The organism is Winogradskyella helgolandensis, assembly GCF_013404085.1.
Taxonomy (GTDB): domain Bacteria; phylum Bacteroidota; class Bacteroidia; order Flavobacteriales; family Flavobacteriaceae; genus Winogradskyella; species Winogradskyella helgolandensis.
The window spans coordinates 172,752-230,422 of record NZ_JABFHO010000002.1 but is presented as its reverse complement, the minus strand read 5'-3'; the positions used below and the strand labels follow the sequence as shown (position 1 = coordinate 230,422).

The 57,671-nt window shown below is 32.8% G+C and carries 50 protein-coding genes (2 of these 50 cut by a window edge); 27 read left to right on the top strand and 23 right to left on the bottom strand.

All coding sequences use genetic code 11. From position 1 onward, the window contains the following. Window positions 1–838, top strand: the 3' portion of a protein-coding gene (locus HM992_RS19720) for a sensor histidine kinase (RefSeq protein WP_179321286.1). Its footprint begins 269 nt before the window's first position; 838 of the gene's 1,107 nt are visible here — the last part of the coding sequence; its start codon lies off the left edge, out of view; it ends in the stop codon at window positions 836–838. Window positions 839–969: 131 nt separating this feature from the next. Next, on the top strand, window positions 970–2,082 hold the full coding sequence (locus HM992_RS19715; protein ID WP_179321285.1) for a sensor histidine kinase: 1,113 nt from the start codon (window positions 970–972) through the stop codon (window positions 2,080–2,082). Window positions 2,083–2,159: 77 nt separating this feature from the next. Here HM992_RS19715 and accD read toward each other — a convergent pair whose 3' ends face one another. The 3 genes from accD to tamL form a co-directional block, all read right to left on the bottom strand. Beyond that, on the bottom strand, window positions 2,160–3,017 hold the full coding sequence (accD, locus tag HM992_RS19710) for an acetyl-CoA carboxylase, carboxyltransferase subunit beta (protein ID WP_178983502.1): 858 nt from the start codon (window positions 3,015–3,017) through the stop codon (window positions 2,160–2,162). Window positions 3,018–3,314: 297 nt separating this feature from the next. Then, on the bottom strand, window positions 3,315–4,382 hold the full coding sequence (gene fbaA / locus HM992_RS19705) for a class II fructose-bisphosphate aldolase (protein WP_179321284.1): 1,068 nt from the start codon (window positions 4,380–4,382) through the stop codon (window positions 3,315–3,317). 210 nt (window positions 4,383–4,592) lie between these two features. Beyond that, on the bottom strand, window positions 4,593–7,136 hold the full coding sequence (tamL, locus tag HM992_RS19700) for a translocation and assembly module lipoprotein TamL (RefSeq protein ID WP_317167558.1): 2,544 nt from the start codon (window positions 7,134–7,136) through the stop codon (window positions 4,593–4,595). Window positions 7,137–7,341: 205 nt separating this feature from the next. Here tamL and HM992_RS19695 point away from each other — a divergent pair, with 205 nt between their 5' ends. Next, window positions 7,342–8,076, top strand: a complete 735-nt coding sequence (locus HM992_RS19695; protein ID WP_179321283.1) for a TrmH family RNA methyltransferase — start codon at window positions 7,342–7,344, stop codon at window positions 8,074–8,076. Here HM992_RS19695 and porT read toward each other — a convergent pair. Then, complete coding sequence (gene porT, locus HM992_RS19690; RefSeq protein ID WP_179321282.1) at window positions 8,063–8,779, bottom strand: type IX secretion/gliding motility protein PorT/SprT; 717 nt, start codon at window positions 8,777–8,779, stop codon at window positions 8,063–8,065. The genes HM992_RS19695 and porT overlap by 14 nt on opposite strands. A 1-nt stretch (window position 8,780) precedes the next feature. After that, complete coding sequence (gene ubiE, locus HM992_RS19685; protein WP_179321281.1) at window positions 8,781–9,512, bottom strand: bifunctional demethylmenaquinone methyltransferase/2-methoxy-6-polyprenyl-1,4-benzoquinol methylase UbiE; 732 nt, start codon at window positions 9,510–9,512, stop codon at window positions 8,781–8,783. Between the two features lie 331 nt (window positions 9,513–9,843). Between ubiE and trkA the strand changes: the two genes are divergently transcribed. The 5 genes from trkA (at window position 9,844) to HM992_RS19660 (ending at window position 14,270) form a co-directional block, all read left to right on the top strand. Next, window positions 9,844–11,193 (top strand): Trk system potassium transporter TrkA, encoded by a 1,350-nt coding sequence (gene trkA / locus HM992_RS19680; RefSeq protein ID WP_178983508.1) that lies wholly within the window; start codon window positions 9,844–9,846, stop codon window positions 11,191–11,193. 8 nt (window positions 11,194–11,201) lie between these two features. Then, a complete protein-coding gene (locus HM992_RS19675) occupies window positions 11,202–12,704 on the top strand; it encodes a TrkH family potassium uptake protein (protein WP_179321280.1) in 1,503 nt (500 codons plus the stop codon). Window positions 12,705–13,276: 572 nt separating this feature from the next. Further along, on the top strand, window positions 13,277–13,558 hold the full coding sequence (locus HM992_RS19670) for a hypothetical protein (protein ID WP_178983510.1): 282 nt from the start codon (window positions 13,277–13,279) through the stop codon (window positions 13,556–13,558). Window positions 13,559–13,583: 25 nt separating this feature from the next. Beyond that, a complete protein-coding gene (locus tag HM992_RS19665; protein WP_179321279.1) occupies window positions 13,584–13,778 on the top strand; it encodes a hypothetical protein in 195 nt (64 codons plus the stop codon). Window positions 13,779–14,018: 240 nt separating this feature from the next. Then, complete coding sequence (locus HM992_RS19660) at window positions 14,019–14,270, top strand: hypothetical protein (protein ID WP_178983512.1); 252 nt, start codon at window positions 14,019–14,021, stop codon at window positions 14,268–14,270. Window positions 14,271–14,392: 122 nt separating this feature from the next. Here HM992_RS19660 and HM992_RS19655 read toward each other — a convergent pair whose 3' ends face one another. Both HM992_RS19655 and HM992_RS19650 read right to left on the bottom strand, forming a co-directional pair. Beyond that, entirely contained in the window at window positions 14,393–15,577 is a 1,185-nt protein-coding gene (locus tag HM992_RS19655; protein WP_178983513.1) for a pyridoxal phosphate-dependent aminotransferase, read from the bottom strand. A 32-nt stretch (window positions 15,578–15,609) separates the two neighbouring features. Next, window positions 15,610–16,707: a fatty acid desaturase family protein gene (locus HM992_RS19650; protein WP_179321278.1), complete on the bottom strand. Its 1,098-nt coding sequence runs from the start codon at window positions 16,705–16,707 to the stop codon at window positions 15,610–15,612. Between the two features lie 143 nt (window positions 16,708–16,850). Between HM992_RS19650 and rsmG the strand changes: the two genes are divergently transcribed. Beyond that, a complete protein-coding gene (rsmG, locus tag HM992_RS19645) occupies window positions 16,851–17,477 on the top strand; it encodes a 16S rRNA (guanine(527)-N(7))-methyltransferase RsmG (RefSeq protein WP_179321277.1) in 627 nt (208 codons plus the stop codon). A gap of 40 nt (window positions 17,478–17,517) precedes the next feature. Here the strand turns inward: rsmG and HM992_RS19640 are convergent, their stop codons facing one another. Next, the gene (locus HM992_RS19640; protein WP_178983516.1) at window positions 17,518–19,197 is read right to left on the bottom strand and encodes a DUF6029 family protein; all 1,680 of its coding nucleotides are present in this window, start codon (window positions 19,195–19,197) and stop codon (window positions 17,518–17,520) included. Window positions 19,198–19,231: 34 nt separating this feature from the next. Next, window positions 19,232–19,717: a TlpA family protein disulfide reductase gene (locus tag HM992_RS19635; RefSeq protein ID WP_178983517.1), complete on the bottom strand. Its 486-nt coding sequence runs from the start codon at window positions 19,715–19,717 to the stop codon at window positions 19,232–19,234. Window positions 19,718–19,809: 92 nt separating this feature from the next. Here HM992_RS19635 and HM992_RS19630 point away from each other — a divergent pair, with 92 nt between their 5' ends. Beyond that, a complete protein-coding gene (locus tag HM992_RS19630; RefSeq protein WP_179321276.1) occupies window positions 19,810–20,883 on the top strand; it encodes an Omp28-related outer membrane protein in 1,074 nt (357 codons plus the stop codon). Between the two features lie 78 nt (window positions 20,884–20,961). Here the strand turns inward: HM992_RS19630 and HM992_RS19625 are convergent, their stop codons facing one another. The 4 genes from HM992_RS19625 to HM992_RS19610 form a co-directional block, all read right to left on the bottom strand. Then, the gene (locus HM992_RS19625; protein WP_179321275.1) at window positions 20,962–22,650 is read right to left on the bottom strand and encodes a T9SS type A sorting domain-containing protein; all 1,689 of its coding nucleotides are present in this window, start codon (window positions 22,648–22,650) and stop codon (window positions 20,962–20,964) included. A 148-nt stretch (window positions 22,651–22,798) separates the two neighbouring features. Further along, window positions 22,799–24,424 carry an L-glutamate gamma-semialdehyde dehydrogenase gene (gene pruA, locus HM992_RS19620; protein ID WP_179321274.1) on the bottom strand — a complete coding sequence of 542 codons (1,626 nt, stop codon included), beginning with the start codon at window positions 24,422–24,424 and terminating at the stop codon, window positions 22,799–22,801. A 384-nt stretch (window positions 24,425–24,808) separates the two neighbouring features. Then, window positions 24,809–25,195 (bottom strand): Co2+/Mg2+ efflux protein ApaG, encoded by a 387-nt coding sequence (gene apaG / locus HM992_RS19615; protein WP_178983521.1) that lies wholly within the window; start codon window positions 25,193–25,195, stop codon window positions 24,809–24,811. A 168-nt stretch (window positions 25,196–25,363) separates the two neighbouring features. After that, window positions 25,364–26,617, bottom strand: coding sequence for a type IX secretion system plug protein (locus tag HM992_RS19610; RefSeq protein ID WP_179321273.1), 1,254 nt, complete (start codon window positions 26,615–26,617; stop codon window positions 25,364–25,366). A 163-nt stretch (window positions 26,618–26,780) separates the two neighbouring features. Here HM992_RS19610 and HM992_RS19605 point away from each other — a divergent pair, with 163 nt between their 5' ends. From HM992_RS19605 to nqrF, 6 genes are all read left to right on the top strand, one after another. After that, on the top strand, window positions 26,781–28,133 hold the full coding sequence (locus HM992_RS19605) for a Na(+)-translocating NADH-quinone reductase subunit A (protein WP_179321272.1): 1,353 nt from the start codon (window positions 26,781–26,783) through the stop codon (window positions 28,131–28,133). 10 nt (window positions 28,134–28,143) lie between these two features. After that, on the top strand, window positions 28,144–29,370 hold the full coding sequence (locus tag HM992_RS19600) for an NADH:ubiquinone reductase (Na(+)-transporting) subunit B (protein ID WP_178983524.1): 1,227 nt from the start codon (window positions 28,144–28,146) through the stop codon (window positions 29,368–29,370). Window positions 29,371–29,373: 3 nt separating this feature from the next. Next, on the top strand, window positions 29,374–30,123 hold the full coding sequence (locus HM992_RS19595; protein WP_178983525.1) for a Na(+)-translocating NADH-quinone reductase subunit C: 750 nt from the start codon (window positions 29,374–29,376) through the stop codon (window positions 30,121–30,123). 7 nt (window positions 30,124–30,130) lie between these two features. After that, window positions 30,131–30,775, top strand: coding sequence for an NADH:ubiquinone reductase (Na(+)-transporting) subunit D (locus tag HM992_RS19590; protein ID WP_178983526.1), 645 nt, complete (start codon window positions 30,131–30,133; stop codon window positions 30,773–30,775). A gap of 75 nt (window positions 30,776–30,850) precedes the next feature. Then, window positions 30,851–31,591: an NADH:ubiquinone reductase (Na(+)-transporting) subunit E gene (nqrE, locus tag HM992_RS19585; protein ID WP_229720572.1), complete on the top strand. Its 741-nt coding sequence runs from the start codon at window positions 30,851–30,853 to the stop codon at window positions 31,589–31,591. An 8-nt stretch (window positions 31,592–31,599) separates the two neighbouring features. Continuing rightward, window positions 31,600–32,913, top strand: coding sequence for an NADH:ubiquinone reductase (Na(+)-transporting) subunit F (nqrF, locus tag HM992_RS19580; RefSeq protein WP_178983527.1), 1,314 nt, complete (start codon window positions 31,600–31,602; stop codon window positions 32,911–32,913). A gap of 190 nt (window positions 32,914–33,103) precedes the next feature. Here nqrF and HM992_RS19575 read toward each other — a convergent pair whose 3' ends face one another. From HM992_RS19575 to HM992_RS19530, 10 genes are all read right to left on the bottom strand, one after another. Next, entirely contained in the window at window positions 33,104–33,499 is a 396-nt protein-coding gene (locus tag HM992_RS19575) for a response regulator (RefSeq protein WP_178983528.1), read from the bottom strand. Continuing rightward, entirely contained in the window at window positions 33,492–34,985 is a 1,494-nt protein-coding gene (locus tag HM992_RS19570) for a sensor histidine kinase (RefSeq protein ID WP_179321271.1), read from the bottom strand. Before HM992_RS19570 ends, HM992_RS19575 begins: the two co-directional genes overlap by 8 nt. A gap of 117 nt (window positions 34,986–35,102) precedes the next feature. Further along, on the bottom strand, window positions 35,103–35,480 hold the full coding sequence (locus tag HM992_RS19565; protein WP_179321270.1) for a cupin domain-containing protein: 378 nt from the start codon (window positions 35,478–35,480) through the stop codon (window positions 35,103–35,105). A 166-nt stretch (window positions 35,481–35,646) separates the two neighbouring features. Next, complete coding sequence (locus HM992_RS19560) at window positions 35,647–36,060, bottom strand: DUF6090 family protein (protein WP_178983220.1); 414 nt, start codon at window positions 36,058–36,060, stop codon at window positions 35,647–35,649. 44 nt (window positions 36,061–36,104) lie between these two features. Continuing rightward, window positions 36,105–37,364: a DUF418 domain-containing protein gene (locus HM992_RS19555; protein ID WP_179321269.1), complete on the bottom strand. Its 1,260-nt coding sequence runs from the start codon at window positions 37,362–37,364 to the stop codon at window positions 36,105–36,107. A 27-nt stretch (window positions 37,365–37,391) separates the two neighbouring features. Then, window positions 37,392–39,206: a DUF885 domain-containing protein gene (locus HM992_RS19550; RefSeq protein ID WP_179321268.1), complete on the bottom strand. Its 1,815-nt coding sequence runs from the start codon at window positions 39,204–39,206 to the stop codon at window positions 37,392–37,394. Window positions 39,207–39,244: 38 nt separating this feature from the next. Continuing rightward, window positions 39,245–39,715, bottom strand: a complete 471-nt coding sequence (locus tag HM992_RS19545; protein WP_229720571.1) for a nuclear transport factor 2 family protein — start codon at window positions 39,713–39,715, stop codon at window positions 39,245–39,247. Between the two features lie 29 nt (window positions 39,716–39,744). Next, window positions 39,745–40,269: a RidA family protein gene (locus HM992_RS19540; protein WP_179321266.1), complete on the bottom strand. Its 525-nt coding sequence runs from the start codon at window positions 40,267–40,269 to the stop codon at window positions 39,745–39,747. A gap of 30 nt (window positions 40,270–40,299) precedes the next feature. Beyond that, window positions 40,300–40,635, bottom strand: a complete 336-nt coding sequence (locus HM992_RS19535; protein WP_179321265.1) for a hypothetical protein — start codon at window positions 40,633–40,635, stop codon at window positions 40,300–40,302. A gap of 38 nt (window positions 40,636–40,673) precedes the next feature. Next, window positions 40,674–40,955, bottom strand: coding sequence for a hypothetical protein (locus HM992_RS19530; protein WP_179321264.1), 282 nt, complete (start codon window positions 40,953–40,955; stop codon window positions 40,674–40,676). A 329-nt stretch (window positions 40,956–41,284) separates the two neighbouring features. Between HM992_RS19530 and HM992_RS19525 the strand changes: the two genes are divergently transcribed. From HM992_RS19525 to HM992_RS19475, 11 genes are all read left to right on the top strand, one after another. Next, entirely contained in the window at window positions 41,285–44,284 is a 3,000-nt protein-coding gene (locus tag HM992_RS19525; RefSeq protein WP_179321263.1) for a sensor histidine kinase, read from the top strand. A gap of 117 nt (window positions 44,285–44,401) precedes the next feature. Next, a complete protein-coding gene (locus tag HM992_RS19520; protein ID WP_179321262.1) occupies window positions 44,402–45,034 on the top strand; it encodes a response regulator in 633 nt (210 codons plus the stop codon). A 48-nt stretch (window positions 45,035–45,082) separates the two neighbouring features. Then, window positions 45,083–45,949, top strand: coding sequence for a DUF4846 domain-containing protein (locus HM992_RS19515; protein ID WP_179321261.1), 867 nt, complete (start codon window positions 45,083–45,085; stop codon window positions 45,947–45,949). A gap of 20 nt (window positions 45,950–45,969) precedes the next feature. Continuing rightward, window positions 45,970–46,347 (top strand): Na(+)-translocating NADH-quinone reductase subunit F, encoded by a 378-nt coding sequence (locus HM992_RS19510; protein ID WP_178983540.1) that lies wholly within the window; start codon window positions 45,970–45,972, stop codon window positions 46,345–46,347. A 53-nt stretch (window positions 46,348–46,400) separates the two neighbouring features. Continuing rightward, entirely contained in the window at window positions 46,401–47,378 is a 978-nt protein-coding gene (locus HM992_RS19505) for an FAD:protein FMN transferase (RefSeq protein ID WP_179321260.1), read from the top strand. A gap of 91 nt (window positions 47,379–47,469) precedes the next feature. Beyond that, window positions 47,470–50,397 carry a sensor histidine kinase gene (locus tag HM992_RS19500; RefSeq protein ID WP_179321259.1) on the top strand — a complete coding sequence of 976 codons (2,928 nt, stop codon included), beginning with the start codon at window positions 47,470–47,472 and terminating at the stop codon, window positions 50,395–50,397. A 32-nt stretch (window positions 50,398–50,429) separates the two neighbouring features. Continuing rightward, complete coding sequence (locus HM992_RS19495; RefSeq protein WP_179321258.1) at window positions 50,430–51,182, top strand: LytR/AlgR family response regulator transcription factor; 753 nt, start codon at window positions 50,430–50,432, stop codon at window positions 51,180–51,182. A gap of 134 nt (window positions 51,183–51,316) precedes the next feature. Next, a complete protein-coding gene (locus HM992_RS19490; RefSeq protein ID WP_179321257.1) occupies window positions 51,317–52,684 on the top strand; it encodes a S41 family peptidase in 1,368 nt (455 codons plus the stop codon). Window positions 52,685–52,841: 157 nt separating this feature from the next. Continuing rightward, window positions 52,842–54,569 carry a T9SS type A sorting domain-containing protein gene (locus HM992_RS19485; RefSeq protein ID WP_179321256.1) on the top strand — a complete coding sequence of 576 codons (1,728 nt, stop codon included), beginning with the start codon at window positions 52,842–52,844 and terminating at the stop codon, window positions 54,567–54,569. A gap of 153 nt (window positions 54,570–54,722) precedes the next feature. Then, on the top strand, window positions 54,723–56,366 hold the full coding sequence (locus HM992_RS19480; RefSeq protein ID WP_179321255.1) for a T9SS type A sorting domain-containing protein: 1,644 nt from the start codon (window positions 54,723–54,725) through the stop codon (window positions 56,364–56,366). A gap of 154 nt (window positions 56,367–56,520) precedes the next feature. After that, a protein-coding gene (locus tag HM992_RS19475) for a LamG-like jellyroll fold domain-containing protein (RefSeq protein ID WP_179321254.1) crosses the window boundary here: on the top strand, window positions 56,521–57,671 show its beginning. The gene runs 1,405 nt beyond the window's last position; only the first 1,151 of its 2,556 coding nucleotides appear in the window; it begins with the start codon at window positions 56,521–56,523; the stop codon falls past the right edge of the window.

Below are 57,671 nucleotides of genomic sequence, written 5' to 3'. Positions count from 1 at the left end.
GCAACGCTACTTTCATAAAGATGGCTCTATTCTCTGGATGTTAATTTCGGTGTCATTAGTCTATTTTAAAGAGGGCAGACCTCATATGATTTGGCAATTTAACGATATCACTAATCGTAAGAAAAGTGAAGATAAATTAAAAACATTGCTTAGTGTTGCTAAAGATCAAAATGAGAGGTTAACATCGTTTGCTAATATTGTGACACATAATTTAAGATCACATTCGGGTAATTTATCATCTTTAACCGATTTTTTAGAAGAAGATTATACGTTTTTAAAAGATAACGACAATTATCAATTACTAAAAAGGGCTATTGGTAATCTCCAAGAAACGGTGTCTCATTTAACTGAAGTTGCTAAAATTAGAGAAATTGAAGATTCTAAAATGGAAGTCCTCAATTTATATGATTTCACCCAAAAGGCTACTTATAATATTATTGCATTAGCGCAAAATGCGGAAGCTATTATATACAATCTAATAGATGAAGATACCTGTGTAAAAGGCATACCTGCTTATTTAGATAGTATAATTCTTAATTTTATTACCAATGCCATCAAATACAGATCCAATAAGAGAAAATCAATCATTGAGCTGAGTTCTGAGTTTCAAGATGACTATGTGGTGCTAAAAATTAAAGATAATGGATTGGGAATTGATTTAGAAAAATTTGGTGACAAGCTATTTCAAATGTATAATACCTTCCATTATAATGAGGACGCGATTGGTATTGGGCTTTTTATCACCAAGAATCATATTGAATCTTTAGGGGGCAAAGTAGAGGTAGAGAGTAAAGTTGACGAAGGTACAGTATTTACAGTGTTTTTTAAGAAAGCTTAGTTTCAGCTTATATGGATGCACTTTCAAATAACAATTCTGAGAATTTGAGTGTTTATGGTAACTTAATAATCTATTGAGTTAAACTAATTTATGGTATAATTTAATTTTGTTTTAAACCTTAATGTTAACTCATGCCAAAAAATCTCAATCGTTTAAAAAACAAAGTCTTTCAAAATATTTTTGAGAATGCTAATGGCGGTATTTCTATTGTGAGCCTTGATGGCGTGTGGATTAAGGTCAACCAAAGCATTGTGAATTTATTAGGGTATGATGAAGCAGAACTTTATAAATTGAATTTCCGAGACATTACGCATCGTGATGACATTGAATCTGATTTAGTTCATATGCATCAATTAGTGAATGGGGAGATTGATAATTATCAGATTGAAAAAAGATATTTTCATAAACAAGGTTATGTCGTTTGGACGCTTTTATCCGTGTCATTGGTAAGAGATGAAAATGATGAGCCTATATATTTTATCAGTCAATTAGCAGATATCTCTACTCAAAAATCAGCGACATGGCATCTGGAGTTTTTAATGAATGTGATTAAAGGACAAAACGAGAAGTTGAAAGATTTTGCACATATTGCAACTCACGATATTAGAACACATGTTGGTAATTTATTTTCTGTCACTGAATTTCTTGAAGAAGAATTAGAGGATATATTGAAATCCAATGAAAGTTATAAGATGTTAAAAGACGCTTTAATTAATCTCGATGATACGGTGCATAACCTTAACTTAATGAGGTTGAACAAACCTAAAAAATTCAATATTTTAAGCAGATTATCCTTACATAATTATATTGAAAATTCTATTTATAATGTTAATGCCATTGCGAAAAGGGAAAACTGTGAAATTATTAATAAGGTAGATAAAGGATTCTATATACAGGGAATAGAAGCCTATATTGATAGTATAATTCTCAACTTTCTTACCAATTCAATTAAATATAAATCAGACGAAAGACAAACGACTATTGAACTTTCTAGTAGTTTAAAAGATGAATTTGTAGTACTTAAGATAAAAGATAACGGTCTAGGGATAGATTTAGAGTCTAATTATAATAAGTTGTTTACATTAAATGGTACTTTTCATGAGCATCCAGACTCACGAGGCGTGGGTTTGTACATGACTAAGAATCACATTGAAAGTATAGGTGGCAAAATAGAAGTGGAAAGTAAAGTAAATGAGGGTACTTGTTTTTCTGTTTATTTTTTAAGTGACTTAGCTACTGCATAATTATAAATGAGTTACAGTTTTATACTAACAGATAAAAATAAAAAAAGAGGTTATTACACCTCTTTTTACGTTTTCTATTAAGCTCTTACGGGCTGATTTTTTATTAAATCTATATACAAATTAACTCTTTTCTTAAGGTCTCTTCGGTGTGTTATAAAATCTAAGAAGCCATGTTCTAATAAAAATTCAGACGTTTGAAAGCCTTCTGGTAATTCTTTTCCTGTTGTATCTCTTACAATTCTTGGGCCAGCAAAACCAATTAAGGCTCCTGGTTCTGCGATGTTTATATCACCTAGCATTGCAAAAGATGCCGTTGTACCACCTGTTGTTGGATCTGTACATAATGAAATATAAGGAATGCCAGCATCTGCCATCTGAGCTAACTTTACAGATGTTTTAGCTAATTGCATTAATGATAATGCAGCTTCCATCATACGTGCACCTCCAGATTTACTAATAATCATTAAAGGGGTTTTCTTCTTTATTGCGTAGTCAGCAGCTCTCGCTATTTTTTCACCTACAACAGATCCCATAGAACCTCCAATAAAACTGAAATCCATACAAGCAATTACCAAATCTTGTCCGTTAGATTTACCAACAGCTGTGCGTACCGCATCTTTAAGATTGGTTTTAGCTTGTGCGGCCTTTAAACGGTCTGGGTATTTTTTTGTGTCTTCAAATTTAAGAGGGTCTTTAGACGTTAAATTAGCATCTAATTCCGTATACTTATTATCATCAAATAGAATTTGGAAATATTCGTTACTTCCAATTCTTACGTGATAGCCATCTTCTGGACTCACATAAAAATTTTGTTCAAGTTCTTTTGTATCTATGATTTTACCTGTTGGAGATTTGTACCAAAGTCCTTTAGGTGTATCTTTTTTTTCTTCCGTAGAAGTGTGAATACCTTTATCTTTTCTTTTAAACCAAGCCATATTAGGTTACGATTTTAATCCTTTGACTACCATTACTTAGTCGCTTTGGTTCTAATCAGCATAAGCGCTATGCAGGGTAATTCTCAGGAAGGTTTTTCGATTATTGATGTGATCTCTAATCGGTTTTTAGTTAGTTCTGTTTTGCTATTAGAAAGCGCACAAAATTACTATTTTATTAAACATAACTCAAAAATAGAGAAAAGTATCTCATTATTCGAGTTTTATTAGTCAAATAAAAACCCATTAAAACTCTGATTATAAGTTCTAATGGGTCAGTAAATAATTAATAAAATAAACTTATAAAGTGTTTACATTATTTAAATCTTCAAATGCTTTTTTAAGTCTTTCTACAAAAGCATCTTCACCTTTACGTAACCAAACGCGAGGATCGTAGTATTTTTTGTTAGGAACATCAGCTCCATCAGGATTCCCGATTTGAGTTTGTAAGTAGTCCTTATTATCTTGTACATAATCTCTAACACCACTTAAAAATGCATATTGCATATCAGTGTCAATATTCATTTTAATAACTCCGTAACCTATTGCTTCTCTAATTTCTTCTACTGTAGAACCAGATCCACCATGGAATACAAAATCAATATGGTTGTGAGGTAAATTATGTTTCTTAGATAGGAACTCTTGAGAATTCTTTAATATTTTTGGTGTTAACTTTACGTTACCAGGCTTGTAAACTCCATGTACATTACCAAAAGCTGCTGCGATGGTAAACTGATCGCTTACTTTACTTAATTCTTCATAAGCATAAGCTACTTCTTCTGGTTGTGTGTATAATTTAGAATCATCTACATCTGTATTATCTACACCATCTTCTTCTCCACCAGTAATACCTAATTCAATCTCTAAAGTCATACCCATTTTGCTCATACGCTCAAGATATGTTTTACAGATTGCAATGTTTTCTTCTATTGGTTCTTCAGATAAATCAATCATGTGAGAACTGTACAATGATTTCCCTGTTTCTTTAAAATGCTGTTCACTAGCATCTAGCAAACCGTCAATCCAAGGTAATAATTTTTTAGCACAATGGTCTGTATGTAAAATAACAGGTACTCCATAAGCTTCTGCCATTAAGTGAATATGCTTAGCGCCTGCAATAGAACCTGCAATAGATGCTTTTTGATCTTCATTACTTAAGCTTTTACCGGCATTAAATTGTGCTCCTCCATTTGAAAACTGAATAATAACAGGTGCATTTAATGCTTTTGCAGTTTCTAAAACTGCATTGATTGTGTTAGAGCCAATGACATTTACAGCTGGTAAAGCATAGCCTTTTTCTTTAGCATGATTAAAAATATTTTGAACTTCTTTTCCTGTGGCAACGCCAGGTTTGATATTATGACTCATAATTATAGTATTGATAATTTATGTTACCAAAAGTACGTAAATTTTGAGTATTTCTGTAGTCTAATTTGTTATAAAATATCGAAAACGTTGTAGTCCATTAGGTATTATAAGTTTGGAAATTAAAGTGATAGAATAATAATACGGCGTCACCTTTTTAATCATTTTAATTAAAATTGAAGAGTTATAGATTCAAAGTAAAACGATGAATTTTTAAAATGGATAGTTAATACCAATGTTATATACCGCATTTCTAAAGTTGTAGTCTCTAAACCAACGGTTGTTATCGCTTTGTGAAGGGTCATAGGTTTTTAAGCCAACATCAAAACGAAGTACAAAGAAGTCAAAATCATAGCGAATACCAAAACCAGAACCTACAGCTATATCTTTTAAAGAGTTAAAACTAGTAAATGTTGCTGCGTCGTCAGTTACGTTATCTAAAGCATTCCAAATATTACCAGCATCTACAAAAACAGCTCCTTGAAACGCACCAAACAGACTGAAACGTTGCTCAGCACTTAAATGTATTTTGAAATTTGCTTCATTAAATTCGTTTGTAGATTTAGAGCTTCCAGGTCCTAAGTTATAAGCAGTCCATGCTCTGTTATCATTAGGTCCACCGGCAAAGAAACTCTCAGCAAACGGAATACTATTTGAGTTTCCGAACGGAATTGCAATTCCGGCATAACTTCGGAAAGCCAATACATTCTTTCTCCCTAAATCAATATACTTCACATAATCAATTTCAGTTTTAAAATATTGAGAGAATGCAACTCCAAAAACTTCATAGTTACCAGCGTCATTTTTAGGAGCGCCTGCAAGGCTAGAAATGCCAGATAGAAAGTTTCCAGCTAATTCTACTCTCCATTTAAAAACCGAGAAATCGTTATCAAAGATGTTTTTCCTTTTGTCTTTTTTATAATCGAAACTTGTAGAAAATATAAGGTTGTTTTCTGTTAGTCTTTCTTTTCGTTCTTCAATATTATTAACGGTTGTAAAATCGTCATCATTAGAAGTTAAACTTGTATTTCCCGTTAAAACGTCGCTGATAAAATCATCTGCAGGAGCATATGAATTTGATAAGCTAGAATCATATAAACTTTCATCACTGCCAATATAATTGATGTCTTGAGCTATGGAGTTTAAACTAGAAAAAGAGTTGGTGTAGACACCAAAGTAATTGCTAGTATTTAAGTTTTTTACAAAATTTACATTAAACAATTCTAAGGTATTGGTCACGGTATTTGATGGGAACCAATTGTAACTAAATACACCAGATATGGCTTGTTTATCTAATCCAATATTTTGTTGGCTCGTTGCAGACAAGTTTATAATAGTGCTTGGTGACATGTATTTTGGAATAATCTTATCGGTATTAAACGGACTGAATAATCTCGGAATGGTTAACCGTATATTTCCACCAAATTCATTAATATCAAAAAAGGAAGCTTCTAAGTCATTTCTGGTTTTGGATGCGCCAATTGCCGCAATTCCTGAGATTTCTAAAGTTTCTGCTCCCCTAAATACATTTCTGATTTTTAAACCTGTACTAAATGAAAATCCTATGGTTTGAATGTTACTCGTATTAATTTCAGGATCAAAACTTAAACTGTATTTCTTTTTGGGCTCTAAAAATATATTTGCAGTTAGGGTGGTGTCTGCTTCGTTTTCAATAAAATCGATATTTGGATAGCGGAACATTTGCAAATCGTTGAGGTAACGCGATGTTCTACTTCTTGCTAGGTCACTGTAATTATCTCCGGCATTAATAAAAACAGCATCAGTAAGTGCTTTAGGTCTAAACTTTAATTTTTCCTTACTATAAAGATTAATGTCCTTGTAGGTCGCTGTGTCCGTAATAGCTTTAAACCGATTGTCAAAATTATCGTCTGTGTAAATGTTGACTTCCTTAATTTTATAAATCTTAAAAGGCTCTGTTGTTGTAGAATCGTCACCTCTAATGGTCCTATTTGCTATAATTAAGTCGGTATGTACTTTATGGTTGGTGTTAATTGTATCCATTTCAAAACGGATATAATCTTGTCCAAAATGATAAAAACCAGTATTTCTTAAATACGTATTAATACGCTCGCGTTCAGTTTCATAATTCTGCTCATCAAACTGTTCACCTTTTTTTAATAATGTTGCTCTTATAAATTTTGGATAAACAGAATCGATTGCACTGCTGCTAATAATAGGTCTTAAAGAGTCTAAAATATAAGGTTTCTTTTTTGTGACTTTGTAAGTTACTTTGGCAAGCTTATTACTGTCCTTTTCTACATCGTAAGTCACTTCATTATTAAACCAGCCTTTGCTATAATAATATTTACGAAGGTTTTTCGCCGTTTTTATGGTTTTGTCTTCGTCGTAAATGACAGGCGCTTCACCTGTGCGTTTTAACCATGCGTTAAAATTACGTCGCGATTCTATTTGTTTATCAAATTGCTTTTTTGAAAGTATGGCTATTCGCAGTTTAACTTTGGAAGAATCACTTAAAATATTAGCGTCTAGAATAGAATCTATATTTGGTCTGGCTAAATTATAGATATGAAGTTTTAAAGGTGTACTAAAATACTTGCGTATACCAGAGTTGACTTTTTGATCGATAATATTATTAATCCGTTCATTAGAAACATGAACACTATCTGCTATAATAGAATTACTAATAACAAGATGTTCGCCATCTTTAACACGTTTTACAACATTACAAGAACTTAGCATCAGTATACTTATAAAAAGCAATGTGAAGCTAGACAAAGACTTGTGGTTAATAAATGATGTTAAAGTGGTCTGTTGCAAAGTTAAATTTGGTGAATTAGTTTAAAACGGTTAATGAAACAAAAATAATACCATTTCCTCTATAGAAATAGCATAGTCACTTTAATTTCGAAACGTTATTACCTCAAAAAAGGTTTACTTTGTATAATTAAGCGTTTCGTCTAACAAATGTAAAGACATTTTAATGTTATCAAAGAATCAAATAAAGTTAATTAAAAGTTTAAGTCAAAAAAAAGGGCGTCAACAAAATGGTTCATTTATAGTTGAAGGTATTAAAGGAATTTCAGAATTCTTAAAGTCAGATTACAACTTAAAAAACCTCTATACCACAAAGCCAATATTTGAGGCTCCACAGGATTTGATTTCGGGAATTTCAGAAGTCGAATTAAAAAAAATATCAGCGCTTAAAAACCCAAATACAGCGTTAGCCATTTTTGAAATTCCGGAGCAAATAAAATCTCAAGACAACGGTTTAATTGTAGCTTTAGATGATGTAAGAGATCCTGGGAACTTAGGCACCATAATTAGACTTTGCGATTGGTACGGTATTAAGGATTTAGTGTGTAGCTTAAATACAGTAGATTGCTATAATACTAAAGTCGTGCAAGCAACAATGGGGTCTTTAACACGTGTAAATGTGCAATATGTAGATTTGCAAGACTATTTAGAATCTAATAAAACTGAAGTGTTTGGTACTTTTATGAATGGTGAAAATATCTATACAGCAACCTTACCAGAACAAGGAATCATAATTCTTGGAAATGAAGCCAATGGAATTTCTGATGCTATTGAAGCAAAAGTGAATCGAAAAATAACCATTCCTCAATTTGGTACCATTAAAGAAACGGAAAGCTTAAATGTGGCCAATGCCACTGCAATTCTTTTAAGTGAATTTAGCAGACGGACTATTGAAAAGTAAAATTAATAAAAACACCTCTAGTTTGCATTTTTGAGATGTTGCCTGTCCATGGACTATTAGGATCCATATCCTTAATAATTTCGTCATTCATTGAAAAAACGCCACGTATAGAAGGTGTGAATTTGAAGTATTGTAAATAAAGGTCAATCCCAAATCCAAGTTCGTAGAAGTACGTGTTTTTGGTCATTCTAAACTCTCCAGAACTATTATCGTTTGGGTTATCCTGATTGCTAGATAGGTTTAAAGCCGTAGAAACACCTCCAACAATAAACGGTTTAAAATTGTTAATACGTTTTGTTGAGACTTTTAATAAAAGTGGAATGTGTACGTATGTTGATTTTACCTCCCTTAGCAAATCAGAATCATTAAATTCTGTGCCTTGAAAATAGCTTTCGTCGTATTCTAAATTTCTGGTCGTAAAGAATACTCCGGGTTCTAGTCTTAAATTCAGGTAATCATTAATACGCATGTCACCAATAAGACCTAAATGAAACCCAGATGTTTTATCAACGAGGATATCTTTTAAATTTTCGTTGTAGTCAAAATTAAAGTCATATTGATTGAAGCCAATAAAATAACCCCAAGTCAAAAACTTTTGATCAATATTATCTACAGAATTCGCCACTTTTTCTTTCGTGAAAAGTTGTGCAGAAGAACTTTGAAACGCGAATAAAAATACGAAAATGATACAAAAATGCTTCATATTATGCTTTAGATGCTGAGTAAATTGTTGCCACTCCCATGGTTTGTGGTAGGTCTATGACATTAATAAACCCAATTTTTCTTAAAATATTGTTTAAAGCCTCTCCATAAGGAAACAAAGAAGCCGATTCGCTTAAATAACTATAAGCAACTTTATCTTTAGAAAAGAGCTTTCCTATGGTTGGCATAATGAGTTTGGTATGCACGTTGTAGCCTGCTTTATAAATAGGATTCGTAGGAACGGAAGTTTCAAGAATAACAAAAATACCATTTGGTTTTAGCACTCGTAAAATTTCGGCAAGTCCTTTTTCTAAATGCTCAAAATTACGGACTCCAAAAGCTACGGTTATAGCATCAAAAGTGTTGTCTTCAAAAGGTAAATCTTCAGAATCTCCAATAACCATAGAAATAATGCCATCTAAGTTTTTAGAACTGATTTTTTTACGACCAACCTCTAACATACCATCGCTAATATCCAAGCCAATAATTTCTTTAGCGTTTGTAGAGGTTAGGCTAATCGCTAAATCTCCTGTCCCTGTAGCAATGTCTAAGATATTTTTAGGTTTAGTTTTGGCGACCATTTCTACAACCTTATTTCGCCATTTTACATCTATTCCAAAAGAAATCACACGGTTTAGACCATCGTATTCATTAGAAATAGTATCGAACATTTTAGTAACCTGTTCCTTTTTAGAGGCGTCACTGTCTTTGTATGGGTTTACTTTTTCGGCCATAAAAATTTTTGGCAAATATATGGATAAGTTATAAGTACTTAAAGTTGGAAGTATTTAAAGTTAAAAATAAAAATTTGTGATGTAATAAACATTAAAAAAATAGGCTTTTTGAGACTTATGAATTTATGGTTTTTTTCGGTGTATGTAACTTTAAATACTACAGGCTCTTTATAACTTGCAACTTATAAGTATATTTGTATGCTTATTTCAAAGAAATACAATGAAGGGAGCGTATTCAAGATTCTATCAGTCCATCAAATGATTAATTGCGAACAGCTTGCCTGTACTGAGCAAAGTCGAAGTATGACCTTTGAAAAATAAATGTTGACACATGAAAATTATTATCGCAGGTGCAGGTGAAGTAGGATTTCATTTGGCGAAGCTTTTATCTTACGAATCACAAGAAATCACTTTAATAGATACAAAAAAAGATAGTTTAGCATATGCTGGTGAGCACTTGGATATTAGAACTATTAAAGGTGATGCTACGTCAATTTCCATTTTAAGAGATGCACGCATAGATACAGCAGCTTTATTTATTGCCGTAACATCCTCGGAAACCACAAATATTACGGCTTGCGTTTTAGCAAAACAATTAGGTGCAAAACGTACTATTGCGCGTATTTCAAATACCGAGTTTATAGATAATAAGGAAACGGTTGGGTTTTCTAAATTTGGAATTGATGAATTAATTTCACCAGAATCCTTAGCCGCTTCAGAAATTGAATTATTATTAAATCAATATGGTTTTAATGATACTTATGAGTTTGAAAACGGAGCATTAACCATGTTAGGTTTACGTTTATCTAGAACGGCAACGTTTGTAGATAAAACAGTAAAAGAAGCTGCAGACATATATCCTGAATTGAATTTTATTCCTATTGCAATTCAACGTTTAGGAACACAATATACCATCATACCTCGTGGTGATACTATTTTTAAAGAAGGAGATAAAGTGGTCTTTATGACGTCTAGAAATGGGGATGAAGAATTATTTAAATTGTCAGGTAAGGTTAAAGTTCTTATTAAGAATGTTATGATTCTTGGAGGAAGTCAAATTGGTTTCCAAACAGCCAAGGATTTGTGCTCAAGTAAGTTTAATGTTAAATTGGTTGAGAGTAGAAGAGGTAAAGCGGAAGAATTAGCAGAAGATATTCCTAATGCTTTAGTTATCTGTGGTGACGGTAGAAATGTAGATATTTTAGACGAAGAAAACATTTCGGATATGGATGCCTTTATTGCTGTGACAGGTAATTCAGAAACTAATATAATGTCTTGTTTATTAGCAAAATCAAAAGGGGTTAAAAAAACTATTGCCTTGGTTGAAAATATGGATTATTATCAATTATCACAATCTATTGGTATTGATACGTTAATCAATAAAAAATTATTAGCAGCAAATAATATTTTTAGATACATTAGAAAAGGAGAAGTGGTTGCTATGACTAAGTTAACCAATATGAATGCGGAACTCTTAGAGTTTGTGGTTAAACCAAAATCTAAAATAACGAATAAGGTTATAAAGGATGTGAAGTTTCCAATATCTGCTATTATTGGAGGTGTAATAAGAGAAGGACAAGGATCTATTCCATTAGGTAGTTTTAAGATTGAAGCAGGAGATCGTGTTGTGGTCTGTTGTTTACCAAGATCTATTTCTGAAGTAGAACGATTTTTCTCATAATAGATATTATGTCTCGTATAAAACTCAACTATAAAATTATTTTTCACTTTTTTGGATTACTACTATTATTCAATGGTGGGTTTATGCTTATTGCGACATTTATAAGTTTTATTTATAAAGATGGAGTAACATTACAATTATTTTTAGCTGGTATTGCAACGCTCTTAATTGGTGTTTTGGCGATGTATAGAACCAAAGATCATCGCAAGGAAATGAATAAGCGCGAAGGTTATATTGTTGTTGCCTTTGGATGGATTGTAATGTCACTAACAGGAACCTTGCCTTATCTTGCTACAGAAGCTATTCCGTCATTTACAGATGCTTTTTTCGAAACTATTTCTGGGTATACGACAACAGGTGCTAGTATTTTAAACGATATAGAAGTAATTCCGGAAGGTGTTTTGTTTTGGAGAAGTACGACACATTGGATTGGTGGTATGGGAATTATTGTATTGGCTATTGCTATTTTACCTTTACTTGGAGTAGGAGGTATGCAATTATTTGCAGCTGAAGCACCAGGGCCTAGTGCAGATAAATTACATCCTAGAATTACAGATACGGCCAAGCGTTTATGGCTTATTTACGTTGGTTATACTGCAGCTGAAACGATTTTGTTACAAATCGCTGGAATGTCTTTTTTTGATGCTATTAATCATGCGCTAAGTACGGTGTCTACCGGAGGCTTTTCAACAAAAAATGCGAGCGTAGCGTACTGGAATGATAATCCTGCGATACAATACATTATTATATTTTTTATGTTTTTGGCTGGTACTAATTTTGTGCTCAGTTACTATCTATTTAAAGGAAAAATTTCTAAGGTTTTAAAAGACGAAGAGTTTAGTCTCTACTTTAAATTCATTGTAATATTTACTGTAATTGCTGCGGTTTTAATCTATTTTAGAGCAGACATATCGCAGTCAACTATTGTGCATCCAATGGTTTTAGGTGAGGCAGAGAGTGCGCTGAGACATGCTTTGTTTCAGGTATTGTCTGTAATAACAACGACGGGTTTTATTAGTGCAGATTATACGTTATGGACCGACTTTTTAACCGTTTTCTTTTTTGGAATGATGTTTTTAGGTGGTTCTGCTGGTAGTACTTCTGGTGGAGTAAAAGTAATGCGTCAATTAATTTTAATTAAAAACAGTTTTTTAGAATTTAAACGCGCTTTGCATCCTAATGCTATTATTCCTGTACGCTATAATGGGAAATCGGTATCTAAAGATATTGTATTTAATGTGCTAGGATTTTTTATCCTCTATATGTTATCCTTCATTGTTGGAGCATTAGTATTTTCTATGTTCGAAATAGATTTTACGTCTGCTATTGGTTTGTCGGCTTCTAGTTTAGGGAACGTTGGTCCTGCTTTGGGTGATTTTGGACCTGTAAATAATTATGCGGCATTACCTCCTTTGGGAAAATGGTGGGCTTCTTTTTTAATGCTTATAGGTCGATTGGAATTGTTTACGGTTCTTATATTATTGACCCCGTTCTTTTGGCGTAACCGTTAGTAAAAGTTGTTAATTATGATTGTAAATAAAACTAAATTATTAGCCGCAGCATTTATAATTCTAGGCTCTGTTTTACTCTTTCTGAATAACTTCAAATTTAGTCCGTTAATTCTAATCCTAAAAACGATAGGCTTGGTGCTTTTTATCTATGTTATAGCTAAAGAAAATCGTTAAACTTTCTCTTTTTTTTGAGTTTTTTCAAAATATAGCTAGCCTATATTCTCATTAATATTTCTGTGGTTTTTGAAGCTTTGTTTTTGTGATGTCTTGAAATACAGTCTGTAACATTTGTAATGATTGTGCGTCTTATTTGTACAACCAATTAAATTATCAATTATGAGATTAGTATTAGACACACCATTAGAATTTGAACCAGAACCCATTGCGGTGACTCATTTTAAAACACAAGGCTTGTTGTATTCAAATTATAAATAACTATTGTTCTAATAGAATTATTTATCGCACTCTGAACTTTTAACTGATACACTCAAGGTGTCTTTTATAGCTGAAATCACGTATGAAAATATAGTGTAATGTGATTCAATTTATTTCATTTTTAAAACATAGAAATTATGCCATCTAACTCAATGAATGTTATTAACTACAACAGACGTCAGTTGCCTCAACGGGATAAGTTTAAGAATGTACTTGGTGGTTATAATCCCAATCGTAAAACGGAATATAATTTACCTAAAGCTACGACTAAGCAGTTAAAGATGATTCGTAAGCGTTTAAAAGAAGAACAGAAAGTTAGAATGCTAAAAGTTATTTTACTCACAGTTATTTTGTTTTTTATACTTTTAGGTGTGTTGGCTTATTCAACAGATGGTATTATCGAATTAATTTCATTGTAGTGTTTAATTATTAAAAATATTATTTATGCCTTTTGCAGAATCCATGATGAGTACCTTAAGAAGTAATAATGCTATTAAGCTTGATAAATCTAAGAGATTTAGAAAGACTCTTGGTGGTTATGATAAGCAAAGAAAAACAGAATACAATTTTCCTAAAGCAACCCCACAACAATTAGAGATGATTAAGTACAAATTAAAAAGAGAAAATCAAATACTGTAGTTAAAAGTAATTGGGGTGTCTTTTTTAATTATAGGTGGATTACTATGGATATTGCTACTCTAATATGGAACAACTATTTAAATTTAGATGAGTATTCTGTGTTATAGTCAATTCTAATTATTGATTTATTTAGTCTTTTTAATGTTAAAATGATAATATTTGGCTTTTTTTTAAGGATTTGATTAATATTTTTGTACTTTTAATGAGTATTATTTAATTCAACCCTCAAAATTATAGCTTATGGAATCAACATTAAAACAAAGTTTAGGACATAAGATAGCGCGTGCTAAAAAGGCTCATTTTACCTCTAGGGGCTTATTGAATTCAAGATATAAACGCATTGTAAAATATAATTTTAAAAAGGCAAGGAAGAAGTCCATATTTGGTATTAGGCAACGTGCTAAATCTCCTCAGTTAAGCAAACTTGGAAATAGGGCGACAATGATTTTAAAAATATCCGTCTTTGTTGCTGGTTTCGCTCTTTTAGTTTAAATGTATTCCAAATATTATATGTCTATAATGTATGGTTTTTCCCTCTAGACATTTTTCATAAAAAAAAGTTGTAACATTTAATGCTACAACTTTTTTTTTATGAAAAATATGACGATTATAATTTAACTTAACGCCGTCTTAATACGCTTAATAGCTTCTTTAATCTCTTCTTGAGAAGCGGCATAAGAAATTCTAATACAATCTGGATTACCAAAAGCTTCACCTGTTACAGTGGCTACTAGAGCTTCCTCTAGTAAAAACAGAGAAAAATCAGATGCATTATTTATAGTTTTTCCTTTAATGGTTTTTCCAAAGTATGAAGACACATTAGGGAATACATAAAATGCTCCTTCTGGTTCGTTAGTTTTAAAGCCTTCTATTTCACTTAATAAATTCAGGATGAGTTTACGTCTTACTTTAAACTCGTCAACCATATACTTTATGCTTGAAGGATCAGCTTCTAAAGCCGTAATTACCGCACGTTGCGCAATACAATTAGCTCCACTAGTAATTTGACCTTGCATTTTGTTACAGGCTCTCGCAATCCAATCTGGTGCTCCTATATAGCCGATTCTCCAACCAGTCATAGCAAACGCTTTAGATACACCATTTACTGTAATAGTTCTGTCGTACATATCTTCAAATTCAGCCATACTAAAATGACCTCCTTTAAAATTAATATGTTCGTATATTTCATCTGAAACAACATAAATATTTGGATGCTTTTTCAGTACATCAGCTAAAGCTCTTAATTCTTCTTTACTATAAACAGAGCCACTTGGATTACAAGGAGAGCTGTACCAAATCATTTTAGTTTTTGGCGTAATGGCAGCTTCTAGTTGTTCTGCTGTCATTTTAAAATCGGTATCTATAGAGGTTTGAACTTCTACAGGCACTCCATCGCTCAATTTTACAATATCACTATAACTTACCCAATATGGACAAGGTAAAATAACTTCATCACCAGGATTTAGCATCACAGCAGCTATATTAGCCAAGGATTGTTTTGCTCCAGTAGAAACGACTATTTGTGGTAATGTATAGTTGAGGTTATTGTCGCGCTTAAATTTATTAATAATAGCCTCTTTCAATTCTACGTAGCCATCTACAGGAGTATAGCTGTTGTAATTTTGATTTATAGCTTCAATTGCAGCGTCTTTAATAAAATCAGGTGTGTTAAAGTCCGGTTCTCCCAAACTTAATCCAATAATGTCTTTTCCTTCTGCTCTTAGTTCTCTAGCTTTTGCTGCCATTGCCAGCGTAGCTGATGTGGCTAGATTATTAATTCTATCCGATAGTTGATTCATTGTAATTGGTGGTTTTTAAACTAGACATTGTATTAAGCCATACTTGGCTTTCTACCTAACTCTTTTAATTGATGATAATGCTCGGAAATAGCTTTCCAAATTGAATTGTATTCGTTGTAAGGTAAGCTAAACTCATGCGCAGTTTCTCTTACTATTTTTGCTATATTTTTATAATGAACATGACTAATGTTTGAAAATAAATGATGTTCAACTTGTCTGTTTAAACCACCAGTATAAAATTCTACAATCCAGCTTTTAGGTGAAAAGTTAGATGTTGTAAATAGTTGGTGAATTGCCCAAGTATTTTTCATATTGCCATTTTCGTCTGGTAAAGGCATTTCGGTATTTGGCATAACGTGTGCTAATTGAAAAACAACGCTCAGAATCATACCAGCTGTATAATGCATAATTAAAAACCCGATTAAAACTTGCCACCAAGTATAACCTAAAACCAATGGTAACACTACCCAAATAGAATAGTATAATATTTTACCGATAATCAATTTTGTCCATTGTGTTGCAGGATTAGGAAACTCGCCATAAGACAATTTTCTTTTAAGGTATTGGTAGGTTTGTTTAAAATCTGTTGTAATAGCCCAATTAACGGTGAGCAATCCGTATAATAAGAAGGCATAATACTTTTGGTATTTATGAATTTTTAGCCATTTGGCATGTTTAGAAAAACGAATTATTCTTCCTGCATCAATATCTTCATCGTGCCCTTGAATATTTGTATACGTGTGGTGTAATACATTGTGTTGTACTTTCCAATTGTAATCGTTACCAGCTAAAATATGAATACTGCTTCCCATGAGTTTATTTACCCATGCTTTACTAGAAAAGGAGCCATGGTTAGCATCGTGCATAACATTCATTCCTACGCCAGCCATTCCAATACCAATAACCATCATACAAATGATTTGAACCCATGTAGGTATGTCGTCTACGGTTAACAATACAACTAATGGGCCAAGTAATAATGTAAACATTATAATGGCTTTTGTATAAAGCTTCCAGTTTCCTGTTTTTTTAATATTATTGTCTTTAAAGTAATTATTAACGCGTTTGTTAAGGGTTCTAAAGAACTTTGCAGAGTCAGTTCGAGAGAATTTGACGGTTTGTTGTGCCATTTAATCAGTTTTTTTAGTTATAACGTCAGGGATTATAAAACATTATAAGAATACAAAGATAGTTAATAAATAAAAAGCAACCTTAATCGTTTAACGTTAAATTATGAAGATTAAAATTAAGTATTTTTGTAAAAATTTTAAAAATGAAACTCATCCTAAAATACTTCCCAGATTTAACTGAAATTCAAATCCAACAATTTGAAGCTTTAGAAGGGTTATACAAAGATTGGAATAGTAAAATCAACGTCATTTCTCGAAAGGATATTGATGAGTTATATTTACGACATGTTTTACACTCTTTAGGTATCGCAAAAGTGATCCGTTTTGCACCAGGCACTTCAATTTTAGACGTTGGTACAGGTGGTGGATTTCCTGGTGTACCTTTGGCTATTTTATTTCCAGAATGTCAGTTTCATTTGGTAGATAGCATCAATAAAAAGCTAAAAGTTATTAATGCAGTTGCTGAAGAATTAGAACTCACTAATATAAAAACTACACATAGTAGGGTAGAAGCTATAGATGAAACTTACGATTTTATTGTGAGTAGAGCTGTAACAACGATGCCAGAGTTTACCACTTGGGTTAAAGGTAAAGTTGCAAAAACTCAAAAGAACGAATTAAAAAATGGCATTCTCTATTTAAAAGGAGGCGATTTAACCGAAGAATTGAAACAATACAAAACGGTTAAGGCATTCTTGCTTTCTGATTATTTTGATGAATCGTTTTTTGAAACTAAAAAAATAATTCACCTGCCTTTAAAGTTTAAATAGAATTAAAGGCAGGATGAATATTATTGTTGAATATCGTTTTTTAAAAAGACATCGTTAAGTTGGCGCTAACACCAGTTGCTTCAGCAGCATAACGACAAACACCACCAACACAAATAAGTCCGGCACGCTGCCTTCCATAATTTAATCCTAATCGTGTAGCACCTTTTGTGTAACTACCACCTACATTAAAATAATGTGTTTCTGCTGTGTCTCCATCATCTCCACTGTTATAGATGTCATTAACATAGAACGAATATTTGGAATTTAAATTGAATTCAAAAGTTCCTCCAGTCCAATCATGTGATTCAGAATCTGACCATAATTTTTGAGCTTCAAACCTAATAGATTTTCCTCCACCTAGTTTGTGTGTTGCTTCTGCAACAAAAATATTAGTTTTAATAGGGTCCGCTCCAAAGTTTCCTTCAATCTCTTTTTTATTGTAATATTGATTCACGTAGTAAAATATAGTGCTCCATTTTGGACTCCATTTTTTTCGAACTTCAAAATTAATATCTGAGAAGTATTTATTTCCAAAACCGAAAAGATCTGTGCTATAGTCTTGGTTTCCATAATCGAAATCTCCTTTTAAGCCAGCCCAATACGATACATTAAATGCTAGTTTTGTGCCATACTTTCCTCCTAAAGGTGTGTCTTTATTTATTTTATAAAATAGATCTATTTGACCACCTATTTCTCCTGCTTTTAAAATTCCTGGGTCTAAAAATGAAACCTGAGATTGCGCTTGATAAACAAATATATTAGTTAATAAGTAATCGTGTTGTTTTGTTAAACCAGGAGTGTAGTTAACGATGTTTTCTAAAAAAAGATTACCGTCTTTTTTGCGCTCTGAATAAAACGTCATGTTTTCGAGTCTTCTAAATGTAGCATCTAACCCAAATCCTTTTTTAGAAAAACCAGTGTTTAATAGAATAGCATTTCCAGGTTTTACAAAAGCATTAGACAGTTGACTTAACTGGACAATGGCATCTTCACTCTTAGAAACATATTCTAAGCTAGAGTAAAAGTTACCTTCTGAATAATCTAATCGTCCCGAAAAAGCATTCGTCAATTCATTAAATTCTGGGTCTTCTATATCAATCGCTTCCTTTCTGCCTACATAGCTAAGGCCAAGACTTATTGATGACGATTCAAAACTTAAGATAGAAGACAAGTCAACTTCTGCGTTTGCTCCAAATATTTCTCCATCAGAAGTTTTAAAACCATATCGTTGTTTACCATATAAACCTGTTAACGATACAGATTCTATCGGTTCATATTCAACTTTGCCACCTAATAAAGCATTGTTAAGACCTAGTTGTCTGTCTTCCCATGTTCTTAGGATTAATCCGCTACCAAATTGTGCATAATAATGTCCTGCGGTAACGTTTAATTTAGAATTTCGATAGTTTAATGCATAAGTGCCTACATTGGTCCCTTCAAAATTAGGTGAGTAGTTTATTAATGCATAAGGCTCATAAGATTCAACTTGAACTGTAGCGGTAAAGTTCTTTAAAAATGTATAATCTAATTTTAGATAGTTGTTAAAGCGTAGATGTTTGTCTCCATCCTGATTTTCATTGTCATAAAAAGATCCTGTTTTTTTGTCGTCATTATACCATGCCGAATTCGATTCAAATCCTATTCTTAAGTTATCTAATAATTGTGCAAAAATAAATTGTCCTGATAGACAAAAAACTAATAGTAACATCAGTCTTTTCATAGTATTGGTTTTAGCTAGTAGTTGGTAGTTTTATCTATTGTTTAGAATGCTTTTTAATCACTTCATATAAGGCGTCTTCACTTCCTGGTGTATAACCTGTATGTTGATGTACAATTTCTCCATTTTTAACGACAATAAGATAGGGTAATACAGCAATGTTTAAAGCGCGTTTAAGATCTTGGTTATCATCTAGTAGAATTTGATATTCCCAACCTTTGCCATTTACAAGTGGAATAACGCGTTTTTTTGTTCTAGAATCGTCAGTAGAAACCGCTATGATTTCTACATTAGTTTCTTCTTGCCATTCGTCATAAACTTCGCTAATTGCATCAAGTTCATTAATACATGGAACACACCAAGTAGCCCAAAAGCTAAAAACTTTAACGGTGTCAGTGTTTGCTAACTCTTGAATAGAGACTGTTTTGTCGTCAATACTTTTTAATGTGATATTCGGTAATTCTTGAGCGTCACTGAATTTGAATATTATTAAACATATTAATAAAATACAACTGTTTTTCATTTGAATAAATTATTTTCATTAGTAATTCTACAATAATACTACCAAAAAATTAAAATTAGTTTATATTAGCTAATGAATTAAAAAAAACCTTCATGAAAACAAATTACATTTTTAAATCTTTATTTCTTGCCTTAACATTAATTTTTACAAGCTGCAGTAGTGACAGTAGTGATGATTCAGGTGGTGGTGATCAAGCTACAAGTATAACGGTAACCAGGCAATCTAGCAGCGATGTTTATGTTGGTGATGCTATATTTTTTAATGTCATTACAGATTCTGGTGCTGTCGTAACTAATTCTGCAAGTTTATCTGTTAATGGTGTTGGTATTAGCGGTATTAATTATACCTCTCAAACGGCAGGAGTATTAAGTGTTGTAGCTACTTACGGCGGATTAACAAGCGAGCCTTTATTAGTAACTGTATTAGAGTTGCCTACGAAATTTAAAAGAAATGTTTTGATAGAGGACTATACAGGAACTTGGTGTGGATGGTGTCCTAGAGTATCTTATGGTATTGAACAGGTAGAAGCGACTACAGATCAATCAGTTACTGTAGCGATACACCGCGCAACTACAGATCCATCTAGTGGTTATTATGATCCTTATACTTATAATGCTTCTTCGTTAGAGAATCTTATAGGATTATCTGGTTATCCAACAGCAATGTTAAATAGAACGACTACATGGACCTATCCAGAGCCTAGTAATGTAAGTCAAATTGTTAATTTAGCGGATGCTGGTGCTGATGTTGGTTTAGCGTTAACGCCTACCTTGGATGGTAATACAATTTCACTTGATGTGAAAATAAAGTTTGGTACACTATCAGTAAACAACCCTAAGTTAGTTGTATATATTTTAGAGGATGATTTATTACATGATCAAACTAATTATACGAGTTATTATGGTGGTGGTGCATCGTTATCAAATTTTGAACATGATAATGTGTTAAGAGCCTCTGTAACGGATTTATTAGGTAGTAGTCTACCATCAGAGGAAGTGTTTGCAGAAAATGAATACTCGCAGACTATAACTGCAGATGTGCCAAGCAATGTCACTAATACATCTAAAATGAGAGTTGTTGCTTTCATTATCAATGGTGGTAGTAACGGAGTTTATAATGCAAGGTCAGCAAGTTTTGGGGATACTCAAACTATTGAAGAATTGTAAGAGCGCTTAAAAACTATTATTATAAAAAATCCTGTAAATAAAATTTACAGGATTTTTTTGTCTAAGGATATGTTGTGATTATTGCGCTATAAGTTTTGTGATAAACCTAGTGTTGTTTTCGGTTACCACATTTAAAACGTAAAAACCGGAATCTAAATTAACAGGTATTGAAGTCCTGTCGCTTAATGTTGTTGAGGTATTGAAAATCGTTTTGCCAGCGACATCTATAATACTAATATTAGCATTGCTATTCTTGCTAGAACGTAATACTAATTCGTTTGTTATTGGGTTTTTATCTAATTGAATGGCAATCAATTCAGAATTCGTAATGTTTAAAGGAGAATTTAATATTTCGTATAATGCAAAAGCAACATTTGCTTCGGTAAGCTGTACGTGAGGTTCATTGTCGTTTGGAGTAAATGTATTGGCAAAAGGAGTATTGGTTGTTGGATTAGGACTTTCTAAGTCTATGGTATGATTCCAATTTATTTCGTCATTAGTAAACGCTACAGCTAATGCACTAACAGAAGGGACGAAATTAAATTTATCTATAGCGATTGCGTTTACAAAATCGCTAGCAATTCCACCGTCTGTACCTAAATCTCCAGTAATTCCAGATAAACCAAATAAGCCACCTGGAGCAGCATCTACACCGTTAGAATAACTAAAGGATTCACTTTCTGCTTCAGAGCCTTCAATTTCATTTCCTAATAATTGTATCGAAATACTACTCACCGTATTTGTTTCTCCTGCAGCTGGTGTGAAGTTAACATCAATTAAAATATTAGCGGTAAATATAGAAATAGGTATACTTAGTGTGGTGCTTATTACAGGATAATCATTTGTAACGGTTGGTCCAGAATCTCCAATTGCGAAGTAAGTGTTATTGCTACCACTACCGTTAATTATAGAAACGTTCCTTGTTGTCTCTGGAAAGCCAGATGGAGTTAAGGCGTTAATATGAGTTTCAAATATAGCTCTAAATGGATGAGCTGCTGGTAGTTTTAATGCAGGGTCAAATGATACTAAATCGGTTTCAGTTAAATGAGCCTCTAAATGATCTGTTAATAATTGTCTTGCTGCTGAGGATTTTAAAAGACCATTAATTAAAGGTTGTACTTCTTCAACGGGATCGGTTTCATTATAGGCTAAGAAGTTTAATTGATGTTGTAAACCAATTGGGACATTAGCACCAAGGTGAGGAGAATCAAAAGAGATATAAAGTCTAGTATCTGTATCTAGTGAATTAGCTTCCATATAATTTAAAGCATACCGTGCAATTACTCCTCCCATACTTGGCCCTATGATTACATTTTGTTCAGGACTGTTACCAGCTTTGTCATCGTTTATTGTTTCAATAAGTTCTACTAAAACCATAGCGTTACGTTCCATAAAATCGGCGCCACCATCTACAATAACATCATCTGCGGTTCTTGTATATGTTGGAAAATTTAAAATAACGACATCAAAACCCTCAGCTCTTACTAAATCGGCTAAATTTTGATTGCCCTCTGTTCCTGCATAGTCTAGTGAATTATATAACCCAGTGATATCTCTGGTGTCTCCTGGGTCAAAACCATCAACGACAAAAATGGGTTTGTCTAATATATTATCTGGACTTAAAAATATTTCATATTCAGCTTCTCCAGGATAATTAGTGACTATACCATAATCAGATAAATCCGGAATGATTTCAGAGGTTATGGAAGTTTGTGCAAAATTTAAAAAAGGTAAACACAATAAAAAAGTAAGGTATTGTTTTTTCATAAGTAGCGAATTTGAATTATTATCTCGAAAAGATACAAAGTTTACTTTAGCTATTACTTGTTTTCAACATCATTTCTATGAAAAGCAAAAAAAATCCTTAAAAGTATTGAACTTCTAAGGATTTAAATTTCAGTTTATTATAAATTTTTTAACCTAAAAATGGATATCTATAATCTACAGGAGTCACAAAGGTTTCTTTAATTAATCTTGGAGACACCCAACGCATTAAATTTTGGGCACTACCAGCTTTATCATTTGTTCCAGATGCTCTTGCACCGCCAAATGGCTGTTGACCAACAACGGCACCAGTTGGTTTGTCATTAATATAGAAGTTACCAGCCGAATTTTGTAATGCTTTGGTAGCTTCTTCTACGGCATAACGGCATGTTGATAAAATAGCTCCCGTCAATGCGTATTCACTAGTCTCATCAACTAATTTTAAAGTTTCAGAAAATTGGTCTTCTTCATAAACATATATAGTCATTACGGGTCCAAATAATTCTGTACACATAGTAGAATATTTTGGATTGGTAGTAACAATTACTGTAGGCTCAATAAAATATCCTTCAGATTTATCATAACCTCCACCAACAACTATTTCAGCGTCGCTAGCAGCTTTAGCTTCATCAATATATTTCGCTAATTTATCAAAAGATCCTTCGTGAATTACTGCCGTTACAAAATTACTCATGTCTTCTGGCGAGCCTTGTTTAAAAGAATTTACATCTTCTATAACGAAGTTCTTAACGTCTTCCCAGATATTACTTGGAATGTAAGCTCTAGATGCTGCACTACATTTTTGTCCTTGAAACTCAAAAGCACCACGAGAAATGGCGGTTGCGACTTGCTTAGCGTTAGCAGATTTGTGAGCGACAATAAAATCTTTTCCTCCAGTTTCTCCAACGATTTTTGGATAGGTTTTATAGTTATGAATATTGTTTCCAATTTGTTTCCATAATTCTTTAAATACGAATGTAGAACCTGTAAAATGTAAACCAGAAAAATCTGGGCTAGCTAATACAGTTTCTGTAATCATAACAGGATCCCCAAAAACAACATTAATAACACCATCTGGTACTCCAGCTTCTTTAAAAATGTCCATTATTACTTTTGCAGAATAAATTTGGCTATCACTAGGTTTCCATACGACAACATTTCCCATTAATGCCATACAAGCTGGTAAATTTCCAGCAATAGCAGTAAAGTTAAAAGGGGTTACAGCATAGGTGAAACCTTCAAGTGGTCTGTATTCAACGCGATTCCAAGCATCACTTGTACTTTCTGGTTGTTCCATGTAAATGTCAGTCATAAACTGAACATTAAAACGTAAGAAATCAATCAACTCACATGCCGCATCAATTTCAGCTTGATGAATTGTTTTAGACTGTGCAATCATTGTTGCCGCATTAATCTTGGCTCTGTAAGGACCAGCAATTAATTCAGCGGCTTTTAAGAAAATCCCAGCGCGTTGTTCCCATGGCATTTGAGACCAAGATTTACGAGCTTCTAACGCTGTAGAAATTGCTTCGTCAACGTGTTGCTTTTCTGCTAAATGATATTCTCCTACAATATGTTTATGATCGTGTGGAGGAGACATTGTTCTGGTATTTCCAGTTTTCACGTCTTTTCCGTTTATATACATAGGAACTTCAACCTTTGAGTTAAACATTGATTTGTAAGCTTCAGCAACAGCTTTGCGTTCTGCTGAACCAGGTGCGTAAGACATAACAGGTTCGTTAACTGCTACAGGTACATTAAAGAATCCTTTTCCCATCGTTAAAAGTTTTTTATTGTTCCCGAGAAATCGGGAATCTGGTTTATATTTTTTAGAAATTATAATAAGATTCCCATATTATGAGAACCCAATTTTGAAAGTGTAAAGGTACATTTTTTTAAAGAAAATATTTCTTTCAAACGTTATAGTTGTGTGAAGATTGGTAATGTGGTTTTTGTAGTTTAAGGTTAGGCATGTTGAGGTTATTTCTGTTGAAACTTACAGTTAATGAATGCCTAATTGAAAATGGTATTTTAAATTGCTAATACGAGTGTCTTGTGTTTTTTTTTGTAAGCCGAACCATTTGTGTTACATGATAAATTCAATCTTGTAATTATTGAATTTAAAACAAAAATATTACATAAAAAAGTAAGGCTCTAAGAATTAATTAAGAGCAAAGGGAGCGCTCAATTTAAAAGAAGGAATGTAGACTTTAAATTTATTTGTTTTAGATAAGTTAATCATATTATAGTGACCACTCATGGCCCCAAACGGAGACGTTAATAGGCAGCCAGAGTTGTATGTGTGAGATTCTCCTGGTTTTAAAACAGGTTTTTTTCCAATCACACCTTCCCCTTCAATAATTTCTTCATTATTTAGGGCGTCAAGAATTTTCCAGTGTCTAGAATTTAACTGAACAGAATCCTTACTTTGGTTTTCAATAGTTACTTTATAACCAAAGGCGAAGTGCACTTTATAATTTTTATAAAATGTACCTTCAAAATTGGTTTCTACAGTGATTTTTATGCCGCTTGTAACTTGTTGTACCATAAGTTTTGAGATTATCTATGCTAAAATAGCATAATTTTTGAATGAAGCATTATAATTAGCTTAAGAGGTTTTGTTTTTTAGCAAATACATTTTATAACCGACTCATACTGTGAATTTGGCAGTAGAGACAGCGTGTTTTTTTGAATTAATGAATGGTGGCCTAATGGCTTAATTAGTGATATCCACAGAAGTAGCTTCTCCGAAACCAATAAGTCTGTCGTAACGAGAACCCAAATCTCTGTAGTAAACTAAAACTTTATAATTGTTTTCAGTTTGCCAAAAGTTGCCGCTGATAGCGCCTTCGTCTATATCTCCTGTTTTTTGATCCACGGTCACGAATTTGTAATTGTAAAATCCTTGTTTCAGCAGCATTATAATTTCGTAGCGTTTGCTTTCAGGATTATATAGCATTTGGGTCAAAGGTTCAATGGTGTAATAATTAAAATTACCATACACGTGAATGTTCTTATCCTTTAATTCGTCTTGCAATAATGAAAAATGGACCATAACATAATCCGCTTCAATATCTGGATTGTCTCTATCGATTACCGTGACTAAGAAATTCCCATTAATATCTGGATTGTAGGTGTATGGTCTGTTTTTTCGACTGATATTAGTATATAAATAGTTGTGGTATAAGTCTTCTAATTCTATATATTGGACACCAACATTGGCAGCTCTAACATCTTTGTTTTCAAAAAATAAATATTCGTTTCCACCCCAAAAAGCAGATTCAGTATCATAACGATAAATAAGTTCATTACCCAATGTATATTGAGGTTTGAGGTCGGTGATTGCTGTGTTAAGATTGTTATTCTGAATAATGACGGTTTTAATGGTTTCTAATGGGTTATTTAGATTGGTGCCATCAGTTGTAATAACGAGATCCACAGATTGTTTTTCTGCAATTACCTTTACATCTCTAGAACGTTTGACACTTACTCCAACATTAGCTCCGTTTTCATAAACCATAAATTTTCTACTGAACATAAGTTCGTCATAATCATCATAAATGGAAATCATATAGTTTCCACTTTTTAATAAGCCACGTGTTTGTGTATTTGGTATTGTTAAATTGTAATGAGAATAAATTTGATAGGTGTTAAAAGAATTCTCGTAATCTAAAATCCGTTGATTGTCCAAGCCACTCAGGTATTCTGATTTTACAAGATTTGAAGGAGTCCAATCAAAATTAAAATGCTCTATGACGTAGTAAAAGTCTTCTTCGTTACCCGTTAGGGCGTCAAATTCTAGCGTTAACGATTCACCAAGTTTTAGGACGGGTAATTGACCTTCTGTAGTGTTACTTTTAAACGTAATTGTTTTAATAAAATCTGGTGGATTAAGCTCTTTGGCCACTTGAGAAAAAAGAATTGTAGGAAATAGTATAAGAAGTAAAAGTGTAAAAAATGTAGTTTTCATTTTATTTAGAATCTTAGCGTATAAATATAATCAAAATCTATGCCTTAACACAAGCCTGCTATTTATAATGATTACAAATAAAAAAGTTGCTCTATTTTGAGCCTTAATTAAGCATTAATTTGTAGATTTGCACCGATTTTTAGATAACTAATCTTTAAAAGATATGTCAAAAGACATCAAAATTAAAAAGGGTTTAGATATAAAGTTGATTGGTGAAGCCGAGCAAACTGTAGAGAATGCTATTGTTAGTAATTTCTATTCTATTAAACCTGAGGATTTCCACAGTATTATTCCAAAACTTGTAGCTAAAGAAGGTACACATGTTAAAGCAGGTGAAACTTTATTTTACAACAAGGATAATGAAGCAATGAAGTTTGTTTCGCCAGTTTCTGGTGAGATAACCGAAGTGCAGCGTGGACCAAGACGTCGTATAGACGCTATTAAAATAACAGCAGATAAAGAACAAACTTACACAGATCATGGTAAGTTTGATTTAGCTTCGGATGCAGAAAAAACTAAAGCACATTTGTTAGCTTCTGGGTGTTGGGCATTTATTAAACAACGTCCTTACGATGTTGTAGCAAAAGCTGATAGAACTCCAAAAGCGATTTTTGTTTCGGGTTATGCAAGTGCACCTTTGGCTGCAGATTTAGATTTTACTTTAAAAGGTAAAGAAGCTGAATTGCAAGCTGCGGTAACAGCATTGTCTAAATTAACAGAAGGTGGTGTTCATATTTCTGTTGGTTCAAATTCTAATTCGCCTTTAGCAAATTTACAAAACGCAATTACATATAAAGTTTCTGGCCCACATCCTTCAGGGAATGTTGGAACCTTAATTAATAAGGTTAATCCGGTTAATAAAGGTGAAACGGTTTGGACGGTGAATGCACAAGACCTTGTAATTATTGGTGAGTTACTATTAACAGGGAAGTTTAACGCAGAACGAATAATTGCTTTAGCAGGATCTTCAGTTAAAAAACCACGTTATTTTAGAACAAAATTAGGTTCTGAAATTGCAACAATGGTTTACGATAACGGAGTTGAAAGAGATGGTAATGATCGTTTTATTTCAGGAAATGTATTATCTGGAAAACGTGTTCAACCAGATGGTTATTTAGATTATTACAGTAATGTGATTTCTGTAATTCCTGAAGGTAATGACTACGAGTTATTTGGTTGGAATAAACCAGTATTTGATAAAGTTTCTAACACAAGAGCTTTAACTTTTTCTTGGTTAACACCAAATAAAAAATACGACTTAAGCACTAATATGAATGGTGAGCATAGAAATTTTGTGCTTACAGGTAATTACGAACAAGTTTTTCCATTAGATATTTATCCGATGCAAATCTTAAAATCATGTTTGTATAAAGACCTAGATGAAATGGAGGCTTTAGGTATGTACGAAGTTGCGCCAGAAGATTTTGCTTTAACAGAATTTGTATGTGTGTCTAAACAGCCACATCAGCAAATTATTAGAGCAGGCTTGGATTTAATGTTAGAAGAAATCGGTTAAAAAATAGATAATGGGTTTAAAACAAAACTTACATAGCTTAAGAGAAAAATACAAAGGAACTAAGATGGCTCCGGCCTTCAATGCCTTACATACTTTTCTTTATACGCCTAATGATACTGCACATGGTGGTACACATATTAAGGCAGCGGATGATTTAAAACGTACAATGAACACGGTAATTATGGCCTTAATTCCGTGCTTAATCTTTGGTATGTTTAATGCAGGTTATCAGCATTATGTAGCAGCAGGAGAAATAGAAGCTGTTACAAGTGGTTTCTTTAGTAGTGAATTCTGGACCTTACAGAATTTTTCTTTAGGCTTTTGGAAAGTGCTACCAATACTACTAATTTCTTATGGTGTTGGGTTAGGTGTTGAATTCTTATTCGCAGTCATCAAAGGACACGAAGTTGAAGAAGGGTACTTAGTAACAGGAATGTTAGTGCCATTAATTGTACCAATCGATATTCCATTATGGATGTTAGTGGTTGCTGTTGTTTTCGGTGTTGTTATCGGGAAAGAGGTTTTTGGTGGTACAGGGATGAATATTTTAAATCCGGCATTAACCATTAGAGCCTTCTTATTCTTCGCTTACCCTACATGGATGAGTGGTGATAAAGTTTGGGTAGAAGGTGCTGTAGAAAGAACTAAAGAAATTGCAAATGGCTCAACAGCCGATGCTATTTCAGGTGAAACTATTTTAGGTAGCTTGGCGCAGTCACATGGAGTTGATTATTCGGTAATGGATATGTTTTTTGGTTTTATTCCTGGTTCCATAGGTGAAACATCGACATTGTTAATCTTGTTAGGTGGTTTATTTCTGATTTTTACAAAAATTGGAAGTTGGAGAATCATGCTAAGTTCGGTTATTGGAGCTTTAGTGATGGGATATATCTTTAACCTAGTCGTAGCCGCAGGATGGATTACAGATACAAGTAAGTTTTATGGATTAATGAGTACTGAGTTCTGGCACCATTTATTAATTGGTGGTATGGCATTTGGTATTGTTTATATGGCTACAGATCCGGTAACGGCATCTCAGACTAATAAAGGAAAATGGATTTACGGTTTCTTAATAGGTTTCGTATCTATTATGATTCGTGTATTTAACCCAGCGTATCCAGAAGGAGTCATGTTAGCTATATTGTTAATGAATGTGTTTGCACCTACTATAGATCATTATGTGGTACAAGGCAATGTGAAAAGAAGATTAAAAAGAGCAAAAATAAAAACAGCTTAAATTATGGCAATCGATACAGATAAAAATAGTTATACCATTATTTTTGCCATTGTTATGGTATTAGTGGTGGGATCTATACTTGCAGGACTTGCTTCAGGCTTAAAACCTTTAGTGGATGCTAATAAACGTTTTGAAAAACAACAGAATATATTGTATGCCATGGGTATTAATGCCAATGAAGGTACAAGTGATGTTGCTTTTATTTCTACGGATAAAGTAGAAGACGAATTTACCAGTACTATTACTAAGCAATATGTTATTGAAGGAACTAAAGTTTCTGAAGATTCTGAGGCTTATTTAATAGATATTAAAAAGGAGGAAGCTAAAGCTAAAGATCCTAGTTATACAAGAAAATTACCTTTGTTTGAAGGTGAAAAAGATGGTCAGCCAATCTATGTTATTCCAATTAGAGGTAAAGGATTATGGGATGCCATTTGGGGATTTGTTGCCGTTGATAAATCTATGACGGTACAAGGTGTGTTTTTTGACCATGCAGGTGAAACACCAGGTTTAGGTGCAGAAATTAAACAACGTTACTTTATGGATGATTTCGCAGGAGAGCATTTATTGAATGATGCAGGTGTTTATGGAGGCATAAATGTAGCTAAAGGAAATGCAGATCCTAAGAACGAAAGGAAAGACGACAATGCAGTAGATGCCATTGCAGGAGCCACAATTACAGGTGATGGTGTAACCGCAATGATTAAGAAAGATTTAAAAATGTACGTGCCTTATTTTAAGACATTAAACTAATAAATGTATGGGACTTTTATCAAAAAAAGATAGTAAACTAATATTAGATCCTTTAGCGGATAATAACCCAATTACCATTCAGGTATTAGGTATCTGTTCGGCTTTAGCGATTACAGCGCAGTTAAAGCCATCAATTGTAATGGCAATTTCTGTTGTCTTTGTACTTAGTGTTGGTAACGTGGTTATTTCTTTAATGCGAAATATCATTCCTTCTAAAATTAGAATTATTGTACAATTAATAGTTGTTGCAACCTTGGTTATTATTGTCGATCAAGTATTAAAAGCATTTGCTTATAGTTTAAGTAAAGAGCTTTCGGTATTTATTGGTTTAATTATTACCAACTGTATAATTATGGGGCGTTTTGAAGCTTTTGCATTAGCAAACAAACCATGGCCATCATTTTTAGACGGTATAGGAAATGCAGCTGGTTATGGCTTAATCCTTATTATTGTTGGTTTCTTTAGAGAACTCTTAGGTTCAGGAACTTTATTTGGATTTAAAGTCCTTGGAGATTCTGTGGAAAAAACGGGATTATACGCTATTGGCTATGAAAATAACGGATTTATGGTATTACCTCCTATGGCTTTAATAGTAGTAGGTTTAATCATATGGGTACAACGTAGTAGAAATAAAGAATTAATAGAAGACTAAATTAGTTTATAGTTACTAGTTGTTTGTTGATAGCATTATCCAACAACTAAAGACTAACAACTAAAAACAAAATATATGGAACATATAGAATTATTTTTCAAATCGATATTTGTAGACAACATGGTTTTCGCATACTTCTTAGGTATGTGTTCTTACTTGGCTGTGTCTAAAAAAGTATCTACAGCCGTTGGTTTAGGAGCTGCGGTAATTTTTGTATTGGCTATAACGGTGCCTTTAAACTGGTTATTAGATCAGTATCTATTACAAGAAGGTGCATTAACATGGCTAGGTCCTGAATATGCAGATTATGATTTAAGCTTTTTATCTTTTATCATGTTTATTGCTACTATTGCTACCATGGTTCAGTTAGTTGAAATCATTGTAGAGAAATTTTCGCCATCATTATATAATTCATTAGGTATTTTTTTACCATTAATTGCAGTAAACTGTGCCATATTAGGTGGTTCATTATTTATGCAATCTCGTGAAATTGAAACTTTAGGTTTAGCACTTAATTATGGTATTGGATCTGGAATCGGTTGGTTTTTAGCAATTGTAGCTATCGCAGCAATTAGAGAAAAAATTAGATATAGTAATGTGCCTGCACCTTTAAGAGGGTTAGGAATTACATTTATTATTACAGGCCTTATGGCTATTGGTTTTATGAGTTTTGGAGGTATGCTTACAGGAGGAGAAGAAGAAGCAACAGAAGAAACTGTAGAAAATACGGTGGGCATGGTTACAACTAGTGCAGATGAGAATAGTGAGGCGTCTAGTCTTGTTATTGAAACAACAAACGATACGGATAAAAATTAATAAGGAATATGGTATTAGCAGCAAGCACAATAGGAACGGTCATCGCTACAGTTGTCGCGTTTTTAGTAGTTACTTTATTATTAGTATCGCTTCTACTTGTAGTGAAACAAAAACTGTCTCCTTCAGGGCCAGTAAAAATTACTATTAACGGTGAACGTGAGATTGAAGTTGATTCAGGAGGAACCTTGTTATCAACATTAGGTAACCAAAAAATATTTTTACCATCAGCATGTGGTGGTGGTGGAACATGTATTCAGTGTGAATGTCATGTTTTATCTGGTGGAGGTGAAGCGCTTCCAACTGAGACTCCTCACTTTTCTAGAAAAGAATTAGCACATGGTGCACGATTATCTTGTCAGGTAAAAGTAAAGCAGGATATGGAAATCACCATTCCTGAAGAAGTATTTGGTATTAAGAAATGGGAAGCGACTGTAGTTTCAAACTATAATGTAGCAACATTTATTAAGGAATTTGTTGTAGAAATTCCAGAAGACATGAATTATAAGGCTGGTGGCTATATTCAAATTGAGATTCCTCAATGTGAAATAAAATACGCTGATATGGATGTGTCTGCACACCCAGAAGATCACCCAGGAGAACCAGATAAATTTAAGGCAGATTGGGAAAAGTTTGGATTATGGCCTTTAGTGATGAAAAATGATGAGCTTGTTGAACGTGCTTATTCTATGGCTTCCTATCCTGCTGAAGGTAGAAAAATAATGCTTAATGTACGTGTAGCAACACCTCCTTTTGATCGTGCCAAAGGTGGATGGATGGATGTAAATCCAGGAATTGCTTCATCTTATATTTTTAATCAAAAAGTTGGTGATAAAGTAACGATTTCAGGACCTTACGGTGAATTCTTCATCAATGAGTCTGACTCAGAAATGTTATACGTTGGTGGTGGTGCAGGTATGGCGCCAATGCGTTCTCATTTATACGAATTGTTTAGAACTATTAAAACAGGCCGTAAAGTAACGTATTGGTACGGTGGACGTTCTAAAGCTGAATTGTTCTACATCCATTACTTTAGAGCTTTAGAAAAGGATTTTCCGAACTTTAAATTCTATTTAGCATTATCAGAACCATTAGAAAGTGATAATTGGAAAGTAAAAAAAGATATTCACGATGAAGAAGGTGATGGTTTTGTAGGATTCATTCACAACTGTGTAATTGATAATTATTTAAGTCATCATGAAGCACCAGAGGATATTGAATTATACTTCTGTGGACCTCCATTAATGAACCAAGCCGTTCAGAAGATGGGTGAGGATTTCGGAATCCCTGACGAGCATATCAGATTTGATGATTTTGGAGGATAACAATCGTATACTTTAAAATCTATAGAAATAGAAAAAGCCAATACTTTATAAGAGTATTGGCTTTTTTATTTTAATATATTCTCTTGTGTAATATGAGGCTTTTAAGCGTGATATATGTACAAGTAATTAGAAAATTACCTTCTGTTTGCAGCAACATTAGCTGGTTTAATATCTCCTTAAAACATCGTACTTAATTGACTTCTTCTAGTATTCCTTTTAAGCTATTAAGAGAAATAGGTTTTAAAATGTAATTAGATACATTTTCGTAGCGTTTAGCCCGATTTAAGTCTATTGGATTAATGGATGAACTTACAATATAAATCGTAACCATTTTATGGCTTTTAATCTTAATAAATTCATCTAGGAATTCCCAACCATCCATAATGGGCATGTTGATGTCTAATAATATCACATCAGGAAGTACTTCTCCAGTATTCATTATCGGTTTTAAATTATTTAAAGCTTCTTGTCCATTCTTAAAAACCATAAATGAATTGCAGAATTCTGAGAGTTCCATCATTCGTTTTGCTCCAAAAATAAATATTGGATCATCATCGATAATACAGGCTACGTCTATTTTAGTCATGTTTTTTTAAATGGATATAGAAGGTTGTACCTTCATTAACTTTACTTTTAACTTCAATTTTTCCTCCAATGGCTTCCACTTGATTTTTTGTTATAAATAGTCCTATACCTGTAGAATCTTCATGTTGATGGAATGTTTTATACATGCCAAATAATTTGTCACCATATTTTTTTAAATCAATACCTTGACCGTGATCTGTAATTTCTAAAATTATAAAATCAGTGTCAGTGCTAGTTTTTATTTCAATTTTAGCAGGTTCATTTGGCTTTTTATATTTTATAGCATTCGTTAAAAAATTCAATAACACACTATCTAAATATGCAGGAACACCTTTAATGAGGATATCTGGTTCAATAGCTATGGAAACTGACGTTTTAGAATCTAAAATAAGTGCAGAAATACTTGACATTGCTTTATTAAAACTATGCAATAAATTTAAAGGTTCGGTTTTTAAATCTTTTTGGATATTTATAGCCGCGACCTCGTTTAAGTGAACTACAGTATCTCCTAAATTACTAACAGCCTGCTCTATTAATGGAAATAATTCATTATTCGTCGTTTCTGGCAAATCCATTTTTACGATATCGAGCAGCATATCTAAATTACCGTAATGTGATCTTAAATTATGAGAAACAATATGTGCAAAATTCAATAATCGTTTATTTTGGTCTTCAGTAGTCACTAATAATTGTGAAACTTTTTTGCTAGTTTTCTTTATTTCAGTGAGGTCATTGATTTGAGCTACGAAATGCTGTGGTTGATTATTACTATCTCGCACAATTGACGTGAATAATTGTGTCCAAATAGTTTCACCTTTTTTATTTATATAGCGTTTTTCAGTTTCAAAGTAATCAAGTTTACCATTAAGCATGTCTATCATGGCTCTTTGTCCTTTGCGGAGATCTTCAGGATGGCTGATATCCATAAAAGTGTGCGTTCTAAATTCATCTTTAGTGTAACCAAAGGTTTGACACAAGCTTTTATTCACATCAATCCAGTTGCCTTCTAAATCTAGAATAGCCATTCCAATTAAAGCGGTTTCAAATGTTTTTCTCAGTTGCTGTTCTTTAAATGCTAGAGCATAAGAATCTTTTGTTTTTTTATCAATATCTTGAAATAAGCCCTGAACCTTTATGCATTCATTATTTTCAATTATTGCTGTGCCAATGGCTCTTACCCACTTATCTTTTCCTGTTGCAGTAACTATTTGCACTTCGATATCATAGTCTTCGTGCTTTTCTATACAATCTGTAAATACTTTAGTGATTTTATTTAAGTTATCACCATTTTTGTAAAATGAGAGCGCAAGTTCAACAGAAGGGTCATAGTCTATAGGAACTTCATGGATTTTTTTTGTCTGAGAACTCCATGTAATTTTTTCAAGTTTGGTGTTAAATTCCCATGTGCCAATAGCAGCATGTTCTTCAATAAAATTTAGCAATGACACCTTGTTGTTTTGAGGCGTGTTTTCTTCAGGAGTGTACAAAATATGTAGGATAAATGGGATTTAAGTAGTGCAAATGTAACTTTTAAATTTGACTCTCAGAGATTTAGCTGTAGTTTTTGACGTTGAGCAAGTATTTTAAGTAAGAAAATTAATACGTTATTTGTATTCCATAATCAAATAAACTGAGGTGGTTTCTCCAATATTTAGGACCTCATGAGACGTAATCGAATCTTTACTAAACGTATAACCAGTCGGCACATCTACTTCGCGAGTTCCTGAATTGTCTTTTATTCTGAATTTTCCTCCAACTAAAGTATAACCAACATGTGGATTGTGGTAGTGTTTCTCGTGCCCAACGCCAGGTTCAAAAGTGCATTTAAGCACTCTTAGTTCTTTATTATCTTCTAAAACCTCGCAAACTGCATGGCCTTTCCAACCTGCTTCTAAAGGATCTGGTAATGGATGTTTGTTTTTACAGCTCGATAGACCGATGGCGATAAGGAAAACAAGTTTAAAACCAGTTTTGTTTGTCATTCAGTTGATTTGAAAGCAAGATAAGAATTTCAATAGGATTAGCTATTGCTTTGTTTAGATTTAGAGATAGCATAGTATGATAATAGTATGCTTTTTTAATGTGATTTCAAGACATCTAAAACTATTGTTATTTTTCAATACCATAATCAGTTAGTAAAAAAATTTATCATGTGAAATTATAATTCGCTATTGGTTTCGGCAATGATTCTAGCCTTTGATCAATTCCTTTTGATTTCAAGACTTCAAATGCGCTAGTTAAAGGACTAAATCTATCAAAACGGACAACTCTTCCTAACCAAAATTTCATGCTGTCATTAGCTGTTTCTGAAATATCAGATATCAAAATCTGCTCTATTGACTTTACAGCAATATCTCCATTTTTGGCAAATAAACTTAGGGTAAGTTTATCCTTGAGAAGATTAGTTCGTATTTGGGATAGTGTTTCTTTTTCAAAAGTCTTGTTCTTTTTACTCTCGTTCCAATTGTTAATTTGTAAGGCAATGAGAATGCCGATAACCACAAGGATGATTTCTCCGAAAGCATAAAGCAGATATTTTGAAGTTCTGTTTTCTTTAATCATGTTTTGTCTTATTTTTCTAAAAAAATTTATCATAATTTTATTAGCTAAGATTTTCTAATCTTTAAAAACTTACCATAAGTTAATTGCCTCCAAAGCCATTCTAATGGACCATATTTAAAATAATTGAGATATAAGGTGCTAAATGCAACCTGAAACAGAAAATAGGCGATGGCAATAAGTGTTATCATGGTAAATCCCATTTTACCAGCCCATCCGAAACCAATACCATAAAAAAAGGTGATGCCAAAAACAGTGTGTAAGATATAATTAGTGAAAGCCATTTTTCCTGCGGGAGCAAGCCAAATCAATAGCTTGGGTTTTTTTATAAAAAGTAATGCAATTAATGCCGCATACCCTAATGCGGTTGGTACAGTGCCCAAAGCATAGCTTAGCGTGTTAAGAAAGCTGTTGATTTGATTTTGTTCCCCTAAAAATAGAAGGTACGCTCTCCAGCCGCTCATAGGTAAACCTAGAAGTAAACCGTAAAGCGCTATTTTTTTTAGAAGATTTACATTTTGTAAAAGATTTTCATTCAGTATTTTACGTCCAGCCCAAAGACCGATAAGAAAAATTCCAAAAACTTTAAAAACACGACCTTCTTCGAGGATCATTGACAAGCGTAGCCATGAATTGCCAAGGTTCATTTTAAAAAAAGCAGACCAGTCTTTATTGGTTAATTCAAATTCCACATCATTCCAAAGTTTACCATCCCACTCTACTTGAGGGAAGCCGTAGTTTTGCCATGAATCTATACTTTTTTCATGAAAAACATCAGGATAATTTATGCCGAAGTAAGAAATAATGAACCAATTTAAAATAGGTAGAAGGATGAGTATGGTGGCAAGCATTAATAATTTCTTATCTGAAACGTTGATGAATGGAATTATAGCAAAGCCTAAAAGCGCATAGAGTGTTAAGATATCACCTAGCCAAAATCCAATTAAATGAATTAAACCAAAAACCATTAACCAGAACATACGTTTAGCAAAAAATGGAGCAAAAGGCTTGTTTTGACTACTTAATTTATGGTATTGTACAAAGCAGCCAATGCCGAAGAGTAGGGAAAAAATAGAATAGAATTTACCATCAATTAACAAAAAGGAGATAAATCCCAAAACCCCATCAGAAGGACATACAAAAGCCGGATCCCTGTAACTTTCTGGGAAAAAGAAAAGTCCTGAAAAATAAACGATGTTAGCCATAAAAATGCACTGTATGGCAATGCCGCGAAGGACATCTAAAAAATGAATGCGCTGGTTTTGTTGTATAGGAATAGTATGGTTTTGGTTGGTAGTTTCTATCATAGTTTATCTTTTTCCAATTATTTGTTCTCAGTTGTTTTTCTGATTATTTATCCATTGATTTATATTGTCTTCTAGCACGTTTAAAGGAATCGTTCCACTACCCAAAACAACATCATGAAATGCTCTGATGTCAAATTGCTCTTTAAGGGTGTCTTCTGATTTTTTTCTAAGTTCTTTTATTTTCAGTTCGCCAATTTTGTAAGCTAGAGCTTGTCCAGGCCAAGCAATATACCTATCAACTTCAACCGAAATGTCGTTTTCGTTTTTGCCAGAATTCTGTTTAAAATAGTCGATAGCTTCTTGTCTTGTCCACCCAAAGGCATGGATGCCAGTATCAACTACCAATCTCATGGCACGCCACATTTCATAAGTCAATTGCCCGTATTTAGAATACAGATCTTGGTACATACCAAGTTCTGATCCAAGACTTTCAGAATACAGTCCCCAACCTTCAATAAATGCCGTAAACCCAAGCATGGTTCTAAACTCTGGAACGTTTTCTAGTTCTTGGGCAAGTGAAATCTGTAAGTGATGACCAGGAACCGCTTCATGAATAGTTAACGCTTCCATCTCCCATTTGGGTCTCGATTCTAGTTTATAAGTATTCGCATAGAAATAGCCTGCTACACCAGATTGCAGAGAACCTGGATTATAATACGCCGTTGTAGTCGCTTGCTCTGAATAAGCAGGCACTTTTTTTACACCATACGGAAGCCTTGGTAGTTTTCCAAAAAGTTGGGGCAAGACAGGATCTATCTTTTTGCAAATATCACGATAAGCCGAAAGCAATTCCTCAGGCGTATCAAAATAAAACTGAGGGTCTTCTTTAAGGAAGGTGTTAAATGCATTTAAGTCTCCATTAAAGCCTGTGTCTGATTTCACCTTTTCCATCTCAACCAATATTCTTGCTACTTCTGATAGGCCGATATCGTGGATTTCCTGAGCGGTCTTATTTGTGGTGGTATGAAACTTTATTTGCGCATTGTACCATGCCGTTCCATTGGGTAATTCACTTAGTCCATAGCTTTCTCTAGTGTTTGGCAAATAGGTGTCTGTCATGAAAACTTTAAACTTATCAAAAGCTGGGTTAACACTTTTGGTAATGATAGTTTTAGCCTTCTCTTTTAAGGCATCATGTCCTTCTAAGTTGATAAATGGTGTGTAAAAAATGCTTTCTTCAGGAGTTTCAGCTATCATGCTTTTTAATTGTTCGGGAACTTGCACAACTGTAGTTCGTGGCATCACAATTCCTTTTTCTATGCCTTCTGACAAGGTTATTTCAATGTTTTTTAAAAGTCCTGAAATCCCCTCAAGTCTTGCTATAATATCTTCCAATGCCTTTGGTGAATTCGTTGGCATCATTTGAATAATTGCAGGTATGTACGAATGAATGCCCTGAATTTGATCTATTATTAAATATTGTTCTGGAAACTGGCTAACTAAAGCATATTGGTCGCCAACAGAGCGATTAAAGATGCTGAAGTTGATTTTATCTTCTTCCGTTAGATTTTCAAGATTAAACCAGTCTTTAGAGTCGTTAAAAATCCTTAATTCCGCTAAGTTTTTTTTTGTGCCTTCAGGTGAAACATCATCCCATAAATGGTTGTATCCTGGTTTACCAAAAAAAGTAGCCATTACAGGCGATGCTTCTAATTGGTTTTCGGTATAGACTTCAAAGAGCACTTTTAAACGTTCATTTTCGTTACTGAAATTTTTATTATCCTTAATGTAGCTCAGTTTTTCAGTAATATTACCATCAGGTAATTTTGTGTTTTGGGCATGTCCTTGCTTAACAGTTATAAGACATAAAGCTAAGCTTAGAATTAATAAGATGTTCTTCATGATTTTTTCATTTTGTAATTGATTTAAAATTATTTGAATTACATTTTCTCAGCATCTGCCAACTTCTTAGTATCTGCATATTGCTGAAACTGAATTATTTTTCCGTCTTTAAGTGTGTAATGATGCGCTACTTGTACAGAATAACTTTCATCATTTTTAGAAATAATTTCGTAGCGTAAAGTTGCCAATACTTGATTATTACTCATCTCATGTAGATTTACATCTTTTACTGCGAATGATTTATACAAAGGGCCAATTCGTGCAAATACACCATTTAAGACAGCTTCTGGACCAATGTATGGATTACCGTCTGCCAAGGAATTTCCTTCAGCTTCGTTCCATACAATTTTTTCATCCATTAAACCAAGTACGGTTGGAATGTCTCCTTTTGCAAACGCTTGGTAAAGACTATCGATTACTATTGAATTAATGGTATCGGTTTTTGTGTCTTGTGCAAATCCATTTAAAATAATGGTAATAAGGAACATTGAGACTAATATTAATTTCATAGTTTTCATGTGTAATGGGTTATTAATTATTATTTTGATTTATGCACTTCCAATTCAATCTCTATCATAAATTCTGGTACTGCTAGTTCTGTTACACCAAGCCAAGAACCGGTTGGAAATTGTTTTTTATAAATCTCGGTTCTGTAGGCTGCGGCTTCTAAAAATTTTGGCATATCCGTTGTAAAGACATCTTCTTTCACTACATCATCAAACGTACAACCATAATGTTTTAATATTTTTTCTAAATCGGCATAGCAATTTTTCATTTGTTGTGCTAAATCGCCAACCGCTGTTGGGTTGCCTTCATCATCCATACTTACAGCTCCAGAAATTTTAATAGAATTGCCGATTTTTACAGCATGCGAGTAACCAAAAGCTTTTTCTACTTCTGGTCTTAACAAGAAGTATTCTGGTGTTTCGTCTTCAATAGTGATTTTATTTTCAACTTCATATACTTCTTTAGGCTTCTGTTCACAGCTTTGTGATACAAAAATTAAAGTGAGAACCAATAGAGTTAAGAATGATGAGCTTGATAATTTTTTTAGAGTTTTCATATGAGTTGGTTTGGTTTTAAATTGTCGTTTTCAGTATAAAATATTGTCAAACACTTTTTCTAAATAGCGTTCGCGTTGCGAGAAATATTTATCGGAATGAAAGACCTCAAGAATTTCTTGTTTTAAATCCGCTAATTCTTTTAAAGTATACTCGTGTTGGTTGATGGTATCTTCTATTTTTTCAAAACAACTGTCTTCTTCATCACAGCTAAACTCGTTGTATATTTTGTTGAAAGTAGTGTCATCTGTTTTTGACTTTATAAGTGCGATTTCTTCTTCTGCTTCATGGTGGTCAAATTTTGAGCACAGCAATAACATATAAATTTTGAATTCTGCTTTTGACCATTTTGATAAATCATTTTTCATGGTTTTATTTTTTTTAAGAGTTGTATTGATTTAGTGTTTTAGAAACGGATGGAGACGGTAGTCTTAAGTCGCGCTCTGCCATCTGGTTTTGATAGATGATTTTGGTGGCGTGTTTTGGTTTTAGTGCGTGCAGGCAAAGGGAAATAGGTGTTATAAGCAGCGACTGAAGCAATTAAAGCCACTTTTTTTACTTTTAGAGAACGGTTAACCTCGTCCAAAAAAATCTCTGTTTCTTTTATGGTAGAATCAAAAAATTTAGTTCTGACATCTGAAAAGTTTAACGGAATGAGTATATCACCAATAATACCTGCTTTATCCATTCTAATTTGATTTTAATAATTGATACAATTGTTTTGTTTAGCAAACGCTATGTATTCAAACCCATAGTTGTTATAGGTTTTATTGTGTTACAAGTTGCTATTAATCATAACAAGCAAAATCAAAATGCTTAGGGTAGTGGGATTTGCTTTGCTAAAACACGGTTATAGGGTGTGTTTTAACTGTAGCTAATTTAGGTTTTAATAGAGGAGTTGACAATCACATGTTAATGTGATATTGGGTGGCAACTTTTTGTATATTTGGGACTTAGCTATTAATTACAACCATTATTTTGAATTTATTAAAATCACTGTGCGCTTTTGTTCTGCAAATGAGCTTACTCTTTGTATGCTATAGTGTCTATGCTCAAAATCCATCCCAAATTGATGTGCTTACTACAGATGATGGCTTGCCCTTTAGATCCATTACTTGTATGGCTCAGGATAAAAATCAAATGATGTGGTTTGGTACGGAAGTCGGCTTAATACGATATGATGGTAATAATTTTAAGGTCTATAATTCTGATAGAAGTAATCCTTTTTATATTGAAAATGAGCAAATAGGAGGTCATATAGAAATTGATGACACAGCTAATATATTATGGTTTTTTGCGAATTTAAAATTGTATAATTTAGATTTAACCACAGATAAAGTTACTGCATTTAATGGTTCTCACGGTATCAAAGGAGACGTTGTAAATTTACTTAGAACTGAAGATGGTAGTATTTGGATTAAGACAGAAGACTATCTCACAGCAAACAAAGGTGAAGCCAAACATTATCTTCAAAAATTGATTAACGATAAATTTGAAGTTAAGGCCACAGTATCAAGAATTCAAAGTGGTAACAGTACGTTAACTAAAGACAGAAAAGGACACATTATACTAAATTTAGATCAAGGTTCTTTTAAGTTTAATGCCAATGGTGAACTGTTAGACACCTACAAATTATCGACTTTTAATTGGCAAGGGAATGTCTCTAATTTTACGCTTTCATATTTTGATAGAAATAATAAACAGTACTTTTTTTCTCAAAAAGAATTTGGGATTTTTACTTTAAGTGAGGGTGGTCTAAGTTCAAAACACATACTTAATAACGGTGTGCTATTTTACCAAGGCATACAAGACGATGAAGATCAGATTTGGTTTTCTGGTGATACGGATCTATTTCGAATGGACACAAATGGGGTTTTTAAGGATTATACACAACAGTTGATGTCTACATTAGAATATTCAAAAATCAATATGCTTTTTATTGATGCTAACAAACTACTTTGGGTAGCAACAGACAATGGTTTATTTAAAATACGTATAGAAGATGGGCTGTTTACAAGTGTATTCGCTTCTAAGAACCAGGGATGGGGAAATACAATGCGTGGTATTTTTGAAGATGCCAATGGAACTATCTATGCTAAATCTGAGAGTCGAAACAAAATTCTATTCAAAACTATTAAGGGTAAAATTGACACACTACATCTAAATCTTAAAAAAAACGCTTTAGAAATTTCGCAATACGTATCTATTTTTTATGCGCTAGATGACAATAAAAAAAATGCATTCACTTTAGGTCTGGGCTTAATGAAAATTAATCTAGAAACTGGAGCAACTAAGATTTATGATGAGTTTAAATCTAGTATAAATTTAAGGAGTCAAAATCCAATAATAAAACTCAGAAATGGAAAATTATTATTCGGACAGAGTTTGTCTCAACTTATATTATTTAATCCTGAAACCGAAGCGTATAGTATGCCATTTGAAAATAAGAATATAGAAAATGATTTTACTGATTTTAGATTCTTTAAGGAAAGTAAAACAGATGGTGTTATATGGATTGGTACACGCAGTGATGGCTTGCTAAAAGTTAATATGAATGGCGGTGTTGAAAACCAATTTTCTAAAGACACTAATCCGAGAATTTCACGAAATTATATTCTGGCTGTTGATGAAGATTTAGAGGGGAATACATGGATTGGCACCTATGGTGGTGGTCTAAATTACTTATCAGCAGATGGAAAAACGATAAAAACTTTTACTAAAAATAATGGTTTGCCAGATAATAATGTTGTTGGTTTTTTATTTGACGATAATCAAAATATGTGGATTAGTACTTACAATGGTTTATGCTATTTTAACCCAACCACAGAAGTGTTTCAGAATTTTTATGCTGAAGATGGACTCACACATTTTGAATTTAACTATTCGTCGTTCTATAAAGATAGTAATGGGAATTTTTACTTTGGCGGCATGAACGGATTGAATAAGTTTAAACCAAACGAAGTTCTAAAGCAATCTGAGACACCAAATATGCGATTTACAGAGTTTTCAGGTTACAATAGCAAAACTAAAACTGATTTTAAAACTGATTTTAATCAAACTAAATTATCAACTTTAGAAATTTCACCTTATGATCAATATTTTGAGGTCAACTGGACAATGCCAAGCTATTTTCAAAATAATAAAAATACATATAGCACAAAATTAGAAGGTTTTGAAAATCGTTGGTTTTATCATGGAAATAGTTCTTCAATCCGATATAACAAATTGCCGGCAGGAGATTACGTATTAAACGTAAAAGGTAAAGATTCAAGAGGCAATGAAAGTCCTTCAATTTTGTCCATTCCGATTACGGTTAAACAAATATTTTATAAGAAATGGTGGTTTATAGCATTGGCGATATTAGCAGTTATAGCTATCATGTACTCCATTTTTAGATATAGATTTAAGCAAGCTTTGGCCATGGAACGTCTTCGGACTAAAATATCTAGTGATTTACACGACGATGTTGGGTCACTGTTGTCCGGTTTAGCCATGCAAACCGAACTTATGGAAATTAATGCCAGTGAAGCCGATAAATTGAAACTTCAAAAGATTGCAGGAATTAGCAGAAATGCCATTTCACAGATGCGAGATCTGGTATGGAGTATTGATAGTAGGCGTGAAACGGTTAATGATTTAATTGAGCGTATGCACGAGTTAGCAGAAGAGTTATTGTTACCAAAAGACATCGCGTTTCAAATAGATAGCTCAAGTATTAGAAATCCTAGTAGAAAGTTAACAGCACAGACTAAGCAGGATATATTTTTGATATATAAAGAGTCCATAACCAATGTGTTAAGGCATTCTGATGCGACACATGTCAAAATAGCTTTAACTAATACGTTCAAGGGTTGTGAGTTTACCATTAAAGATAATGGAAGTAAAAAGGAGAGTTATAAGTCAACCGGTTTAGGCTTATCTAATATGGCAATGCGTGCTGAAAAATTAAAAGGAGATATAGAATTTAAGACTGAAAACGGATTTGGTGTGCATCTTCAGTTGCCATTTAATTTGTAAAATCACATCTTAATGTGATTGTAGCGCATTTTTAAAGTCATAACTTTACTAATGAAGAATTATCACATGTATAGCTTTTAAAATTGTGATAACATATAAGCCTTTCGCCAATAAAAAATGAGTACAATTAATTTGGGAATTATAGAAGATGATGCGTTAATTCAGGAAAGCCTGAATGACTTTTTCGATGCCCAATCTGAGATTGATTGTGTGCAGATATCGTCTTCGGTTGAAGATTTTTTAACGTCAATTAAATCACTTGAAACTTTGCCAGAGATAATTCTTTTGGATATTAACCTATTGGGCATGTCTGGTATTAAGGGGATTCCATTACTCTTAAATGAACTTCCCAAAGTTGATATCATTATGCTGACGACTTTTGAAGATAATGATAGTATTTATAAAGCCTTGTGTGCCGGAGCTTGTTCGTATTTATCGAAAAAAACACCACTTAAAAAAATAAAAGAAGCTATAGAAGTTGTGAGTAAAGGTGGTTCTTATATGTCACCTTCCATTGCGAGAAAAATAGTGAATACTTTTGCTCCAAAACAGCATAAAAGCAATTTGTTAACGCCAAGACAAAAAGAAATTGTAGCTGGTATTGTAGATGGTAAAAGCTACAAAATGATTGCCTCTGATTTATTTGTTTCCATCGATACGGTTCGTACACACATTAAGAACATCTACAAAACGTTAGAAATTAATAGTAAAGCCGAATTAATCCGTAAATCTTACGATAACGAACTATAATTCAGTCTTCATCATACGAAACTAGATTTTTTTGTCGTTATTTAAAATATGAAAAAAGTTCTACTCGCCATTTTAATCTTAACATCACTTGCTGTTTTAGCGTTTCAGTTTAGACCAGTAAAAAAAGTGGTTAATATCGTTAAATCTAGTATTGAAACACCAAGCCTCATTAATAAAGATAGTTTAACGATTGCATCTAGAGTTAATATTCCTGAAGGTTATAAACGTGTCAATTATACCGAAGGAAGTTTTGAAGCGTATCTCAGGAGTTACAAATTAAAAGCCTTTGGAAGTAAAATCATTAATTACGATGACACCAACTATTTCTGGCAAGGCGGCCATATTGGTGTTTTAGAGATTCCTGTACCTAAAAATGGACTACAACAATGTGCAGATGCATTGATTAGAATACGAAGTGAATACCTGTGGGACAACAATAGAAAAAACGAAATAGGTTTTAACTTTACATCTGGGCATTATTGTTCTTGGACCAAATATGCTGAAGGGTATAGACCTAAAATTAACGGAAATAAAGTCACGTTTCATAAAACGGCAAGTGCCAATATTTCAAAAGACAACTTCTATAAATACTTAAATTTAATATATATGTATTCTGGGACGTTATCATTGTACAATGAGTTAGAAGCCGTTAAAGCGAAAGATTTAAAAATAGGTGATATGCTCATCAAAGGAGGTTCACCTGGACATATAGTTATGGTCGCAGATGAGGTTGTGAACGCGCAAGGCGAGAAACTCTTTTTATTATGTCAAGGCAATACACCAGCCCAAAGTGTGCATTTAGTAAAGAATCTTGAAGACTCAGCGATTTCACCATGGTATCAACTCGAAGATGATACGGCGATTTCTGTTTCGAATTATAGGTTTAGTAGTTCGAAATTTGTGCGTTTTAAATAGCAAGTTTGTATTTTTGCTATATGAGTAAACCACTAACACCACAAGAAGTACATAATCTCGCCATGAACCATGTTGGTAAAGACCTGGAGGCGCGTGGTTTCGAGTTCATAGCTATTAATTCTAAGTTGAAACGGCATCCGCAATTTGTCTGTATAGATAAGAATAGTCAATATTACTTTGTGGTAGTCCGTGCCGTGATTTTACCAGATAACCCCAATAATTATGATGTGGTTTGGATGGAAACCTTTAAGAAACATGCTTTTGAAAAGGATGCTAAAGTGTTATATGCAGGTGTAGGATTAGGAAATCCTGACGGTGAAGATTTACCTCTTTATTTAAACGAAGAATACCTCATTGAATACAACGGTATTCAGGTTCTTGATATGAATTTAAATTAATTCACTAATCTCAATGTCTGGCTGAATGCCGCCAAATCTCTATTTGAAGACTTATGAAAAACGTATTTTACCTCATTCTTATTGCTACATTTTTTGCTTGTGAACACGAACCAAAAAACATCAAATTATCAGGTCCGGTTTTTGGAACGTCTTATAGTGTTCAGTACCATTCGGAACATGATGTGAACTATCAAAAACAGTTTGATAGCCTTTTTAATGTGGTGAATCAATCCATGTCAACCTATATTCCTGATTCTAAAATTTCAAGAATAAATAAAGGAGAAGCTATTGAAGTAGATACGCATTTTACACGTGTATTCGACAAAGCAAAACAGATTTACAGAACCACGGAAGGCGCTTTTGATCCAACCATTGGTGCAGTTGTAAACGCATGGGATTTTGGTCCTGAAGGTAAAATAATGAACATTGATAGTACAGCTATTGATAGTCTAATGAAATCTGTTGGATTTAATAGAATGGGTTTAAGGGATAATAGAATTATAAAAAATAAGGCAACATTTATAGATTTTAATGCCATTGCCAAAGGTTACGGTGTAGATGTGATTGGTGAGTTTTTAGAACAAAAAAACATTACTGATTATATAGTTGAAATAGGTGGTGAAATTCGAGTAAGAGGAATTAATCTTGAAAAAAAATCTTCTTGGAAAGTGGGTATCGACGATCCTAATTTTGAAGGAGAACAATCTTATTCTAAAGTCATTCCTTTACAAGATGAAGCGATGGCAACCTCTGGCACGTATCGTAAATTTAAAATTGATGTCAACGGAAACCGTTATGCACATATTATAGATACCAAAACAGGTTATCCTTCAAAAACAAATATTCTTAGTGTCTCTGTATTGGCAGAAGATTGTATGACGGCCGATGCTTATGCAACGGCGTTTCAGGCTATGGGAATAGATAAAGTAAAAACATTTGCAGAGCGACACTCTGAATTAAAAGTGTTTATTATTTTTGAGAATGAAGCAAAAGAACTTGAAACCCTTTCATTAAATAACTTTCCACAATAGAAACAACGACTTTCAGCAGTTAAAAACACACTTTTAAAAGCTTATAGGCTTACAATTTGTAATTTATTGTAGTTTTATCTACAATTTTTAAATGTTGAAGAAAATACTACTTTTTATTGTATTGCTACTAGGCTTGCATTTTTTGTGTGCGCAAGAACCTGTGTCTATTCATCTTACTGAAAAAGATGGCTTACCAGATATTGAGTTTTATAATGTTTTAGAAGATAGTAAAGGGTTTATTTGGTTAGCTTCAGATACGGGTTTATATCGTTATGATGGCAAAACGTATACCCAATATACTAACGCAGAAAAAAGAGGCCTATCCGTTTTTGGACTTTTTGAAGATACACAAGGCCGTATATGGTGCACTAATATTTCAGGACAGTTCTTTTATGTTGAAAACAACCAACTCATCACCTTTATAGATTTAAAAGAGGAATTAAAAGGGCAGTTGGGAAATTACTGTATACAAGACAATAAACTTTTAATTACGACAAGTTATTCGTTATATATTATTGATTTAATTACCAAGAAAATTCTTTTAAGAGAACTTCATGGAAATGGTGGGGCAAGATTGATGCCTCTAGATACGGGCTACATGTTGATTAGTTTTGATGCTGTAAAAATATTCAATAATGATTTTAAGGAGACCAATCAGTTTTTGCTTAATATCCACTATCGTGGCTCTAAAGGTATGACTACAGCACAAGGTCAAACTCAAGTTTTTAAACTAAATGAGATTTTATTTTTTTCTCAACAATTTAAGTATAAAAACATGTTTAGAAGTATCAACCTAAATACAGGCACTACGGATGCTACAATAGGATTAGAACTTCTGAAAAATAAAAGGATTATTAGGATAAAGATCATAAAGGACAATATGTGGGTGTTAACCCATACCGGAATTTATATTTATGAAAACGATAAAAATGAATTCACACTTAAAAACCAAATATTAGAAGATGAAATCGTTACTGACGTTATCATTGATAAAGATCAAAATTTTTGGGTGTCCACACTTACTAATGGTGTTCATTTAATTCCGAATATAGAGGTTGTAAAACATAAATTACCTAAAAACAGCGATGATATTATGGCTATCGATAAGGTGAATGATTCGCTTGTGTTTTTTGGTTCTAAAAATGGAGTCGTAGGGTTTTTAAACGTTGATGCTTCTACTTATAAAGCATCTGCTAACCTGGGTAATAAAGTCTCTGCAATACAGTATAATTCTAACATTGGATATAGTTATGTAAGTATCGACGATGGTGCTTATTTTGTAAATAACAAGACATTAGAAACCATAAAAAAACATGAATTTCTTGGTGTGAAAAGTTTTTCTCGTGTTAATGAAACGATGACACTTTTTGGGACGTATAGCCGATTGGCTTTTTTGAATAATAATGCAGAGTTAGTTAAAACATTTTCTGATAACAAGCGGATCTATACAACCTACTACAGTGAAAATAGCAATACTATTTTTATTGGGTATGTCGATGATTTATTAGTTTTAGATAACGATTTTAAGTCCACTACAATACGCTATAACGAGAAAGAGATTTTAGCCATTTCTATTACGGAAACTGCAGATGGCATCGTTTGGGTGGGAACGTTTAAAAATGGAATTTTTGCAATAAGGGATAATCAAGTTATTGCGCATTACACTACAACAGAAGGCTTGTTGTCTGATCAGATTAAATATTTAAAGGCTGATGAAAATTCGGTTTGGATAGCGACACCAAAAGGTTTGCAAGTGTTTAATACGGATAGGAAGGATTTTAAAAATTTAAACAAGACAGATGGTATTTTGTCTTACAAAATTTCAGGAATCGAAGTCTTAAAGAACCGCGTGGTATTGTCTTCAAACAAGGGTGTTTTTTCTTTTGATAAAGAGAAGGTGTTTAAAAAGACGTCGCAACCCGAAATTTATTTTAATGATATAAAAATTAATGAAGAATCGACTGATCTAGGAACGGATTATGATTTAGATTATAATCAGAATTCAGTACAATTTAGTTTTAATGTCAATGGTATTTTATACAATTTAAATAAAACGTATCAATACCGTTTAGTTGGTTATAATAATAACTGGATTACCACAGATTTAGGTGTGAATACCGTGAAATATAGTAGCCTACCAGTGGGGAAATATACATTTCAGGTAAGACCAACATCGATTAATGAGGGGACTGAGAGTAATGTTAAAAGCATTAAGTTGAATATCAAATTACCATATTGGAAAAAGTGGTGGTTTATTTTAGCCTACAGTTTGTCTTTTGTAGGTCTCATTATTTTGTATTACAAAAGGAAATTAAAAAATAAAGAAATAGCAAAAGAATTGGAGATTAGACAACTCTCTTTAGATAATGAGTTAATCGCTTTAAAACTAGAAAATTTACGGTCGCAAATGAATCCGCATTTTATATTCAATGCGTTAAATTCGATACAAGAATATATTGTTTTAAACCAAAAAATATTAGCAACTATATATTTGGGAAAGTTCGCAGATTTAATAAGAACTTACTTAAACCATAGCACCAAGGGGAAGATTACCTTACAAGAAGAAATTGATTGTTTGGAAATGTATTTAGAATTAGAGAAGTTACGTTTTGAGGATAAATTACATTATAGCATTTCAACATCTGGCAGTTTAAAGCCAGACGAAGCTAATATTCCTACCATGCTTATTCAACCCTATGTAGAAAATGCTCTAAAACATGGATTGTTACATCGTAAAACAGATCGGAATTTAAAAATCAATTTCTTTATAAATGATGAATCAAAAACAGTACGATGTATTATTGTAGATAATGGTGTTGGTAGAGCACAAGCTGAAAAATTTAAATCGAGAAGTCGTAAAAGTCATCCGTCTTTTGCTACTAAAGCTACTCAAGATCGATTAGCATTATTAAACTACGGAAAGGAAAAACAAGTTGGTGTCATTATTACCGATCTGTTTGATAAAGATATACCTGTAGGTACGCAAGTTGATATTACAATCCCATACACTACAGATTAATCATTAAACATGCTTTAATAAAATAAACACATATGAAAGTAGTAATTATAGACGACGAACCTAAAGCAAGAAAATTGCTTAATATACTAATAGAGGAGAATTGCCAAAAAGTGACTACTGTTTTTACCGCTGAAGATTTGTTAAGTGGAGTCCAAATTATAAAAGCTGAACAACCACAAATTGTATTTTTAGATATTGAAATGCCAGAGCATTCGGGTTTAGAAATTTTTGATTTTTTGGAGGAAACACATCGTAATTTCGAAATTATATTTACAACGGCTTATAGCGAATACGCTATTAAGGCTTTTGAACTTTCGGCTGTAGATTATTTATTAAAACCACTGCGATTAGATAAGCTTAGTGATGCAATTGATAAAGCGATTATTAACATAGGGAAATCTCATATTAACATCAAATTAGATGAGCTTCAGAAAAGTTTAAAATCGTCTAATTTTAAAAAAATAGCACTTCCAGTTGCAGATGGTATCAAGTTTGTGAATTTTGATGATATCATCCTGTTAAAGGCAGATGGTATGTACACCAAAGTTCATGTGCAAGATGCTTCAGAGCTGTTAATCAGTAAGCCATTAAAACATTTTGAAGAATTATTAGATACTATTCCTATGTTTTACAGACCACATCGTTCGTACTTAATCAACTTAAAGTATATTAAAGAATATTATAAAAAAGATGGCGGTTATATTATCATGGATAACGATGAAACGGTTTCTGTCTCAAAAGATAAAAAGGAAGAGTTTTTAACTATAGTTCAAAATATAGGATAGCTTTTTTACACGTTCAAAGTAGAATTTGATCAACTACTGATTTTATTTTGAAGTCCTAAATCATTTTAAAGTAACCTAATTAATGTTTAATGAAGAGGTGCTCACTAAAAGCATTGAAATTATTTAAAGAAATTATGAAGTCGCTTTTTTTTATCTTTTCTATTGTCTTTCTAGTTTGTCCTTTATATGCTCAAAACAATGCCTATATCGCAACTGATAAAGCTATAGCAGATTTAGATTATACCGTTAAAACGATAGAAGAAGTCCATTACAATCCTTATTTTAAAGTAAGTAGGGAGCAATTCAATCAAAATAAAAAAGAACTACTACAGGAATTTAGCCAAGATTCAATCACGCTTAAACAATTTATTGCAACCGGAATGAAACTCGTGTCACAAATGAGCGGTGGTCATACGGTTATGGATTGGCAAAATCCTAAAATTATACCTGAATTAAAAAGTTACCAATTTCTACCTTTCTCAGGAAAATTAATCAATAACCATCAAGATTTTGTAGTGACGCGGTCGTCTATTTTAGAAATCCCAAATGGAACGCTTATTAAGTCTATAAATGGGATTAGTATCATTGATTTGTATAAAGAATGTATGTCTTATTTGGGCGGAATCGAATCTTTTAAACGTGTGTCTTGTGAAAAAGTATTACCACTCTATTTGTTTTTTACAGATAAAATAGAAGCTCCGTATGCCATAAAAATCAATGATATGGAACAAGAGGTTCAAACCACAGGAATAGAGGCTTCGGAGTTAAACACGTTAATGCGTAAAAACCAAGTGGCATCAGATTATACATTCGAAATTAGAAACAATAATGTTGGACTCATTTCTTATAACAGATGTAATGATTACGATGCCTTTGATGCGTTTTTAAAAGAAACATTTAAGACCATAAAAGAAGAAAATATTACGAAGCTCATAATTGATATTAGAGAAAATGGTGGAGGCGATTCGGGATTAAACGATTTGTTATTATCGTATATCACAACCACACCATACCGACAATCTAGTGGACGGTTTTGGAAAGTTAGCAATCTTGCTAAAACAACGTACAAAAGTAATCCTGTATACGAAAAACATCTAGGTAAAGAATTTTTAGATACATATACAGCATCAGAGAATCAATCCATTATTGAAGATCTTGAATCTGAATTAACACAACCCATAAAGCCGAAAAACTTTTTTGAAGGAACCAGTTGTGTTTTAATTGGTCCGAGTACATTTTCTAGTGCTAATTTTTTAGCAGATGCTGTAAAAACGTATAAGCTAAGTACATTAATAGGTGAAGCAACAGGAGAGTATACCAATGATTTTGGAGAACTATTAAGTTTCACACTTCCTAATTCTAGTAATTATGTTTACGTGAGTTCTACGTATGATATTGGCGCAAATGGCGATTCTAATATCTATGAGCCTGTTCATCCAGATATTAAAGTCGAAGACGATGTGCTTTCTTTCGCCATAAATTGGATTCAAAATATTGACTAAAAACGTATAACATTTTTGTAAAAATCTCGTCAGTGTTTACTGCTTACGAGATTTTCATGTTTAGAAGTTGAAAGTGGTGTTTCAGAAGTTCAGTGTCATTTTTAATAGGTTGGATTAAGATATTTGGTCTTATAAACTTTAAAATTCTTAACCTATTATGAAAAAAATTACATTTTTTCACGAACACTTAATCAATACATGTTTCGTGAGTAAAACAAAATTACTTTTATTATTTACGCTAATTTCTGCATTGAGTTATGGACAGACTTTTGATTGGGAGACAGGAACATTACTAAGTTTTGGTTCGTCTAATCAAGACATTATTGCACAACAAATTGTAGGTGGTAATGAAGTTAATTTTTCAGACCCTGTTAACGGTACACCTATTCTGTTAGGTACGTTTACTCAAGGCACTACAGGCAAGGCTGTTATGAATCAGCAACCTCAACAAGTTGTTCGATTAAGTTTTTTTCCTGCAATAGATATTCAAAGCCTCAAAGCTTTTTCTGCCGATGCAGGTAGTACTAACTGGACTTTTACGCCAAATAATAGTTCAGGTAATGCCGTTGTAACAGCGAATGTTGCTCAAAATGCTGTTTCAGTGAACTTAAATTGGACTAATGTTAGCAGCATAGATATATCATTAACTAATGGTAGTTCACAAAATTTTGGAGTTGATGATATTGTGTTTTCACCTTATACACCTTGCACAGTAACCATCCCAGACGCAAACTTTAAAGCTTACTTAGTTGGTAATACTGCCATAAACACCAATGGTGATACAGAAATACAATGTAGTGAGGCCAGTGCGTTTACTGGAGCCGTAATTGTTAATGGTTTAAATATTTCAGATTTAACAGGTATAGAGGCCTTTACAAATATTTCAATTTTAAATTGTCGAGATAATGCATTAACGAGTTTAGATATTTCTCAAAATACAGCTTTACTAGAATTGTATTGTCAATCTAACGCATTGTCTAGTTTAGATGTCTCAACAAACACGCTTTTAACCCGTCTTTGGTGTGATAATAATAGCAGTATTTCAAGTTTAGATGTATCATCTAATACAGCTTTAGTAGTATTATCTTCTGGTAACAATAATTTAACAAGTATAGATATATCTTCTAATACGGCTTTAGTTTATTTAAGTTGTTATAATAATAGTATCACAAGTATAGATCTCTCTAATAATACAGTTTTAGTTCGTGTCGTTTTAGACTTTAATAGTTTAACGAATCTAGATATATCATCAAATACTGCTTTAGAAAATCTATCCTTTCAATCTAATACTTTATCAAATTTAGACCTGTCATCAAATACAGCTTTAAAAAATATAAAGGGTATAAATAATGGTTTAACAAGTTTAGATGTATCGTCAAATTTAGCTCTAGAATCTTTACAGATTGATGATAATAGTTTTATAAGTTTAGATATATCAAACAACACCTTTTTAAATGTTTTACAAGCAAACAACAATTCCTTAACAAGTTTAAACGTTGCAAATGGAAACAATGCGAATTTTGTTCAATTTAATGCACTTAACAACCAAGATTTAACGTGCATTCAAATAGACGCAGCCTTCACACCACCAACAACTTGGCAAAAAGATCCAACAGCAAGTTATAGTGACGATTGCGCAGCATTAAGCGTAGATGGTTTTAATGTAAATTCAATCTCATTACAGCCAAACCCAACAAGTTCAATGTTAAATATAGAAATGACTCAAAACATAAAACAAGCAACTGTCTATTCTATGTTAGGTAAAGAAGTATTAAAAACTCAAAATAAAAAGCTAGATGTTTCAAGTCTAGAAAATGGTGTCTTTTTAATTAAAATTGAAGACGAAAACGGAAACGTTTCAACCAAACGTTTTATCAAGCAATAATAGTAAGTTTTGTTTTTGTTAGAAACCTCGTAAGTGTTATGCTTACGAGGTTTTTTGTTTTAGAAGTTGAAAGTGGTGTTTCAGAAGTTAAGGCGCATTTTTAGTAGGCTGGTTTAAGATATTTGATTTTATAAACTTTAAAATTCTTAACCTATGAAAACAAATTTACTTTTATTATTGATGTTAATTTCAACATTAAGTTATGCGCAAACAAGAATTGCATCAGGTAGCGGAGACGCAAGAGGTGTCACAGTAGTAGATGATTATGTCTATACCACGAGTAATGCTAATCTATTAAGAGCTAATAAAAATCAAGTTGGGACAAATAATTTCGAAACTGTGGCTACAGGGTTCACTAGTAATGGTATAAGTTATAATGGCTATAATCTTTGGAGTCTAAACCAGAATATTTATGTGCCAGGTTATGGTATTAGATCGGCTTATGTTGAAGGTACAATACCAACAAGCTCTTATGAAGCATTAAATACCTCAGGAACTGTGTCTACAGTTTACATTTATAATGATGAATTATATTTTACATCTACAAATCCTAATAATAATTCGCTACACGAATTACGTAAAGCTACAGGTGTTAACTCGAGTGTATTTGTTGCTTCCTTGCCAGTAAGTCATCAATATATAGCAGATGTTACTAATGAAGGGTCAATTATGTATTTTACATATACTGGTACAGGCAGCAGTAATGGAGCTATTTATAAAATAGACTTAGCAGCAGCGGCACCAATGGCTCAATTGGTGAAAAGTGGTTTGCCAAAACCATGGGGAATTCATTTTGTAAATGATTATCTGTATTTTATTAGCAGTGCAAGTACAGGATATATTCGTAAAATTCATAAATCGGGTACAGGAGTAGTTTCGTACATAGGTCAATCGATCAATAATCCAAGAGGTATAGATATTGATGGTGAAGATATTTATATCGCTGTGGTTGGAACACTACCAGGTATTTATAAATATACAGACACCAATTTGGCACCTTGTACTGTAAACATCCCAGATGCCAACTTTAAATCTTATTTAGTTGGAAACACTGCTATAAACACCAATGGTGATGCAGAAATACAATGTAGTGAAGCAATTGCCTTTACAGGATTAATTTCTTGTTCAGGTCAATCTATTTCAGATTTAACAGGGATTGAGGCTTTTGTAAATCTTACGGCCTTACATGCAAATGATAATCAACTTACATCTATAGATCTTTCTAATAATACCGTATTAGAAACATTGTTTGCTAGTTTAAATAATTTAACAACTTTAGATGTTTCTTCAAATACAATTTTAGAGCAATTAAGCCTTTTTTCTAATAGTTTAACAAGTTTAGATGTGAGCACTAATTCAGCTTTAACTTTTTTAGTTGTTGGTCAAAATGATTTAACAAGTTTAAATGTTGCAAATGGAAATAATAGTAATTTTTCTAATTTTGAAGCAGATGGAAATCCAAATCTTACTTGTATTCAGGTAGATAATGTCGCTTACAGTGATTCTAATTGGACAAACATTGACACGCAAACAGGTTTTAGCACTAATTGCTCACTAAGCGTAAATGATTTTAATCTAAATTCAATCTCATTACACCCAAACCCAACAAGTTCAATTTTAAACATTGAAATGACTAAAAACATCAAACAAGCAACTGTCTATTCTCTCTTAGGTAAAGAAGTATTAAAAATTCGAAATAAACAGATCGATGTTTCTCGTTTATCAAACGGTGTATTTTTAATTAAAATTGAAGATGAAAACGGAAATGTTTCAACCAAACGTTTTGTCAAACAATAATACATAGTTTTGTTTTTTTTTAGAAATCTCGTAAGTGTTATGCTTACGAGATTTTTTTGCTTTAGAAGTTGAAAATGGTGTTTCAGAAACTCACCCCATTTTAATGAAGCTTCATAGTAGATATTTGTTTTCTAAATCTTAATAAAAACCAATTATGAAAAAAATTACATTTTTTAACGAACACATAATCAATAAATGTCTCGTGAGTAAAACAAAATTATTTTATTTATTACTACTTATATGTAGTTTTTCTTTCGCCCAATTTCCTACTACTAATTTAATAGCTCAGTATGGATTTGATAATGGGTCTTTAGTAGATGGTGCTAATGGCGCTAATTTTTCTCAACATGGATCAGCTTCACTATTTGTTAATGATAGATTTGGTACAGCTAATGGAGCTTTACAGTTAAATGGAGATGATTTTCAACGAGTAAACTTAGATCACGACTCTTCTTATGATGATATTTCTTTGTCATTTTGGATTAAGACGGCAACCAATGATAATAATGAAAGAACAATAATTTATGACCTTGGAGGAACTTTTAACAAAGGTTACCATATTTATTTAAAAGATGGAGAGATAAACCACTATTCAAGATTTAATGTGGGTTCTAACTATATTGTTTATAATATAACATCTATGGATATTAGTGATGATCAATGGCATCATATTGCTATTACAACACATATGTTAATTTCAAAAATTTATGTTGACGGACAATTAGTGGATTCGACTGGGAATCCAAGTGCCTCAAGTTATAGTAATAGAGGATTTGATAGTAACGGTATTGTTGGTTTAGCAAGAAATAGATCTTCATACCCGACGGCTACAAGCAGTTATAGAGACGTTATTGATGATATATTAATTTATGATAGAGAGATATCAGCTGCAGAAATAACATCTATTGGTGACTATAATTTTTGTGTTGGAATTACTAATCAGTTATTTACTTCTAATATTACAGCTACAAATATAGATGTAAATGTACCAGGTACACAAACTGTGGATATTGCGTATCATGAAGTTTCTCAACCTTTTTCTTCTGCTACAGTTGTTTCAAGTGTTTCAGGAGGAGCAAGTACAACTATTACTGGAACATCGCCAGAAACTTATAAAGTTTATGTTAGAAAAGATTGTGGAAATGGTAGTTATTCATCATGGTCTGCACCCCTTATTTTTAAGAATACAGGAATACCAACTTATGTTAACTATAATGCAACAGGAAATAATGATGGTAGTAGCTGGTCTGATGCATATATTAATTTAAATACAGCGTTAGATTTGGCAAACTCTGGTGATCATAT

Coding starts and splice junctions, on each gene's coding strand:
- HM992_RS19630 (WP_179321276.1), top strand. CDS start 19,810: ATGAAAACAAATTACATTTTTAAATCTTTATTTCTTGCCTTAACATTA.
- HM992_RS19530 (WP_179321264.1), bottom strand. CDS start 40,955: ATGGATAAAGCAGGTATTATTGGTGATATACTCATTCCGTTAAACTTT.
- HM992_RS19640 (WP_178983516.1), bottom strand. CDS start 19,197: ATGAAAAGACTGATGTTACTATTAGTTTTTTGTCTATCAGGACAATTT.
- HM992_RS19540 (WP_179321266.1), bottom strand. CDS start 40,269: ATGAAAACTCTAAAAAAATTATCAAGCTCATCATTCTTAACTCTATTG.
- HM992_RS19610 (WP_179321273.1), bottom strand. CDS start 26,617: ATGAAAACTACATTTTTTACACTTTTACTTCTTATACTATTTCCTACA.
- pruA (WP_179321274.1), bottom strand. CDS start 24,424: ATGGGAAAAGGATTCTTTAATGTACCTGTAGCAGTTAACGAACCTGTT.
- HM992_RS19535 (WP_179321265.1), bottom strand. CDS start 40,635: ATGAAAAATGATTTATCAAAATGGTCAAAAGCAGAATTCAAAATTTAT.
- HM992_RS19565 (WP_179321270.1), bottom strand. CDS start 35,480: ATGACAAACAAAACTGGTTTTAAACTTGTTTTCCTTATCGCCATCGGT.
- fbaA (WP_179321284.1), bottom strand. CDS start 4,382: ATGAGTCATAATATCAAACCTGGCGTTGCCACAGGAAAAGAAGTTCAA.
- HM992_RS19590 (WP_178983526.1), top strand. CDS start 30,131: ATGGGACTTTTATCAAAAAAAGATAGTAAACTAATATTAGATCCTTTA.
- apaG (WP_178983521.1), bottom strand. CDS start 25,195: ATGGTACAACAAGTTACAAGCGGCATAAAAATCACTGTAGAAACCAAT.
- trkA (WP_178983508.1), top strand. CDS start 9,844: ATGAAAATTATTATCGCAGGTGCAGGTGAAGTAGGATTTCATTTGGCG.
- ubiE (WP_179321281.1), bottom strand. CDS start 9,512: ATGGCCGAAAAAGTAAACCCATACAAAGACAGTGACGCCTCTAAAAAG.
- porT (WP_179321282.1), bottom strand. CDS start 8,779: ATGAAGCATTTTTGTATCATTTTCGTATTTTTATTCGCGTTTCAAAGT.
- HM992_RS19510 (WP_178983540.1), top strand. CDS start 45,970: ATGAGTAAACCACTAACACCACAAGAAGTACATAATCTCGCCATGAAC.
- accD (WP_178983502.1), bottom strand. CDS start 3,017: ATGGCTTGGTTTAAAAGAAAAGATAAAGGTATTCACACTTCTACGGAA.
- rsmG (WP_179321277.1), top strand. CDS start 16,851: ATGAAACTCATCCTAAAATACTTCCCAGATTTAACTGAAATTCAAATC.
- HM992_RS19655 (WP_178983513.1), bottom strand. CDS start 15,577: ATGAATCAACTATCGGATAGAATTAATAATCTAGCCACATCAGCTACG.
- HM992_RS19695 (WP_179321283.1), top strand. CDS start 7,342: ATGTTATCAAAGAATCAAATAAAGTTAATTAAAAGTTTAAGTCAAAAA.
- HM992_RS19625 (WP_179321275.1), bottom strand. CDS start 22,650: ATGAAAAAACAATACCTTACTTTTTTATTGTGTTTACCTTTTTTAAAT.
- HM992_RS19495 (WP_179321258.1), top strand. CDS start 50,430: ATGAAAGTAGTAATTATAGACGACGAACCTAAAGCAAGAAAATTGCTT.
- HM992_RS19665 (WP_179321279.1), top strand. CDS start 13,584: ATGCCTTTTGCAGAATCCATGATGAGTACCTTAAGAAGTAATAATGCT.
- HM992_RS19605 (WP_179321272.1), top strand. CDS start 26,781: ATGTCAAAAGACATCAAAATTAAAAAGGGTTTAGATATAAAGTTGATT.
- HM992_RS19600 (WP_178983524.1), top strand. CDS start 28,144: ATGGGTTTAAAACAAAACTTACATAGCTTAAGAGAAAAATACAAAGGA.
- HM992_RS19675 (WP_179321280.1), top strand. CDS start 11,202: ATGTCTCGTATAAAACTCAACTATAAAATTATTTTTCACTTTTTTGGA.
- HM992_RS19520 (WP_179321262.1), top strand. CDS start 44,402: ATGAGTACAATTAATTTGGGAATTATAGAAGATGATGCGTTAATTCAG.
- HM992_RS19670 (WP_178983510.1), top strand. CDS start 13,277: ATGCCATCTAACTCAATGAATGTTATTAACTACAACAGACGTCAGTTG.
- HM992_RS19525 (WP_179321263.1), top strand. CDS start 41,285: ATGAGCTTACTCTTTGTATGCTATAGTGTCTATGCTCAAAATCCATCC.
- HM992_RS19650 (WP_179321278.1), bottom strand. CDS start 16,707: ATGGCACAACAAACCGTCAAATTCTCTCGAACTGACTCTGCAAAGTTC.
- HM992_RS19480 (WP_179321255.1), top strand. CDS start 54,723: ATGAAAACAAATTTACTTTTATTATTGATGTTAATTTCAACATTAAGT.
- HM992_RS19500 (WP_179321259.1), top strand. CDS start 47,470: ATGTTGAAGAAAATACTACTTTTTATTGTATTGCTACTAGGCTTGCAT.
- HM992_RS19545 (WP_229720571.1), bottom strand. CDS start 39,715: ATGAAATTAATATTAGTCTCAATGTTCCTTATTACCATTATTTTAAAT.
- HM992_RS19595 (WP_178983525.1), top strand. CDS start 29,374: ATGGCAATCGATACAGATAAAAATAGTTATACCATTATTTTTGCCATT.
- HM992_RS19515 (WP_179321261.1), top strand. CDS start 45,083: ATGAAAAAAGTTCTACTCGCCATTTTAATCTTAACATCACTTGCTGTT.
- HM992_RS19550 (WP_179321268.1), bottom strand. CDS start 39,206: ATGAAGAACATCTTATTAATTCTAAGCTTAGCTTTATGTCTTATAACT.
- HM992_RS19555 (WP_179321269.1), bottom strand. CDS start 37,364: ATGATAGAAACTACCAACCAAAACCATACTATTCCTATACAACAAAAC.
- HM992_RS19635 (WP_178983517.1), bottom strand. CDS start 19,717: ATGAAAAACAGTTGTATTTTATTAATATGTTTAATAATATTCAAATTC.
- nqrE (WP_229720572.1), top strand. CDS start 30,851: ATGGAACATATAGAATTATTTTTCAAATCGATATTTGTAGACAACATG.
- nqrF (WP_178983527.1), top strand. CDS start 31,600: ATGGTATTAGCAGCAAGCACAATAGGAACGGTCATCGCTACAGTTGTC.
- HM992_RS19660 (WP_178983512.1), top strand. CDS start 14,019: ATGGAATCAACATTAAAACAAAGTTTAGGACATAAGATAGCGCGTGCT.
- HM992_RS19490 (WP_179321257.1), top strand. CDS start 51,317: ATGAAGTCGCTTTTTTTTATCTTTTCTATTGTCTTTCTAGTTTGTCCT.
- HM992_RS19715 (WP_179321285.1), top strand. CDS start 970: ATGCCAAAAAATCTCAATCGTTTAAAAAACAAAGTCTTTCAAAATATT.
- HM992_RS19485 (WP_179321256.1), top strand. CDS start 52,842: ATGAAAAAAATTACATTTTTTCACGAACACTTAATCAATACATGTTTC.
- HM992_RS19575 (WP_178983528.1), bottom strand. CDS start 33,499: ATGACTAAAATAGACGTAGCCTGTATTATCGATGATGATCCAATATTT.
- HM992_RS19505 (WP_179321260.1), top strand. CDS start 46,401: ATGAAAAACGTATTTTACCTCATTCTTATTGCTACATTTTTTGCTTGT.
- HM992_RS19560 (WP_178983220.1), bottom strand. CDS start 36,060: ATGATTAAAGAAAACAGAACTTCAAAATATCTGCTTTATGCTTTCGGA.